Origin of the sequence: Poseidonocella sedimentorum, assembly GCF_900116005.1 — a bacterium.
GTDB lineage: Bacteria > Pseudomonadota > Alphaproteobacteria > Rhodobacterales > Rhodobacteraceae > Poseidonocella > Poseidonocella sedimentorum.
This window is the reverse complement of record NZ_FOYI01000002.1, coordinates 278,988-333,423: the sequence shown is the minus strand read 5'-3', so window position 1 is coordinate 333,423 and position 54,436 is coordinate 278,988. Positions and strand designations below refer to the sequence as shown.

At 65.1% G+C, this 54,436-nt stretch carries 55 protein-coding genes and 1 tRNA gene (1 of these 56 running past the window's edge); 34 read left to right on the top strand and 22 right to left on the bottom strand.

From position 1 onward, the window contains the following. Position 1 precedes the first annotated feature (1 nt). Positions 2-2,368, top strand: a complete 2,367-nt coding sequence (locus tag BM353_RS04585; protein WP_092077087.1) for a hypothetical protein — start codon at positions 2-4, stop codon at positions 2,366-2,368. A 305-nt stretch (positions 2,369-2,673) separates the two neighbouring features. Here BM353_RS04585 and BM353_RS04580 read toward each other — a convergent pair whose 3' ends face one another. Beyond that, entirely contained in the window at positions 2,674-2,967 is a 294-nt protein-coding gene (locus tag BM353_RS04580) for a hypothetical protein (protein WP_092077085.1), read from the bottom strand. 185 nt (positions 2,968-3,152) lie between these two features. Between BM353_RS04580 and BM353_RS04575 the strand changes: the two genes are divergently transcribed. The 3 genes from BM353_RS04575 to BM353_RS04570 all read left to right on the top strand — a co-directional run bounded on the left by BM353_RS04575 (position 3,153) and on the right by BM353_RS04570 (position 6,187). Beyond that, positions 3,153-4,748, top strand: a complete 1,596-nt coding sequence (locus BM353_RS04575) for a hypothetical protein (RefSeq protein ID WP_092077083.1) — start codon at positions 3,153-3,155, stop codon at positions 4,746-4,748. A 265-nt stretch (positions 4,749-5,013) separates the two neighbouring features. Further along, positions 5,014-5,235 carry a hypothetical protein gene (locus tag BM353_RS16565; protein ID WP_143104098.1) on the top strand — a complete coding sequence of 74 codons (222 nt, stop codon included), beginning with the start codon at positions 5,014-5,016 and terminating at the stop codon, positions 5,233-5,235. 262 nt (positions 5,236-5,497) lie between these two features. Then, positions 5,498-6,187 (top strand): DNA-binding protein, encoded by a 690-nt coding sequence (locus BM353_RS04570; RefSeq protein WP_092077081.1) that lies wholly within the window; start codon positions 5,498-5,500, stop codon positions 6,185-6,187. A gap of 49 nt (positions 6,188-6,236) precedes the next feature. Here the strand turns inward: BM353_RS04570 and BM353_RS04565 are convergent, their stop codons facing one another. Then, positions 6,237-7,880 carry a coiled-coil domain-containing protein gene (locus tag BM353_RS04565; RefSeq protein ID WP_143104097.1) on the bottom strand — a complete coding sequence of 548 codons (1,644 nt, stop codon included), beginning with the start codon at positions 7,878-7,880 and terminating at the stop codon, positions 6,237-6,239. Positions 7,881-8,401: 521 nt separating this feature from the next. Between BM353_RS04565 and BM353_RS04560 the strand changes: the two genes are divergently transcribed. From BM353_RS04560 to BM353_RS04550, 3 genes are all read left to right on the top strand, one after another. Further along, a complete protein-coding gene (locus BM353_RS04560) occupies positions 8,402-8,806 on the top strand; it encodes a hypothetical protein (protein ID WP_092077077.1) in 405 nt (134 codons plus the stop codon). A 103-nt stretch (positions 8,807-8,909) separates the two neighbouring features. Beyond that, entirely contained in the window at positions 8,910-9,260 is a 351-nt protein-coding gene (locus BM353_RS04555) for a hypothetical protein (protein ID WP_092077075.1), read from the top strand. A gap of 107 nt (positions 9,261-9,367) precedes the next feature. Then, on the top strand, positions 9,368-9,733 hold the full coding sequence (locus tag BM353_RS04550; protein WP_143104096.1) for a hypothetical protein: 366 nt from the start codon (positions 9,368-9,370) through the stop codon (positions 9,731-9,733). Between the two features lie 9 nt (positions 9,734-9,742). Here BM353_RS04550 and BM353_RS04545 read toward each other — a convergent pair whose 3' ends face one another. The 3 genes from BM353_RS04545 to hemC all read right to left on the bottom strand — a co-directional run bounded on the left by BM353_RS04545 (position 9,743) and on the right by hemC (position 11,313). Then, entirely contained in the window at positions 9,743-9,949 is a 207-nt protein-coding gene (locus BM353_RS04545; RefSeq protein ID WP_092077071.1) for a helix-turn-helix transcriptional regulator, read from the bottom strand. Positions 9,950-10,223: 274 nt separating this feature from the next. Continuing rightward, a tRNA-Met gene (locus BM353_RS04540) sits at positions 10,224-10,300 on the bottom strand. A 65-nt stretch (positions 10,301-10,365) separates the two neighbouring features. Continuing rightward, on the bottom strand, positions 10,366-11,313 hold the full coding sequence (hemC, locus tag BM353_RS04535) for a hydroxymethylbilane synthase (RefSeq protein ID WP_092077069.1): 948 nt from the start codon (positions 11,311-11,313) through the stop codon (positions 10,366-10,368). A gap of 117 nt (positions 11,314-11,430) precedes the next feature. Between hemC and hemE the strand changes: the two genes are divergently transcribed. Beyond that, the gene (gene hemE, locus BM353_RS04530; RefSeq protein WP_092077067.1) at positions 11,431-12,462 is read left to right on the top strand and encodes a uroporphyrinogen decarboxylase; all 1,032 of its coding nucleotides are present in this window, start codon (positions 11,431-11,433) and stop codon (positions 12,460-12,462) included. Between the two features lie 71 nt (positions 12,463-12,533). After that, a complete protein-coding gene (locus tag BM353_RS04525; protein ID WP_092077065.1) occupies positions 12,534-13,346 on the top strand; it encodes an LOG family protein in 813 nt (270 codons plus the stop codon). Positions 13,347-13,428: 82 nt separating this feature from the next. Here the strand turns inward: BM353_RS04525 and BM353_RS04520 are convergent, their stop codons facing one another. Next, entirely contained in the window at positions 13,429-13,800 is a 372-nt protein-coding gene (locus tag BM353_RS04520; protein WP_092077063.1) for a histidine triad nucleotide-binding protein, read from the bottom strand. A 9-nt stretch (positions 13,801-13,809) separates the two neighbouring features. Further along, entirely contained in the window at positions 13,810-15,387 is a 1,578-nt protein-coding gene (locus BM353_RS04515) for a DUF5928 domain-containing protein (protein ID WP_092077061.1), read from the bottom strand. Between the two features lie 159 nt (positions 15,388-15,546). Between BM353_RS04515 and BM353_RS04510 the strand changes: the two genes are divergently transcribed. Continuing rightward, positions 15,547-16,365 (top strand): sulfotransferase family protein, encoded by an 819-nt coding sequence (locus BM353_RS04510; protein ID WP_092077059.1) that lies wholly within the window; start codon positions 15,547-15,549, stop codon positions 16,363-16,365. Positions 16,366-16,380: 15 nt separating this feature from the next. On the opposite strand, the gene BM353_RS04505 is transcribed toward BM353_RS04510, so the two are convergent. Both BM353_RS04505 and nth read right to left on the bottom strand, forming a co-directional pair. Next, positions 16,381-17,373: an adenosine kinase gene (locus BM353_RS04505; RefSeq protein WP_092077057.1), complete on the bottom strand. Its 993-nt coding sequence runs from the start codon at positions 17,371-17,373 to the stop codon at positions 16,381-16,383. Beyond that, the gene (gene nth / locus BM353_RS04500; protein ID WP_092077055.1) at positions 17,370-18,014 is read right to left on the bottom strand and encodes an endonuclease III; all 645 of its coding nucleotides are present in this window, start codon (positions 18,012-18,014) and stop codon (positions 17,370-17,372) included. Before nth ends, BM353_RS04505 begins: the two co-directional genes overlap by 4 nt. 136 nt (positions 18,015-18,150) lie before the next feature. Here nth and BM353_RS04495 point away from each other — a divergent pair, with 136 nt between their 5' ends. Further along, the gene (locus tag BM353_RS04495) at positions 18,151-19,017 is read left to right on the top strand and encodes a methylated-DNA--[protein]-cysteine S-methyltransferase (RefSeq protein WP_092077053.1); all 867 of its coding nucleotides are present in this window, start codon (positions 18,151-18,153) and stop codon (positions 19,015-19,017) included. A gap of 116 nt (positions 19,018-19,133) precedes the next feature. After that, complete coding sequence (locus BM353_RS04490; protein ID WP_092077051.1) at positions 19,134-19,802, top strand: YiaD family glycine zipper/OmpA-like lipoprotein; 669 nt, start codon at positions 19,134-19,136, stop codon at positions 19,800-19,802. Positions 19,803-19,879: 77 nt separating this feature from the next. Here the strand turns inward: BM353_RS04490 and BM353_RS04485 are convergent, their stop codons facing one another. Beyond that, on the bottom strand, positions 19,880-20,926 hold the full coding sequence (locus tag BM353_RS04485; protein ID WP_245759564.1) for an NAD(P)/FAD-dependent oxidoreductase: 1,047 nt from the start codon (positions 20,924-20,926) through the stop codon (positions 19,880-19,882). Between the two features lie 62 nt (positions 20,927-20,988). On the opposite strand from BM353_RS04485, the gene mnmC2 reads away from it, so the two are divergent. Together mnmC2 and BM353_RS04475 are read left to right on the top strand one after the other, a co-directional pair. Further along, the gene (mnmC2, locus tag BM353_RS04480) at positions 20,989-21,678 is read left to right on the top strand and encodes a tRNA (5-methylaminomethyl-2-thiouridine)(34)-methyltransferase MnmC2 (RefSeq protein WP_092077049.1); all 690 of its coding nucleotides are present in this window, start codon (positions 20,989-20,991) and stop codon (positions 21,676-21,678) included. Positions 21,679-21,782: 104 nt separating this feature from the next. Next, positions 21,783-22,412 (top strand): VPLPA-CTERM sorting domain-containing protein, encoded by a 630-nt coding sequence (locus BM353_RS04475; protein ID WP_092077047.1) that lies wholly within the window; start codon positions 21,783-21,785, stop codon positions 22,410-22,412. Between the two features lie 40 nt (positions 22,413-22,452). Here the strand turns inward: BM353_RS04475 and BM353_RS04470 are convergent, their stop codons facing one another. Then, on the bottom strand, positions 22,453-22,677 hold the full coding sequence (locus tag BM353_RS04470) for a hypothetical protein (protein WP_092077045.1): 225 nt from the start codon (positions 22,675-22,677) through the stop codon (positions 22,453-22,455). 167 nt (positions 22,678-22,844) lie between these two features. Between BM353_RS04470 and BM353_RS04465 the strand changes: the two genes are divergently transcribed. Further along, on the top strand, positions 22,845-23,438 hold the full coding sequence (locus BM353_RS04465) for an HD domain-containing protein (RefSeq protein ID WP_092077043.1): 594 nt from the start codon (positions 22,845-22,847) through the stop codon (positions 23,436-23,438). A gap of 74 nt (positions 23,439-23,512) precedes the next feature. On the opposite strand, the gene BM353_RS04460 is transcribed toward BM353_RS04465, so the two are convergent. Further along, on the bottom strand, positions 23,513-24,070 hold the full coding sequence (locus tag BM353_RS04460; RefSeq protein ID WP_092077041.1) for an ActR/PrrA/RegA family redox response regulator transcription factor: 558 nt from the start codon (positions 24,068-24,070) through the stop codon (positions 23,513-23,515). A 64-nt stretch (positions 24,071-24,134) separates the two neighbouring features. Beyond that, entirely contained in the window at positions 24,135-24,752 is a 618-nt protein-coding gene (locus BM353_RS04455; RefSeq protein WP_092077039.1) for an SCO family protein, read from the bottom strand. Positions 24,753-24,852: 100 nt separating this feature from the next. Between BM353_RS04455 and regB the strand changes: the two genes are divergently transcribed. The 8 genes from regB to trxA all read left to right on the top strand — a co-directional run bounded on the left by regB (position 24,853) and on the right by trxA (position 36,804). Next, complete coding sequence (gene regB, locus BM353_RS04450; RefSeq protein ID WP_092077037.1) at positions 24,853-26,232, top strand: sensor histidine kinase RegB; 1,380 nt, start codon at positions 24,853-24,855, stop codon at positions 26,230-26,232. A 123-nt stretch (positions 26,233-26,355) separates the two neighbouring features. Beyond that, positions 26,356-27,915 carry a PAS-domain containing protein gene (locus tag BM353_RS04445; RefSeq protein WP_092077035.1) on the top strand — a complete coding sequence of 520 codons (1,560 nt, stop codon included), beginning with the start codon at positions 26,356-26,358 and terminating at the stop codon, positions 27,913-27,915. Positions 27,916-27,982: 67 nt separating this feature from the next. Further along, entirely contained in the window at positions 27,983-28,447 is a 465-nt protein-coding gene (gene tsaE, locus BM353_RS04440; RefSeq protein ID WP_092077033.1) for a tRNA (adenosine(37)-N6)-threonylcarbamoyltransferase complex ATPase subunit type 1 TsaE, read from the top strand. Further along, entirely contained in the window at positions 28,440-29,426 is a 987-nt protein-coding gene (locus BM353_RS04435) for an aminoglycoside phosphotransferase family protein (RefSeq protein ID WP_245759562.1), read from the top strand. The genes tsaE and BM353_RS04435 overlap by 8 nt, the downstream gene beginning before the upstream one ends. Further along, positions 29,411-30,097, top strand: a complete 687-nt coding sequence (locus tag BM353_RS04430; RefSeq protein WP_092077029.1) for a nucleotidyltransferase family protein — start codon at positions 29,411-29,413, stop codon at positions 30,095-30,097. The genes BM353_RS04435 and BM353_RS04430 overlap by 16 nt, the downstream gene beginning before the upstream one ends. Further along, complete coding sequence (gene addB / locus BM353_RS04425; RefSeq protein WP_092077027.1) at positions 30,090-33,038, top strand: double-strand break repair protein AddB; 2,949 nt, start codon at positions 30,090-30,092, stop codon at positions 33,036-33,038. The genes BM353_RS04430 and addB overlap by 8 nt, the downstream gene beginning before the upstream one ends. After that, positions 33,035-36,421: a double-strand break repair helicase AddA gene (addA, locus tag BM353_RS04420; protein WP_092077025.1), complete on the top strand. Its 3,387-nt coding sequence runs from the start codon at positions 33,035-33,037 to the stop codon at positions 36,419-36,421. Before addB ends, addA begins: the two co-directional genes overlap by 4 nt. Before the next feature lie 62 nt (positions 36,422-36,483). Continuing rightward, complete coding sequence (trxA, locus tag BM353_RS04415) at positions 36,484-36,804, top strand: thioredoxin (RefSeq protein WP_092077023.1); 321 nt, start codon at positions 36,484-36,486, stop codon at positions 36,802-36,804. A 221-nt stretch (positions 36,805-37,025) separates the two neighbouring features. Here trxA and BM353_RS04410 read toward each other — a convergent pair whose 3' ends face one another. Beyond that, complete coding sequence (locus BM353_RS04410; RefSeq protein ID WP_092077021.1) at positions 37,026-37,913, bottom strand: LysR family transcriptional regulator; 888 nt, start codon at positions 37,911-37,913, stop codon at positions 37,026-37,028. Positions 37,914-38,009: 96 nt separating this feature from the next. Between BM353_RS04410 and BM353_RS04405 the strand changes: the two genes are divergently transcribed. Both BM353_RS04405 and BM353_RS04400 read left to right on the top strand, forming a co-directional pair. Continuing rightward, a complete protein-coding gene (locus tag BM353_RS04405) occupies positions 38,010-38,651 on the top strand; it encodes a DsbA family protein (protein WP_092077019.1) in 642 nt (213 codons plus the stop codon). Positions 38,652-38,673: 22 nt separating this feature from the next. Beyond that, positions 38,674-39,567, top strand: coding sequence for an MBL fold metallo-hydrolase (locus BM353_RS04400; protein WP_092077017.1), 894 nt, complete (start codon positions 38,674-38,676; stop codon positions 39,565-39,567). A gap of 183 nt (positions 39,568-39,750) precedes the next feature. On the opposite strand, the gene BM353_RS04395 is transcribed toward BM353_RS04400, so the two are convergent. Next, entirely contained in the window at positions 39,751-40,710 is a 960-nt protein-coding gene (locus BM353_RS04395) for a phosphotransferase (RefSeq protein WP_092077015.1), read from the bottom strand. Positions 40,711-40,775: 65 nt separating this feature from the next. Between BM353_RS04395 and hslV the strand changes: the two genes are divergently transcribed. The 4 genes from hslV (at position 40,776) to BM353_RS04375 (ending at position 45,540) form a co-directional block, all read left to right on the top strand. Then, a complete protein-coding gene (gene hslV / locus BM353_RS04390; protein ID WP_092077013.1) occupies positions 40,776-41,333 on the top strand; it encodes an ATP-dependent protease subunit HslV in 558 nt (185 codons plus the stop codon). Between the two features lie 28 nt (positions 41,334-41,361). Further along, positions 41,362-42,669 (top strand): ATP-dependent protease ATPase subunit HslU, encoded by a 1,308-nt coding sequence (gene hslU, locus BM353_RS04385; RefSeq protein ID WP_092077011.1) that lies wholly within the window; start codon positions 41,362-41,364, stop codon positions 42,667-42,669. 102 nt (positions 42,670-42,771) lie between these two features. Then, positions 42,772-44,244, top strand: coding sequence for an exopolysaccharide biosynthesis polyprenyl glycosylphosphotransferase (locus tag BM353_RS04380; RefSeq protein ID WP_092077009.1), 1,473 nt, complete (start codon positions 42,772-42,774; stop codon positions 44,242-44,244). Positions 44,245-44,301: 57 nt separating this feature from the next. Further along, positions 44,302-45,540, top strand: a complete 1,239-nt coding sequence (locus tag BM353_RS04375; protein WP_092077007.1) for an MFS transporter — start codon at positions 44,302-44,304, stop codon at positions 45,538-45,540. On the opposite strand, the gene BM353_RS04370 is transcribed toward BM353_RS04375, so the two are convergent. Genes BM353_RS04370 through BM353_RS04360 form a run of 3 tightly spaced genes read right to left on the bottom strand, consistent with a single transcriptional unit; the run spans position 45,493 to position 47,797 of the window. Next, positions 45,493-46,098 carry a Smr/MutS family protein gene (locus BM353_RS04370; RefSeq protein WP_092077005.1) on the bottom strand — a complete coding sequence of 202 codons (606 nt, stop codon included), beginning with the start codon at positions 46,096-46,098 and terminating at the stop codon, positions 45,493-45,495. The genes BM353_RS04375 and BM353_RS04370 overlap by 48 nt on opposite strands. Next, positions 46,095-47,132: a murein transglycosylase A gene (gene mltA, locus BM353_RS04365; RefSeq protein ID WP_425439386.1), complete on the bottom strand. Its 1,038-nt coding sequence runs from the start codon at positions 47,130-47,132 to the stop codon at positions 46,095-46,097. Before mltA ends, BM353_RS04370 begins: the two co-directional genes overlap by 4 nt. Next, positions 47,132-47,797, bottom strand: a complete 666-nt coding sequence (locus BM353_RS04360; RefSeq protein ID WP_092077001.1) for a Tim44/TimA family putative adaptor protein — start codon at positions 47,795-47,797, stop codon at positions 47,132-47,134. The genes mltA and BM353_RS04360 overlap by 1 nt, the downstream gene beginning before the upstream one ends. A gap of 115 nt (positions 47,798-47,912) precedes the next feature. Between BM353_RS04360 and BM353_RS04355 the strand changes: the two genes are divergently transcribed. Both BM353_RS04355 and secB read left to right on the top strand, forming a co-directional pair. Next, positions 47,913-48,416 (top strand): FxsA family protein, encoded by a 504-nt coding sequence (locus BM353_RS04355; protein WP_092076999.1) that lies wholly within the window; start codon positions 47,913-47,915, stop codon positions 48,414-48,416. 60 nt (positions 48,417-48,476) lie between these two features. After that, entirely contained in the window at positions 48,477-48,980 is a 504-nt protein-coding gene (gene secB, locus BM353_RS04350) for a protein-export chaperone SecB (protein WP_092076997.1), read from the top strand. 78 nt (positions 48,981-49,058) lie between these two features. Here the strand turns inward: secB and dnaQ are convergent, their stop codons facing one another. The 4 genes from dnaQ to BM353_RS04330 are packed head-to-tail and all read right to left on the bottom strand — an operon-like array spanning position 49,059 to position 51,790. Next, complete coding sequence (gene dnaQ / locus BM353_RS04345; protein ID WP_092076995.1) at positions 49,059-49,754, bottom strand: DNA polymerase III subunit epsilon; 696 nt, start codon at positions 49,752-49,754, stop codon at positions 49,059-49,061. Then, positions 49,747-50,340, bottom strand: coding sequence for a dephospho-CoA kinase (gene coaE, locus BM353_RS04340; RefSeq protein ID WP_092076994.1), 594 nt, complete (start codon positions 50,338-50,340; stop codon positions 49,747-49,749). Before coaE ends, dnaQ begins: the two co-directional genes overlap by 8 nt. Then, complete coding sequence (locus BM353_RS04335) at positions 50,337-51,182, bottom strand: shikimate dehydrogenase (RefSeq protein ID WP_092076992.1); 846 nt, start codon at positions 51,180-51,182, stop codon at positions 50,337-50,339. Before BM353_RS04335 ends, coaE begins: the two co-directional genes overlap by 4 nt. Then, complete coding sequence (locus BM353_RS04330; protein ID WP_092076990.1) at positions 51,179-51,790, bottom strand: Maf family protein; 612 nt, start codon at positions 51,788-51,790, stop codon at positions 51,179-51,181. Before BM353_RS04330 ends, BM353_RS04335 begins: the two co-directional genes overlap by 4 nt. A gap of 367 nt (positions 51,791-52,157) precedes the next feature. Between BM353_RS04330 and hemJ the strand changes: the two genes are divergently transcribed. The 3 genes from hemJ to mnmE all read left to right on the top strand — a co-directional run. Beyond that, on the top strand, positions 52,158-52,607 hold the full coding sequence (gene hemJ / locus BM353_RS04325; RefSeq protein WP_092076988.1) for a protoporphyrinogen oxidase HemJ: 450 nt from the start codon (positions 52,158-52,160) through the stop codon (positions 52,605-52,607). A 121-nt stretch (positions 52,608-52,728) separates the two neighbouring features. Then, entirely contained in the window at positions 52,729-54,000 is a 1,272-nt protein-coding gene (gene rho, locus BM353_RS04320) for a transcription termination factor Rho (RefSeq protein ID WP_092076986.1), read from the top strand. Between the two features lie 20 nt (positions 54,001-54,020). Continuing rightward, positions 54,021-54,436, top strand: the beginning of a protein-coding gene (gene mnmE / locus BM353_RS04315; protein WP_092076984.1) for a tRNA uridine-5-carboxymethylaminomethyl(34) synthesis GTPase MnmE. 871 nt of this gene lie beyond the right edge of the window; only the first 416 of its 1,287 coding nucleotides appear in the window; its start codon is at positions 54,021-54,023; the stop codon falls past the right edge of the window.

Sequence of the window (54,436 nt, the reverse complement as noted above, 5' to 3'; positions counted from 1 at the left end):
TATGAAGGTAACCAAGGCAACGAAGGGCGAGACCGAGGCCCAGCTCGAAGCCCGGGCGCGCGCCGCGCTTCTGAAGGCGCTGCCGTGGCTCGACGGTAAGGAGATCAAACAGCAGGTCAGCTTTACGATCCGCTTTGGTCACGCCGTCATCCATGTGGACGGTAAGGAGCGCGAGCATGTCACGGGGCGCGCCGACATCCTCGTGACAGTGGACGGGGTGCCCACTCTGGTCCTGGAGCTGAAGCGTCCCGAGCTCGGCATTAACGACGACGACGTAGAACAGGGGCTCTCCTACGCCCGCATTCTTCATCCCGGACCGCCACTGGTGCTGGCGACGGACGGCACGGCGAGCCGTTTGGTCGAGACGCACACTGGAATGGACTGGCGCCCCGCGTCTCAGGACGAAGTGGCACTGAAGGCGCTGCTCGACAACGTTGCGCTCGTTGCCACCGACGACATAAAGCGCGCGACTTCGCGTCTCCTTGGGCCCGACCCGAAGGTGTGGATCGAGGCCGTCCGCACAGTGAGCGCGTCCTTCGTTGATGAGCGAACGGGTGACTGGACGACTCCGGAACTACCGTTCGTGGACGGTTTTGTCCTCCCGCGGAAGGCTGTGGCAGATGCGGTCGAGGCGCTCAAGAGCGGAAAGCGGCTGGTGTTCGTCGAGGGCGATCCAATCAGCGGCAAGTCATCGGCGCTCCGCGCGCTCGCAGGGCACCTTAACACCGGCGACGACTTTGCCATGCTGACGCTCGACGCGGACAGCGGGATCGACCTGTTCGGCACGCTGTCCGACATACTAAGCTCGCAGATCTCTTGGCCGATCACGCCACATGAGGCGCGTGACTGGGTCCAACTGCTGTCTCGGACAGGGGGACCGCCGCTGGTAGTCGCGGTGGACGACTTCGATGGTGCCCGCGGCAGCTTTCGGCAGGACCTCGAGGCACTGACGTCGCCGTTGTTCGGAGAGAGGATACGCGTCGTCTTGGCGCTCGACACTGGCGCCGCGCATCGCCTGCTGACATCGGGCAACGGTCGATCACCGTCGGCTCTGAAGCGCCGCGCTCCCGAGCGCTTCGCCCTCACGCCTCTTGACGACGACGAGTTCGCGACCGCGTGCGATCACCTCAAGGAGCACGGAATATCGATCATGGCCGGCGGTGAACGGTCCCGGGAATACCGTCTTCCGTGGGTGATGCGCACGATGGCGAGCTTGGTTCTGGCGGACCGCCCCCTGGAACCCGAAAAGGTGAAAATCCTCCCACCCATCCCGACTATCGAACTTCTCGGTCATTCAGAGCGGCGCTACCGTGACGCCTCTGGTCCTATGACGAACTACCGCGAGGTGGCCGAGACGCTGGTCGAGGACCTGACCTCGGACGATCTTACCGAAGAGCTCCGCTTGCTCTCACTGGACACCTATGTCGTCCGGAAGTCAGCGCTGCGCGAGCGGCTATCCGACGCCGATATTCGCGAGCTGGTCGACGCGGGCTTGCTGCACGAGGGGAGGAGCGAGGGGGGCGAGGCGCTACTCTACCCAAAGCTACAGGACTTGCTCGCCATGCACTTGGCCCACGTTTTCGCAAGGCGCATCGTCGAGGACGGCGACCTCGCCAAAGTCGCGGACGACCTCGCTGGGCTCGCGTCGAGCGTTCCGCTCGGTCCAGTAATCGCAGCGTATTCAATTTTCGTGGCGACAAGGTCGCATGGGACCCTCGACTACAATCTGATTGAGGCATTGCGTGCAAGAGAACCGCGCCGTGAGGCGCTCTCTCCGGGGAGGACCGTGGTGGGACGAACCCCCGACGGGCATGAGTTCGAGATGACCGGACTGCCCAATGGACGAATGGAACTGCGGATGGGCGACCTCATCCATACCGTAGACGGTGAGGACCTCAACTCTCTCGTCGACATCGATCCGTGGATGATCCTGTCCTACCTGGCCATGTGGCGGATGGCGGCCGATTCGGAAGACGGTGATCGCTCAGCGCGCCTCGACGGGGTCCTGATGCTCCAGATCGGGAGCTTTCCCGGGCCGCTAATCAAGCCGGGCAACCTCAGCGACATGGTCGAGACGCATTCGCTGCCGGGCGGCGTTGAAGCGCTCCATTACAAAGGTATCTTTGAGCCCATAACATACGCCATGCTCCTTTTCTTCAGCCGGGAGCCGGAGCACGCGGCAACATTCGCTGCGGCAGCGCTGGAGAGGGAAAGCCTACCGCTGATGCTCCGGATCGATGCCGCTTTGACCCAACTCGCCGATTTCAGCGGCGATGCGTCGGAGACGGCGGCGGAGCTGCGCAGGGAAGTGGTTCGGCCCGCCGTTAAGGCGCTGCTCAAGCGCGGGGGCGAGGCGAACGCCGGATGACGGGGGCCGCTGCCGAAGTCTTTTAGGGACGTGTTGCGGGCGCGGCTTTCCCGGGTGGCACGAAATCGATCGCAAGTAGCAGAGAAAACGTGTTTGCCCGGCTGGAATGCGCACCAGACCGGTCATTCGCGAATGCAGCAGCGAAAGCCCGCTTCCCGCCCGGAGTCACTATCGCCTGGAATCAGCCGCTCTCGCCGTTGCGCGGCGGCGGGTCAGTTTTGGGGCAGCCAGATGACCTGCTGATGAGTGCGCGCGTTCCATGCGCGAGCGCAGCAGTTCAGGTCCACCCGGCTACCAGTGGTCTCTCAGCAAACCACCCCTTCATGGCGACCCGTCCACCGAGCTTTCGCGGCAAGATCCACCAGGGTGCGCTGGCGCTTGTCGAGTCGGCGCCATGCCGACCGGAAGTCGCGGAAGTCGCTCGGCAGTAGATCCGCCCGACCAAAGGCGAGGGCCACGGCGATCGTCTCGCTCGTGGACAGGGTGGCGACCGCGTCATCGATCGTCGCCTGGTTGGTGAGGACGATCCGGCACGCTTCCGCGTCTGGGCGGCCGGGCTCATTCAGCGGGTTGGGGCGGCTGTTGTTCGTCGAGGTCATGTCGTTCTCCAGTGTTCCAGACCGGGCGGGATGCCCGGCCTGATCGGAATTTCGGTCGACGTGACTCGGAGCGGAAATGCCTTGCCTCGACGTCATGGCCACACGCAGGGGGTGGCCGTTGTTCACGCGGAAGAGTTGGGATGTTCACGTTTTGAGGCAGGTGCGTTCAGCACCAGTTCCTCCAGATGAAACACTTTGACCAGACCGATTTCGAGACGGGCTCGGCAGCGCCGATACTCACCACTGAAGCCTATGTCCGACTGCTGCATCCGGAAGATGCGATCGGCAAGACGACCCTCATGGCGAAGGATGCGACCGGACGGGCACATTCCAAGACATACACCCTGACCACCGCTCCAGTGTTGGCCAATAATTTTCTGGATAGCGACGGATATATCAGCCTCCATCGCTTCCATGGCCCCCGAAAAGTGAGCCATCTCGCCGCTTTGAACGGCCTGTTCCTGGACCTCGATATTGACCGCCTGCCACCCGGCGCCAGCAGGTCCGTGGGGGCGTGGTCGCTCGACGTGACGATGCACTGCCTGTCACTGAAGCTGCCGCAGCCGACCGTGCTGCTGTTCACGGGGCGTGGCCTGGCTGCAATCTGGCTAATCAAGCCCCTGCCGCCCAAGGCCCTGCCGCGTTGGCAGGAAGCGCAGAACGTGCTGATCGATCACTTCCGCTCTCTCGGGGCCGATCCTGCCTGTCGTGATGCCGCGCGCATCACACGACTGCCCGGCTCGCTGAACAGCAAGAGCCAGAAGATCGCGTCGATCATCGACGGCACTCTGGAACGCTACGACTTCGATCGGCTGGCCGACGAGATTTACATCGCCGCAGGCCGCCCGACCCGGGAGGAGCTGAAACATCGGCAGGTGTGCCGGAAGCAGCGCACCGCGCGAAAGCAGTCCGGAGGGCTCCCCGTGCGCGCGCGTTTCTCGGCGGTCTTGCGGGATCTCGATCGCCTGCGTCTGTCATGGGGTGGTCAGGTGCCGGTCGGCGCCCGGAACACCTGGCTGCACCTCTACGCGACTTGCCTCTCCCACACATTCGGCGCCGCGGAGATACCGGACTGCGTTCAGGCCATGGCTGCCGAGGCCACCCCTGGCCTGTCCCCGTCCGAAGTGTCCGGCGTCGCAAGGATTGCCGCCCTTCATGCCGCTCTCCTCCAAGGCGGCGCACCCCTCTCTGACGGGCGGTATCACTATGCCGGCGCCACCATCGCCGACATGCTCGGCGTGACCGCGGCAGGAGCTCGGACGCTCGGTCTCGAGCAAGTGATGCCGAAGAGCGAGCGCGCCCGCAGGAAGGCAGAGCGAGAATGCCAGCGGCGTCGGTCCGCCGGTGCGATGCCGCGCGAGGCGTGGCTGGAGGAGAATAGCCGCGAGGCTCGGCAGCCTTGGGTCGAGCTCGGAATGTCGAGAAGCACCTTCTATCGTCGCCGGAAAGCCGGCCAGATCGTCGAACCGGCCAAGCCTGCGACAAGCGCGGACATTGAGACTGGTCCGTGCCCGCTACAAGGGGGCTCTGCCTTGCCGAAGGCGCCGGCGGAGGGGCGAAGCCCCGCCGCCAGTGCCCCCACCCCCACCACAAGCCCCAGCCGCCCCACACGGCCGACGCAGGCAACGCGGACGGAAAGGAGCGCCGCACCCGATGGCGGTCGGTTGAAGGAAATCGTTGTCGAAACCAACCCTTGGGTGCAACCTGCACACCAGCAGGGGGAGATCGAGTTTGAGTATCGGCGAGTTTATTACCCGCTGGAGCGCGTCCGGCGGGAGTGAGATGTCCAATTTCCAGAGCTTCGCGGGCGAGCTCTGCGACGTCCTCGGCATCGAGCGCCTGAAACCGGCCCCAAGGCCGAAGCAGAGCAGCTGAGCCTTCTGTCGCCCGAGAGCGCGCCCCACACCCAGCTGGGTCACGGACGGCGGGGAAGCCGTGCCTTCGAGGACACCATGCTGATGTGTCTGGCCGCCCTCTACCACGCACGTGCTGATGAAGAGGTCCGGAGCCATGTCCTCTGGCTCCGTCCCGACCACCAGAAGCCGGATGGCCGCGCTGCCGAGGCCCGGACCGGCAAACTGGAAATCGCCGCCGCCAAGGCCCCCTTGGCCGAAATCGCTGCCCGACCACATCGCCGCCGCCCGCTACGCGCTGAAGGACCTCGGTGAGGCCGACGCCGAAATAGTCGCCCGCACCTTCCTGCGCGTCCGCGCCACCACCGTCGCACCGCCGCTCGAGAGGGGGTCGGCCTCGCCATGGCCGAAATGACGGACGAGGGCCGCTATGTCACCTGAGCGCCGCGCGATCATTCGGCTCATGGGCCTGCCGGACATCACCGGCAGGGTGGTCGCCCTCCGCGATGCCAGCCGACGGCTCGACCGCGCCGGGGTCCGAAAAATTCAATCGGGCGCTGCCAAATTGTTTTTCGCCACTCGCACTTAAACCCATTTACTTCCTGCCACCCCGCCGGGGTGGTAGCGCAGGTAACGGTATTACCGGCGCTTACCATTACCAAAGGTAGGAGCCGAAGGTGGCGACCAAGACCCAAAAGACCAACACCGCACTCGAGAAGAAGGCCCGGGCGGCAGTGAGTGAGCTTGACAAGCTCGGCAAACCCATCACGAACGCGAATGTTCGCGAACAGATCGGGCCTTGTTCGTTCCGCGATCTCACTCCGATCGTCAAGGCGATCAAAGCTGAGCGGGAGGCGCGCGCCAAGGCGGAGAGCGCGGTTCCGGACATGCCCGAAGAGGTCGCGGAACTTACGACCGCGCTCTGGGAGGCCGCGTTTCGCGCCGCCGACGAAGCGGCCGCGGTGAGCCGACGTGCACATGCGGAGGAGGTGGCAGAACTCCGCAAGAATTTGGACGAATGGGAGACCGATGTCGGCACCGTCGAGGACGAATTGGCGGCGATGACGGCTCGGGCCCAGGGGGCCGAAGCAGCCACGGCGGAGCTCGAGGACCAGGTTGCAAATCTTCGGATGGTCATCGCGGGACTGGAGGGTCGGCTCCTCGGTCGGCAGGAAGCCGCACGTGCGGCGGCTAAGGCAGACAAGAACGCGGAGACCAACCTCGAAGATGCTTGCCAGATGCCGCTCTTCGACGATCCTGCGGGCGAGGAGGGCCTGCCTCTCGCGGAAGATGGCGGTGATGCGATGCACGAAGACCTCGGGCGAGTCAATGAGGACGACGGTGATCTCGACGACGAGGCAGCATGAGTAGGCAGAGCCGAGGCGCGCTCGCCTCGGCTCTTCTTCTTTTCGGCGCTCAGGTCCTTGTGCGGACGCGCTCCGGAGACACCCGAAGGACTTTGATCGGCTCAAGAAATTGATCGGTGTGAAGGGCGGCCACTTTCGGGTCCGTGGCGTTCTCCACGTCCTGTCGACCGGTCTCGAGGTCAAACCCGCGTTCCGCAGCATTCACCTCGATCACCTTCACACCTCTCACGTATCCCGCGCGAAGCGCAGCGTCTTCTTCGGTCAGGAGCATGGCATCGCGCGTTGCTTGATATGCAGCTCTGAGCTCCAGATTCGTCGTGACTTCCAGTCGTTTCCGAAGCGCAGCGGTGTCTGCCTCGGACGGTATCGCCCAGGCCCCGGGAAAGCTTTCCTCGTCCAAGGGGGCCGTTTCTCCAGCTGCCAGAGCCGCCAAGCTCTCCGGGACAACCTGTCGCGACTGCGACATCGTGGCTTCCACGACAGCCGCGCGGCGGCGCAGCTCTGCCGCCGTCGCTTCCTGGGCCTCCTCGCGCTGGCGGACACCAAAGACCCGGCGGGCGAAGCCGACCAAGAGATCGAACGCCGGCATGATCCGCTTCTTGAGCGAGCGCCGGTCTTCTTCCGCGTCGGGCGCTTTAGGTCCGAACTCGAGCCCCTCCCGACGTTTCTCGGTTGCAGGCCGGTAGTCGATTTGGCGCGCCTCGATGGCACTCATCCCGCATACCAGCGCCTCGACCCTATCCGCGGCCGAGGAAGCAAGCTCTTCGGCACGGATGATTTCCGCTTGGCCCTGCGCCGCCAGTCTGGCTGCCTCGGTTTCGCGGAGGAGGAGGTCGATCTTCTCGCCTTCGATAGCCGTGACCTGCTCATTGAACGTCTCCGCGCTTTCTGCCCTCCGCTTCTCATCCCTTGCCTGACGGTCTTTCACCGCCAGGGCCTTCTGATACTCGGCACGCGTCATGCGGCATCGTTTGGGCCCGAACCGGAGCAGACCGGCGCCATCAAAGACCCCTTCGTAGAAATCGTCCTGCCATTTGCTCATCGCTGCGCGGTAGGCGCGGTTCGCACCTTGGCCCACGGCCTTGGGGTCCTTCACCTTCTCTACCGCGTGCGCCTCGTTGAACGCGATCTTGGCAGCTCTGCCGGGGTGAAGCGCATCGACCCGACCAAGCTGGGGCTCGATTGCAAGGTAGTGCGCATGGACATGATCCTCGTCCCAGTGAATGACGCCCATCAGGAGAACCCCACCGGCCTTCTCGACGGTCTTCCTCTCATGCTCCATTGCCGCCGCGAGCAGAGCGACGCATTCCTCTCGAAGTTCGGGATCGGCCAGAGCATCCACCGTGAGCGTGGGAAGTGACACCACCGAGGAATAGAGCGTGCGGGCGTCAGAACGCAGCTTTCGCTTCGCCTTCTTGCCCTTGCGGACGTAGACCTCCTTGACCGTCGACGCTTTTTCATGTGCCGCTCGCGCCGCGGCGAATGAGCTGACGGTCCCGGGCAGGATCTGCGGCGGCAGCCCGCCCGGATTGACATGGAACGAGGCCCAAGGTTTCCGTTCAGCTTCGTCCAGCACCTCTTGCGCTGTCCAGGCTCGCTCGCCGCTCTTCCGGAACTTGGGTTCATTGGATTTCTTCCCGGGCGCGCCCTGCACCGAATACGACTCCATACGCGCGAATTGATAACCTTTCATCGCCATCTCCTTTGTTCGAGGCGACGGGGAAATAGGTAAGAAGGGCGCACCTCCGGAAATGTCTGCGACGCGCCCCGAAGGCGGGCGCACAAGGCATAGTGTCCGACTATGCGTAGTGCGAGCCGCCCCTTCGGAGCTCACTACGCGCCGGCTCTCCGAGGGCCCCTCACGCCGGGGAGGCGGTCCTGCGCGGACAACGGCAGGGCGTTCGCCACCCCTGCACTCCGGCGCCTCCGGCGGCCGGGGGAAGTCGTTCCGCACTCTCCCCCCGGACCCCTCACTGCTCGGGCCTCCCCAGCCCCGGCCAGGGGGATGACGTCCCCCCTGGACCCCCGCAGACGAACAGCAGTCCCACGACAAGATAATGTGGCGGGCGCGCTCAGGGCCGCCTGCCGCGACCCGGCTCCTTGGCGAGAGCCGGATCGGACAGCCGGCCAGACAGGCGCGCCAGGAGGGGATGCTAAGAGCAGGACAATCTTGACCCCGGCCAATCTGCCGGCTCCTCGAACACGGAGATCGCTATGTTCGACGAACAATGTTCCTGCGACATCGAATTGCCCACCCTCTTCGGTGAGACCGCACCACTGCGCGTTTTTGCCGGGGAACATCGAGAGGCGCTCATCCACGCGGCGGAACTCCTCGCCGGACGACGGGGCGAACACCTCGCCGTCGAAGTAACAGACGCCCTCGCACGGGCCGCCCCTCTCACTCGGCGTGACATGCACCACCTGCACGAGCTGGTGAATATCCTCGCGCTGGAGAATGTGGACGACCTGGACAGTGAGGAAAGTGCACGTTTCGCTCTCCTTGATCCCGCGTCGACGGTCGTCGAGGAGATCTGTCTTCTCACCGACGGTTTGCGCGATGCCATCGAAATGACGGACCTGGATCATCCGTCGGCAGCGCGCATCTCGGCGGCGGCGTAATTCCGCGCCGCCCCCACGTCGCCGGTCTCCTCCTGGCCGGCGGCGCTTGACCGACAGCATTGGATGCGCGGCCATTGCCCGCAGGCTGTTGTGGAGGACCCTCATGTCTGACGACACCTCGCAAATATCCTTCCTCGATCCGCATGTGACGGATCGATACCGACACTTGGCCGGCTTCCTTTCTATCGAAGCCGCAGCATTGCACGAGCTTCTTGTCGCCTGCGAATGTTACGTGGCCGGCCAAGCCGTGGTCCGCCTGATGGAGCGCGTGACCTGTGATATTCGAGACCTGCCTGCCATGCGTTCAGACCTCGATCTTGTGCTGTGGAATTTGGCCGAAATCGGAGCCGGAGTGCTCGACCGGGCTTGGACCAACGGCAGTGCCCCCGCCGATCTCGATGCAGCCGTGCGGTTCTACGGTGCTCGGCTCGGCGATCTGAGTGCCCGGCTATGACTGTAGCCTGCCTGCCTCAGCGCTGGCTTGCGCTCGCGCTGACGGCCTTGACGACGACAGATGATCTTTCGTGGCCCCTGCCACGGACTGTCGTCCGGGAGACCAGCATGAATATGCTTACCAACACCGCCCTCGCTACCACGGCTCAGGAACGGCGCGAGGACGCCGTCCTCCATGTGGCCGAATTTATCCGTCGCGAGGGCATGACTCTCTACGACCTGTTCACTGCCTTGGGGGATGAGGAGGCGGCCGACGCGGTGGCCGAACTCGTCGGCCTTTGTGCTGCCCCTTTACCCGCCCGGTCGGCCGTGATGACCGAACTCGCGGAGGTCGCGCTCTCCCTGAACATGCTGTCGTTCCGGGAGATCGACGCGCTGGCCATGTCAGGTTGTGCGCCTTTCGATGTCTACGGCGCGGTTCGCTGGTCCGGGGCGCGGGTGGCGGATCTCTGCGCGCGCCTCGCCGCGACCTGATCGGGCCGGTCAGTCCTCGCCACGATCCTCGGAGAGGCGGTCAATAAACGCCATGACCTCAGACAGCCTCCAGCGGGAGGAGTTGCCCAGCTTCAAAGGCTTCGGGAGCGTCTTGTTCTTGATGTCCCGGTAGATGCTGGCGCGCGACCGCTGGAGGATCTCCGCGAGTGTGGCGATTCCAATCAGGGAATCGGCGGCGGGGGAAGTCGTATGCATGATGATCTCCTTGTCTCTATGCGGAGGGGAGATTGGACCGTCTTGTGAAGGCCCAAAGGAAATCGGGACGCGTCCCGCCAAAAAAACTTTGGGGCATGTGGGAAGCGGAGAGGTCTTGCCGCGACCACACTCCCATCGGATTGTTCCGCTCGTGGAATCGGACGCTGGAAAGTAGGTTCACGATCTCGCCACCCCGGCGCCACCCCAGAAGGGTTTCCGTCATGCGGAGATCACCCCCATATAGGAGGAAGTCGCCGAGAATATTGGGAAAAATTGGTAGCGGAGGAGGGACTTGAACCCCCGACACGCGGATTATGATTCCGCTGCTCTAACCAACTGAGCTACTCCGCCACGCCGCGCGTGACTAAGGGAGGGGAACGCCTCCGTCAAGAGGGAAAAACGCGGGGTTTTGCCCCTCAAAGCGTCTCGTCGAAGAAACCCGGGCCCGCTTCTGACAGCAGCCGCAGCGCCATGGCGTGGCCGATATGGGCGGCGTCTTCGATAGGGCCGGAGGCGGCGTCGGTGATGCGTTTGCTGCCGTCGGTCCGCAGGACCTCGCCGCGCAGGTGCAAGGTCTCGCCGTCGAGCGTCGCGAGCCCGGCGATCGGGGTTTCGCAGGATCCGTCGAGCCCGGCCAGCAGCGCGCGTTCGGCGGTCAGGCGAATGCCCGTGTCCCGGTCGTGGATCGCGGCGAGCATCTCTTCGGCCCGCGCATCCTCGGCCCGCCGTTCGATCCCTATGGCGCCCTGCGCGATTGCGGGCAGCATATCTTCGGGCTCCAGCGCGGTGGCGGGGATATCGGCAAGGCCGAGCCGGTTGAGCCCGGCCATGGCGAGGAAGGTCCCCGCCGCCACCCCGTCGCGCAGCTTGGCGAGCCGGGTCTGGACGTTGCCCCGAAACTCCACCACGTCCAGATCGGGCCGCGCTGCGAGCAATTGCGCCCGGCGCCTCAGGCTCGATGTCCCCACCCGAAGCCCCTGTGGCATCTCGCTAAGACGTCGGTACCGGTCCGAGATGAACGCATCGCGCACGTCCTCGCGCGGCAGGAAGGTATCAAGCAACAGGCCCATCGGCTGCTCGGTCGGCATGTCCTTCATGGAATGCACGGCGATGTCGATCTGGCCAGCGAGCAGCGCCTCCTCGATTTCCTTGGTGAAAAGCCCCTTGCCGCCGATCTCCTTCAGCGGCCGGTCGATCACCCGGTCTCCGGTGGTCTTGATCACGACGATTTCGAAGGTGTCCTGGGGCAGATCGAAGGCGGCCCCAAGCCGAGCGGCGGTTTCATGCGCCTGAGCGAGGGCGAGCGGGGAGCCGCGCGTGCCGATCTTGAGCGGGGCGTCGGGGGAACAAGGTTGGTCAGCCATGGGTTGGGTTGTGCACCGGGGCCACCGTTTTGACAAGGCAGGCCGGCGCCTTGGGCGGTTGACTTTCCGCGCGGCGCGGGGGACCACCCGGACAACACGGCAGAGCGAGGTGCCACGATGGCTCAACCCAAGAAACTCATGCGCGCCCTGGCTGGCGAAGCGCTCGATGTCCCGCCGGTCTGGATGATGCGTCAGGCCGGGCGCTACCTGCCGGAATACCGCGCGACGCGGGCCGAAGCCGGGGATTTCCTCAGCCTGTGTTACAATCCCGAGCTCGCCGCCGAGGTGACGCTCCAGCCGATCCGCCGTTACGGGTTCGATGCCTCGATCCTCTTCGCCGATATCCTTCTGGTGCCGCAGGCGCTTGGCGCGGATCTGTGGTTCGTGACCGGCGAAGGGCCCCGGCTTTCGACCCTCACCACCACCGCCGAACTCGCCGCGCTCAAACCCGCCGAGGAGGTCCACGAGACGCTCGCGCCGATCTACGAAACCGTCCGCATCCTGCGCCGTGAGTTGCCGCAGCAGGTCACGCTCATCGGCTTTGCCGGCGCGCCCTGGACGGTCGCGACCTATATGATCGCCGGGCGCGGCACACCGGATCAGGGCCCGGCTCACGCCTTGATGCGCGAGGCGCCGGAAGTCTTCGACGGGCTGATCGCGCGGCTCACCGAGGCCACGATCGAATACCTCTCGGCACAGGTCGAAGCAGGCGCCGAGGTGCTCAAACTCTTCGACAGCTGGGCCGGATCGCTCGGCGGCGAGACCTTCATGCGTTACTCGCTCGGCCCGATCCGCGAAATCATCACGGCGCTCAAGGCCCGCCACCCCGGCGTGCCGATCATCGCCTTCCCCCGCGGCGCCGCCTCCCGCTACGAGGGGTTTGCCAAGGCGACCGGCGCGGATTGCGTCGCACTCGACACCGATGTCGATCTGAACTGGGCCGCGCGCGCGGTGCAGCCGGACAGCTGCGTGCAGGGCAATCTTGACCCGAAGTTGCTCGTCAGCGGCGGCCCGGAGCTGGAGACCGAAACGCGCCGCATCGTCGAGGCACTGCGCGACGGCCCCCACATCTTCAACCTCGGCCACGGGATCACCCCGGACGCCGATCCCGCCAACGTGGACCGGATGCTGGCCGCCATCCGCGGCTGAACGCATCCCCGGTTTGACCGCACCGCCACGGCCGCTACACTGGCGGTCTTGACGCGTTCCGGAGTTTGTCGATGACCACCCAGAAATCCTCGCCATTTCCCGATGCCGACAAGGACCGGGACATCGCCCGAGACATCCCCGATACGCCCCAGACCCGCGCCCCGGCCTATCGCCTCGCCTTCGACGACGCCGAGTTCATGGGCCGCCCCGAATTGCGCCCGGTGCGGCTGCAGCTTGAGCTGATGAAGCCCGAACTCATCCTGCAGGAGCTTGGGATCGAGACCACCATCGTGCTCTTCGGCGGCGCGCGGATCCCCGAGCCCGCCCTCAAACACACCGCCCGAACCCCCAAACTCGCCGAGCTCACCGCCTACTACGATCAAGCGCGCCGCTTCGCCCGGATCATGACCGAACACAGCATGCGCGAGGGCGGCAAGAACCACGTCATCGTGACCGGCGGCGGCCCGGGTGTCATGGAGGCGGGAAACCGCGGCGCGATGGACGCTGGCGGACGCAGCATCGGGCTGAACGTGGTGCTCCCCCACGAACAGACGCCAAACCCCTACGTTTCGCCGGAGCTCTGCTTCAACTTCCACTATTTCGGCATCCGCAAGATGCATTTCCTGATGCGCGCCGAGGCGCTCTGCATCTTCCCCGGCGGTTTCGGCACGCTTGACGAGCTCTTCGAGGCCCTCACGCTGATCCAGACGCGGCGGATGAAACCCGTCCCCGTCCTGCTCTTCGGTCACGAATTCTGGGAAGGCGTCATCAACTTCAAGGCCCTCGCCGAGGCCGGAACGATCGCCGACGCGGACCTCGCGCTCTTCAAATACGTCGAAACCGCCGAGGAAGCGGTCGCCATCATCGAAACCTGGGAGGTCTGAGCCAACCGCCCGCGCGGCGCCGCAAGGCGCAGCGTGGGCTCATGTCGTCGCGCCGCAGGCGCGTCCGCTCAAGACCAGCGCTTCATCCGGCCGGATGAAGCATCGGCCCGAGCGCCCGGCCGCCCAGAACGTGCACGTGCAAATGCGGCACTTCCTGATGCCCGTGCTGCCGGGCGTTCGAGATCAACCGATACCCCGGCTCTACCACACCCGCATCGCGGCACACCTCGCCAACCGTCCGGGTGAAATCCACAATCTCCTCGTCGCTCGCCTCTTCGGCGAAATGCGCGTAGCAGACATAAGGCCCCTTGGGGATCACCAGCAGGTGCACCGGCGCCTGCGGCGTGATGTCGGCAAACGCGAGCGAATGCTCGGTCTCCAGCACTTTGTTGCAAGGGATCTCCCCCCGCAGGATCTTGGCGAAAACATTCTGATCGTCATAGACATAGGCCATCGGGCGTCCTCAATCGGCAAACAGGTAATCGGTCGCGGCAATTTCATGCGCGGTTTGCGGCGAAACCGCAAGGAACTCGGCCAGGGCGGCGGCGTTTTCGGCGACGGTCTGCGTCTGGCGCATGATGCTGTGGTCGGGGAACTCCGCGTCGCGGATGCGGTCGGTCTCATAGAGGATGTCCTGCCGCAGCGAGGGCAGGAGCCGGGCCAGCGCCGCCTCCGGCGTTGTCGCGCCCGCCAGCCCGATCCGCCGCGCATGGCCCGCGAGATAGGCGTCGCTGAAGCTGCACTCGATCTCCAGCAGGCGCGTGCGCGCGCGGTCCGAGAAGAAGTCATGCAGCAGATCGAGGCTCCCCGGATCGATGCAGATCGCCAGCCGGTCAGTCTCGAAATGATCGAACAGCATCCGCATCAGCGCCCGGCAATGGCGCGTGCGCTTGTCCATCTGGCGCTCGATCCCGCCCATGTCGGGCAGCGGCGTGCTCTCTTCGTTGAAGAGGTAATTCACCGTCGGCATGTTCGTGACCTGCCGCACCCGCTCCAGCAGCCGTTTGGCCACGTGCCATTTCTTGCACACCACGATCATCAACTCCCGCTCACGCCCGAGCGTCGATTCCTTCTCCCAGAACCGGCTCGCGAACCGCCGCCCGATCCGGCCCCGGCTGGTCAGGAAGCCGTGCAGCCGTTTGCCCTCGCCCGAGATGTCGAACCGGGTGCGCGGATCGGCGTAGAGCGCGCCGAGGCGGGCGCGCAGGTCCTCCGCTTCGGGGCTGATCTTGCGGGCAAAGAGCGCGTCCTGCGCCAGCAGCAGGTCGTAGTGATCGTTGTAGAACTGAATCGGCATGCCATAATCCGAGAACATCAGGAACGTCAGCGTGCTCGGCTCGATCTCCTCTTCGGGCACCAGATGGCGCACCAGGGTCTGGAAGAAGGTCTCGTCCGGGATCCATGTGGTGGAGAAAAACCGGATGATGTCCCGCCGCTGGCGCAGGAACTCAAGCAGCCGTTCCACCGTGCGCCGCCGCAGGCACCACCACTGCGAGCCGATCATGATCCGCAGCCCGTCGGGGATCGCGCGCTTGAGCCCGAACCGTTCCTGCAGGCCGAGGCTCGCGTAGAACAGCCGCTTTTGCGCACGTTCGTTGAAGAAGTGGCGATAGACGAGTCGTTCTTCCTTGATGCCTGTCTTGATCCAGCCGCTGGTGTGGAAATCCACGCTTTCGATGAAATCGCGCTCGCGTTCGTCGAGGAACTCATGGGCGTAGGCGGCGGATTTGATTGGCATGCAATCGCCCGAGAGCATGTAGAAATGCGTGGCCCGGGGGAAGGCGCCCACGGCTGCCTCCAGCGCCGAAAGCGTCGCCCGCACCAGCGTCCACTCGCCCCAGCCGCATTTGACCCGGCGCCGCGCGAAACAGACGTTCGGCTCCTCCGCCAGAGCCGCCTTCAGCGCCGCGAACTCGGCCTTGGGCGCGCGCGCGTCATAGTGGATCGAGACGAAATCCCCGGCCGCCACCAATCGGCGCGCCTGATCGATCACATGCTCCGGTTCCTTGTGACACAGCAGTATATAGGCAATCCGCGCCATCGCGTCCTCAGCGGTTCAGGGGCACCGCGCCCCCCTTTCTGGTAGCTTTGTTTTCCCCAAGAGTGAATGAACCCTTGCCTCCGGTCCGCGTTTTTTGCCAAAAAGCGCAGCACTGCGCGGGGATACGCCCGGCGCGGTGGAGCGGAGAGTCGGTAAGGTATGGGTTTTCCTGGAACCTGGATGACGCCCAGTGAAAGCGTCGTGTACCGCGTGGTGCCCAAATGCGCGTGCTCGACCATCGGGCAGATTCTCTACTATTCCGACCACGGCCGGTTCTATGACGGCGATATTCACGACGCGCGCGAGGGCCTGCACAAATGGGCCCAGCCCGAAAGCCAGCCGATCATTGAGCGCAACGTGACGAGCCATGGCGCCTTTGCCTTCACCGCCGTGCGCAACCCCTATGCGCGCATCCTGTCATCCTTCTTCGACAAGATCTGCGGCATCCAGCGCAACGGCAACCGCTATCGCGGCAACCTCGTGCCGATGGTGATGCAGACCTATGGCATCGAGGTCGGCGGCGCGGACGGGCAAGAGCCGTTCGACCAGATCCGGAGCTTCCGGCGTTTCCTGCTCTTTGCCCGCGACACGATCCGCTGGCGCAAGCCGATGGACCCGGACATCCACTGGTCAAGCATGTCCGGCCACATCTCGACCTTCATCGTCAACGGCGGGCGCTACGACGATATCTTCTGGACCGAGCGCTTCGATGAGGGGATGAAATCGGTGCTCGATCGGATCGAAACGCCCCACCCGGTCGACCTTGGCGCGATGCCCCGGTTCAATGAAAGCGCGGGCCACGGGCCGACGCGCGCGCACCCGGTCGAAGACTATTTCGACGACCTGTCCCGGCATCTGGTCTACGAGATCTACAAGCGCGATTTCGAGCTTTTCAAATACGATCCCTGGGATCCTGGCAACCGGCTGCCCACCGGCGAGATCGACCTCGACGAGGTTCACGCCAAGCTCGGCGACTGACCCCGCCGGGCCCCCTCAGTCGATGAGCCCGCGGCGGCGGAAGACCACGCCGAGCGCCGTCTTGGGGCGGGGGCCGATGTGCTGGATGACCTCGGTCGCCGCGGCGCAGCCCATCTCGGTGCTGGTGCGAATGTCGCGTCCGGTGGTGAGCCCGTAGAGGAAACCGGCGGCGAACTGATCGCCCGCGCCGGTGGTGTCCACCGGGGTGATCTTGTGGACGGGAACGTCCGTGCGCTCGCCGCCGGAAATCACGCTGACCCCGTCGCCGCTGCGGGTGCAGACCACCAGATCGCAGATTGCCGCAACGGCCGGCAGCGCCTCGTCCAGCGAACTGTGCTGGTAGAGCGATTTGATCTCATCCTCGTTGCCGATGACAAAATCGAGCTCGTTTTCGATCAGCGACAGGAAATCCTCGCGGTGCCGTTCGACACAGAAAGGGTCGGAGATGGAAATCCCGGCGCGCCCGCCCGCGGCGCGGCAAGTCCGGGCAGAGTGGATGAAGGCCTCCTTGCCGCCCGGCTTGTCGAACAGGTAGCCTTCAAGGAAGATCAGCTCGGCATCCGAGAGCACCGCGTCATCCACATCGCCAAGGCCGAGCTCGGCAGAGATCCCCAGATAGGTGTTCATCGAGCGCTCGCCATCGGGCGAGACGAAGATCATCGAGCGCGAGGTGGGAAGCTGCTCGCCCGCGACCGGCGGATTGACGAAATCCGTCCCGTCCTCTTCCATCGCCTTGGCATAGAACCGGCCCAGCGCATCGTCATGCACCCGGCCGATGAAGGCGGTGCGCAGCCCGAGGTTGCCCAGCCCGGCGAGCGTGTTGGCGACTGACCCGCCAGCGGCCTGTTCGCGGCGCTGCATCGACGCATATAGCAGCTCGGCCCGCTCGCGCTCGATGAGCTGCATGACGCCCTTCTGGATGTCCATCATGTCGAGAAAGTTCTCGTCGCATTGCGAAATCACATCCACGACCGCATTGCCGATCCCGATGACCTGGTACTTTTTCATAGTGTCTTTTCCTCGAACTGGCAGAGATCCCGGATGATGCATGTAGGGCACAAAGGTTTACGGGCCTTGCAATGATATCGCCCATGCAGGATCAGCCAATGATGCGCATGGAGTTGGAAATCGACCGGGACGTTGTCCTCGATCGCACGCTCGACGGCGACCACATCCTTGCCCGGCGCGATGCCGGTGCGGTTGCCGACGCGGAAGATATGGGTGTCGACCGCTTGCGCGGGATAGCGCCACCACATGTTGAGCACGACATTGGCGGTCTTGCGGCCCACGCCGGGCAGCGATTCAAGCGCGGCCCGCGAATTGGGGACCTCTCCGCCGTACTCCTCCACGAGAATGCGCGAGAGCTTCATCACGTTGCGGGCCTTGTTGCGATAGAGCCCGATGGTCTTGATATGCTCGATCAGCCGCTCCTCGCCGAGATCGAGCATCTTCTGCGGCGTGTCGGCGATGGGAAAGAGCGCGCGCGTGGCGCGGTTGACGCCCGCATCCGTGGCCTGCGCCGAGAGCGCGACCGCAACCACGAGGGTGTAGGCGTTGACGTGATCGAGCTCGCCCACGGGCTCGGCCTCAGCCGCCCGAAAGCGCGTGAAAATCTCACGCATGGTATGATAGTCGAGCTGCGCGGCCATGCTTCCTCTTGCCCAATTGCCGGGCGCGGAGCAAGCGCGTCTTGGCCCCCGGCGGATGAGATTTGGCGCAAGAAACGGATCGAACGCGGCGCCGGTCCGGCCTAAGCTCGGGCACGGAGATGCGGGAGCTGTGCGAATGAACGACCAGACCACCGGGCAAAGCCTCGGGCAGGCCGAGCTGACAGACAGGTATCACTACCAGGTCATCGGACGGGCGATCGAGATCATTGACGCGGCGCCGGGCCCGCTCACCCTAGAGGAGATCGCCGCAGACATCGGCCTGAGCCCTGCGCATTTTCAGCGGGTTTTCTCCCGTTGGGCCGGGGTCTCGCCCAAGCGCTACCAGCAGTACCTCACCCTCGATCACGCCCGCAAACTCCTGCAATCGCGCCATTCCACGCTGGAGACTGCCCATCTCACCGGGCTCTCCGGTGTCGGGCGGCTACACGACCTCTTCCTGCGGTGGGAGGCGATGAGCCCGGGCGACTATGCACGCGGCGGGGCGGGGCTGCGCATTCGCACCGGTTGGTTCGAAAGCCCCTTTGGCGATCTGCTCGCCATGGGGACCGATCGCGGGATTTGCGGCCTCGGGCTGGCGGCCCAGATCGGGCGCGAGGCCACCGAGGCGGATCTGCGCCAGCGCTGGCCGAAGGCGGAGTTCGCCCCCGACGCGCGGGCCCTCGCCCCTTGGGTGGACGCCGCGTTGACCCAGAGCGGCGAGGCGCGGATGCACCTCATCGGCGGGCCGTTTCAGATCAAGGTCTGGGAGGCGCTGCTCAACGTCCCCGACGGCCACGTGACGACCTATTCCGACATCGCCGCCGCCATCGGCCACCCCAGCGCGGTGCGCGCCGTGGGCACCGCCGTGGGCCGCAACCCGATTAGCTGGCTCATCCCGTGCCACCGCGCCTTGCGCAAATCGGGCGCCATGGGCGGATATCACTGGGGCATGCCGGTCAAACGCGCGCTGCTCGCCTGGGAGTCCGCGCGGTGGGAGGCCTGAGCCACTGGCGATTTGTCGCCGACCGCGGGAACCAATCGCGGACATACGCGTTGAGAGGGGTGTATACGTGGACAGCCCTGTTCGCGGGGACAGACAACTCACGAGGTAGAGCACCCATGATGACCAAACTGCCGCTTCTTCTGACAAGCGCGGGCCTGCTGGCCCTGACCGCCTGTACCGACCCCAACCAGTATGGCGGCGGAACAGACCCCAACGCCAAAACCAAATCCGGCGCGCTCATCGGCGCGGGCCTCGGCGCCGCCGTTGGCATTCTGCGCGGGGATGATCCGGAGGAACGGCGTCGCGGGGCCGTCATCGGGGCCGCGGTCGGCAGTGGTGCCGGCGCACTCATCGGCCGCCAGCTCGACCAGCAGGAAGCCGCCCTGCGCCAGAGCATGAACAACGATCAGGTGTTGATCGAAAACACCGGCGAGAGCCTCATCGTGACCCTGCCGCAGGATATCCTCTTCGACGTGGACAGCGCGGTTGTCCGCTCCGGCCTGCAATCGGATCTTCGCGCGCTCGCCGCCAACCTTCAGAATTACCCGAACTCCGCCGTCCGCGTGACCGGCCACACCGACAGCACCGGCGAGGCCGCCTACAACGAAGCGCTCTCGCTGCGCCGGGCGGATTCGGTTGCCAAGGTCCTGATCGGGTCGGGCGTCTCCTCCTCCCGCATCATCACCGCGGGCCGGGGCGAGGCTCAACCCGTCACCACCAACCTCACACCCGAGGGCCGCGCCAAGAACCGCCGCGTGGAAATCGTGATCATTCCCACCGTCTGATCCCGAAAGACCTGCCACCGCTCAGCACCCCCGGCCCGCGCCGGGGGTGTTTTACGTTTGGCCCAGAGTATTCCGCGTCAGAAAGACGCCTCCGGCCGAAAGCCCTCCGGGATCGCATCACGCCCGTCGAGGACAAGATCCGCCAGAACCTCGGCGCATTTCGGCGCCATGCCCAAGCCGATCTTGAAACCCCCATTGGCGATATACGCGCCGGCCCTGCCGGGCACCGGCCCCAGCATCGGCGCGCGCGTTTTGGCCCGCGGCCGCACCCCGGCCCATTGTTCGATCACCGGAGCCTCCGCCAGAGTCGGGACGAGGGTTTGCGCCTTGCGGAGGATCTCATCAAGCTGCGCATCGGTCTCGACCGGGTCCGCGAATTCCCGCTCGCTGGTGGAGCCGATGGCGACGGTCCCGTCATGATGCGGGACAATATGCAGCCCATCGGCAAAAAGCTGCGGCGCATCTATCGCCTCAAGGCGCAGCAATGCCGCCTGCCCCTTCACGCCCGCGCCAAGCGCGCGCCCCTCCGGATTGGTCTCGGACAGCAGCCCGCGCCAGCCGGTCGCATAAATGACCGCCCCGTCATCCGGCCCGGTTTCAACAATCTCCGCCCCATGGGCCCGAAGCGCGGCCGCAAGCGCGGCGCAGGTCTGGCGCGGGTGGATCCGCGCGCTGAGCGTATCGTGAATGAGCCAGCCGGTCGGGCTCGGCGGCGCCCAGGGGCCCGCCTCCCGCGCCGGGACCACCCGCCAGACCGCCGCGTCCTTCCAATGCTCCCGCGCCGTGCCCTCCCGCTGCCGGGCGAGCGCAAGCGCCGCCGCATCGGCGATCGGCTGAAGCCGCCCGGTGCGCCCATATCCCGTCCGCAGCCCGCCCGCCGCTTCCACCTCGCGCCAGTAGCCCTCGGCCAGTATCAGGCTCTCGAACTGAAAGGCTTTCTTGACGTTCCACATCTCCGGCACATGCGGCGCCAGCGCGCCGACCACGCCGCCGCTCGCCCCCGCCCCGACGCCATGCGGATCGATCACCCGCACCCGAGCCCCACGCCGCGCGCAGGACCACGCAACCGTCAGCCCCGCAATCCCCGCGCCGCGCACCGTCACATCCACCATGTCCCGCCCCATTGCCAAGCCGCCCGCTCGCGGACATTCTCCCGCCGATGACACAGCCCATAAAGGATCGGGACATGGCGGACCAGCGGCCGGAACTGGAATGGCGGGAGGGGGCTGTCCCCATCTCGACCCGGTTTGACGATCCGTATTTCTCGCTCGACGACGGGCTCGAAGAAACGCGTCACGTTTTCCTCGCCGGCAACGCCCTCCCGTCGCGGTTCGCAAGCGGGTTTCACATCGCCGAACTGGGCTTCGGCACCGGCCTCAACCTGCTCGTCGCGCTGCACGCGTGGCGCGCCGCCGGCATCCCGGGGCGCCTCCACTTCACCAGCTTCGAAGCCTTTCCCTTGGCCAAGGCCGACATGATCCGCGCCCAACGCGCCTTCCCTGCCCTCGCGCCGCTGACCGAAGACCTCGCCCCCCTCTGGCCCGAAGCGCCGAACGCACAAGGGCTACGCCACCTGGAGACACCCGATCTGAGCTTCACGCTCATCGAAGGCGACGCGCGCGAGACGCTCCCCGCCTGGAGGGGTTCGGCCGACGCATGGTTCCTCGACGGCTTCGCCCCGGCCCGGAATCCCGAGCTCTGGGAGGAGGGCCTTCTGCATCAGGTCTTCGCCCATACCGTGCCCGGCGGCACGGCGGCCACCTACACCGCAGCGGGCGCGGTCCGTCGCGCCTTGAGCACAGCGGGCTTCGCGGTCGAGCGCACCCCCGGATTCGGCCGCAAGCGGCATATGACCGTCGCACGCAGAGCCCCCTAGCCGGACGCCAAGACCCCGCTCAAAGCTTGCGTGGTGGGCGTGACTGGTTTAGGCTCGTCCGGGTAAAAATCTGTATCTGGTGACCAATGCGTTTTGTTTCAAAAATGAAGATCATGGCCGCGGCCATCGTGTGTGCGGTGTCTGGCATGGCGGCGAATGCCGCGACAATCGGCAATTTTACGGCCTCAGGGTCCTACGATTACCTCGAATCCCCCTCCGAAGCGTCCTGGGATGTGTCCGGGGCCTTCACCGCGTGGATCGACCCGAGCGCGCTTACCTGGCTCGAACCCGCAACCGTCCTGACCATCACGGCCACTTACGCTGAAGAGCGTCGCACCGCCTACGATGAGCAGATCATCACGACTGTCCAAGACGTCAGCGATACGATTTTCGAAATCGCCGCGCTCGCGAGCATCTCTGATCTGATTGACTATATCGATCTCAATCTCGGCACAGACCTCGCCTCGTCCTTCATCTCCTTTTCGGGCGATGTAACCAATGTCGTGACAAGCGGATCGTCGATCTCGGGCGATTTCGACTTTCTCCTCGTCTCCGCCTTTACGCCGACCGGCGTGGACAACAGCCGCGATTTCGTCCCCTACGCCCTGAGCGTAACGTTCGAGGCCGATGAGCCGATCACACCGGTCCCGCTCCCGGCGTCCGCACCGCTTCTCGCCGCTGGATTGGGCGCGATCTGGCTGCACCGCCGTCGCTCAAGGGTACTGCGCGACTGATCACCGCCCAGGAGCGCTCACCCGCATCCCGAACGATCGATCAGCTGCCGGACCACTGCGCCAGCAACTGATCGCCGGGCTCCTCCGCGGGCGCCCATCCATCACCCGTCCGAAGGACACAGGCCCGGCCGTCCCCTCTGTACTCCACGAGGCTCCAGCTCCCGCTCACCTCCGATGCCCAGAGCTGCCGCGCGCCACTTGCCGGCTCGACCGGGCGCTCGCCGTACCAATCCACCAATCCGGCTTCCAACTCTCCGCTGCTCATGCACACAGGCTCGGCAGATGCTCCCGTCGCGATGACAAGGGCCGCGGCCAGAAGCGTTGAAAATTTTGTCTTGCGTTCAGTCATATCGGTTTTCCTTCACGCACTAACGCAGTACTTCCGCACAAGTTCATGACTTTTTTAAGGCGGCCCCCGCCGAAGGACGCGACATGCCCACCATACCCCGCGCCTGGCAACGAATGCTCTCCGGCCGAAGGCTCGATCTTCTGGACCCAACGCCGGTCGACATCGAAATCGAAGACATCGCGCACGGCCTTGCCTTCGTCGCGCGCTGGAATGGCCAGACCGAAGGCGATTTTCCCTATTCCGTGGCCGAGCATTCTCTGCTGGTTGAACGCATCTTCTCCCTGCGCAAACCCTCCGCCCCGCCGAAATGGCGCCTCGCCGCCCTGCTCCACGACGCACCCGAATACGTGATCGGCGACATGATTTCCCCGGTGAAAGCCGCGGTCGGCGCGAGCTACGGTGCGCTGGACGAACGCCTCGCCGCGGCGGTCCATATCCGCTTCGGCCTGCCCGGCGAGCTGCCGAAAACCGTCAAGTCCCAGATCAAACAGGCCGACAAGATCAGCGCCTGGCTGGAGGCCACGCAAATCGCGGGTTTCTCGAAGCAAGACGCCAATCGTTTCTTTGGCGCCCCGGATCCCGAGCTCACGAAATCCCTGAAGATCGATCTTCGCCCGCCAAAAACCGTCCGCGAAGCCTTCCTCGTCAGACATCGCGACTTACTCGCCGCGCTCTAGGCGCGCTCCGCTTCTTCTCTTCCAAAATACTCCGGGGGAGTCCGTGCCGCAGGCACGGGCGGGGGCAGCGCCCCCTATCGCGGGCTGCGTTTCGCGAGGATCCGCTGCAAGGTCCGCCGATGCATGTTCAGCCGCCGCGCCGTCTCGGACACGTTCCGATCACAAAGCTCATAGACCCGCTGGATATGCTCCCACCGAACCCGATCGGCGCTCATCGGATTCTCCGGCGGGGGCGGCAAATCCCCCTCCGCGGTCAGCAAGGCGCGCTCGATATCCGTCGCATCCGCGGGCTTGGCAAGGTAATCCGTCGCGCCGATCTTGACCGCCGCCACAGCCGTCGCAATCGCGCCGTACCCGGTCAGGACGACGACCCGGCTGTCGGGCCGCTTTTCGCGCAACACCTCGACCACATCGAGCCCATTGCCATCCCCGAGTTTGAGATCAACCACCGCATAGGCCGGCTTTCGGGCCGTGGCCACCGCGCGTCCCGCCGCAACGGACCCGGCGGTCTCGACTTCGAAACCGCGCTTCTCCATCGCCTTGGCAAGGCGCTTCAGAAACGGCTCGTCGTCGTCCACCAATAGCAGCGAGCGGTCCTCACCGAGCTCCGGGCTGTCTTCGTTCGCGTTCACAGCAAAGGATCCTCCCGTCCCGGTCACTCCGCATGATGTAAGCCGCGGGGCGCATCACGTCAAATCAGGAGGCCGCCTCGATGAAACACGCCGCCCGCGTCGCCATGTCGTCCGCCGTCACGTCGCGCCGAAAGAAATCGGCGAAGGCGCCCCCGGGCATCATGAGGTAGGTGAATGTCATATGATCCACGAGATAGAATTCGTCTTCGCTATCCTGCTTCTCGTAGTAGGTCTTGTAGGCCTTGGCCGCAGCGTCGATCTGCGCGGGCGAACCCGTGAGGCCGATCATGTCCTCGTGCATGTAGTCGGTGAACTCTTGCAAAACCTCCGGCGTATCGCGCTCGGGGTCGATGGTGATGAAGACCGATTTCACCTCGTGGCCCATCTCGGCCAGAAGATCGACCGCCTCGGCGTTGCGCGCGGCATCATAGGGGCAGACATCGGGGCAATAGGTATAGCCGAAATAGACGAGTGTCGGCGCGGTGAAGATGTCCTGATCGGTCACCGTTTCACCGGTTTCGCTCACGAGGGTGATCGGCCCGCCAATGGCATCGCCTCCGGCGACAGACCCGCCGCGACACGCGTCGAACGCTGTCTCCGGGCCAGAGCGCGTGGCAAACCAGAAACCGCCAATCAGGGCGGCAAGGGCGGCTGCGGCCGCGCCGGCGATCAGGGTTCTCATCCGTGTCACTCCCTATTCAACCGGCGGAAATGAATTGAACCGCCGCTGCGTCGGACATAGCCTCTCCAGACCAGAGTACAACAGGACAAACGCGCACAGCATGGCCGAGACACCCACGTATCTTGCGCATGACCAGCGCGAACAACGGGCCGGCTGGGTCCGCCTCCGGACCATCGTCCTGCTGCGCTGGCTGGCGATTTTCGGCCAGCTTTCGGCGATCCTTTTTGCCCGCGCGCTCTATGATCTCGATCTGGAGATGGGCCTGTGCTTCCTTGCGGTGGGGATCGCGACCATCACCAACCTGGTGGCGATGGTGGTTTTTCCGGGCGGCCGGCGCCTCCCCGAGCACTGGACCACGTTCATTTTCCTGCTCGATCTGCTGCTTCTGGGCGTTCTGCTCTACCTCACGGGCGGGCTGCACAACCCGTTTGCGCTGCTGATCCTCGGCCCCGTCACCATCTCCGCCGCCGCGCTTTCCAACCGCTCGACGCTGTTTCTCGGGGCCGTCGCCATCGCCATGGTGACGCTGCTCTCACGCTACTACCTCCTGCTCCACACCACCGGCGGCAGCGTGCTGAAAATGCCGGTGCCCTTCGTCTTCGGCCATTGGGTCGCCCTGGTGATCGGGATCGTGTTCATGGCTCTCAATGCGCGCCGGATCACGGGCGAGCTACAATCGATGCAGGACGCGCTCGAAGCCACCAACCTCGCGCTTGCCCGTGAGCAGAAACTCAACGATCTGGGCCGTGTGATTGCCGCCACCGCCCATGAGCTCGGCACGCCGCTCGCGACGATCAAGCTCACCAGCTCCGAGCTCGTCGAAGAGCTCGCCGGCCAGCCCGAGTTGCAGGAAGACGCCCTGCTCATTCGCAGCCAGGCGGAGCGGTGCCGCGATATCCTGCGCTCCATGGGCCGGGATGGCGATGTGGAGGAGCATCTGAAGCAGGCGCCACTGATGGCCGTTCTGCGCGAGGCGGCGGAGCCCCATCTCGATCGCGGCGCGCGGATCGAGTTTGTCGAGCGCCCCGGGGCGGATGCGGGCAAGCAGCCCGAGATCCTCCGCCGGCCGGAGCTCATCCACGGGCTGCGCAATCTCATCCAGAACGCCGTGGACTTCTCCCGCGAGACGGTGCGGCTCGAAGCGCATTGGACCGGGAGCGAGATCGGCGTCCGCATCGAAGACGACGGGCCGGGATTTCCGCCCAGCGTCCTCGGCCGGATCGGAGAGCCCTTCGTCCGCCGCCGTCTCGTCGAGAAGGATCGCGACGCGCGCCCCGAATACGCCGGCATGGGGCTCGGCCTCTTCATCGCCAAGACGCTGCTCGAACGCACCGGCGCGGAGATCAATTTCGTTAACGGCGCGGGGGCGTCATCGGACTTTCCCGGCGCGATTGTCGTGGCAACATGGGCGCGCGCATTGCTCACCGACGAGCCGCACGCGGGCCGCAGCGCGGCGCCAATGGCCCGAGTTTACCATTGAAACCGTGGCATACCCTTCACAACATTCATCTTTCTTTAAGCTCTGGGTCGCGGTCGCCCCAAGCGTTAACACTCCGTTAACAATGATTGATCACTTTAGCCGCGACGAACCGAGGTAAGCGCGTTGCCCATCACCCCCGCCCAAATTCTGGTGGTCCTCATCTGTGCCATGCTCGCAGGTGTGCTTTCCGTCGCCCTGAGACTGCGCGCCCCCGCGCCGGTCAAGGACAGCGGCGAGATCAAGACCGTTCCGGATCTGAACTTCCTGTTCGAGGGGCAAACCCTCGTTCACACGAATGCGCCGGCGCTGATCCGCCCGCTTTCGGCCGATGACACCGACTGGACCGCGCTCACGCGGCGCCTTGCCCCCAGGTTTTCGGAATTCCCGGCCGAGAACCCGATGGCCGCATCGGCGGGCAAGACACCGATGCTGACCTATGTCTCCGACCTCACGGCGGACAGCGGTCTGGTGGAGATCACCGATCTCGGCGCCCAGACGCGGGTTCTGGTCAAGCAGAGCCTGCCCGAGAACCTCGGCGAGATGCTCCACGATTCCATCGAAGGCGTGTTGCAGAGCAACCGGTTCGAGCACCTTGTCGAAAATGCCCCCGCGCCGATCTGGCACGTCAATCCCGATGGCGGAATCGACTATGCCAACGCCGCCTATCGCGCGCTCTGCCGCATGGCGCGCTATACCGACGTCGCCTCCGACGAGCTTGTCCACCTGTTCGCCGAACCCGACCGGTCGCGCAGCGGTGTGCCCGTGCGCCAATCCATCGTCACCCGCACCGGCGAGAAGCCGCATTGGTTCGACATCTACTCCCTGCCCCATGCCTGCGGCACGCAGCATTACGCGATCGACGTCAACGCGGTGGTGAACGCCGCCGTCGCCCAGCGGAACTTCGTCCAAACCCTCGCCAAGACCTTCGCCCAGCTCTCCATCGGCCTCGCCATCTTCGACCGCAACCGGCAACTGGCGCTGTTCAACCCGGCGCTGATCAACCTCACGAAAATGCCGGTGGAATTCCTCAGCACGCGCCCGGCGCTCATCTCGTTCTTCGACCACATGCGCGAGAGCAATATGATGCCTGAACCCAAGAATTACCCCACCTGGCGCGACAACATCTCTCGGCTGGCCGAAGAGGCGCGCGACGGGACCTATACCGAAATCTGGAGCCTCTCCTCGGGGCTGACCTACAAGGTCACGGGCCGGCCGCATCCGGACGGGGCGCTGGCCTTTTTGTTCGAGGATATCTCCGAAGAGATCCGCGTGACCCGGGATTTCCGCGCCGAGCTGGACCTTTGCCGCTCCGCCGTCGACGCGATGGAAGAAGCCGTGGTGATCTTCACCACCAACGGCGCGGTGTCGCTCGGCAACCGCCGTTTCCAGCATCTGTGGGACATCAAGGACAAGGCACAACTGGAGCGCTCGACCATCGTGGATTGCTGCGAGATCTGGGCCAAGACCTGTGAGCCGAGCGACGCCTGGGACGAGATCAACGCGCTGGTGACGGGCGCGCGCTCCCGTGCGCCGCGCACCTATCGCCTCGCGACGCGCAACGGCTTGTCGCTGCTCTGCACCGCAACGCCGATCGCCGTGGGTGGCACCATGGTCAGCTTCCGCACGGTGGGCGCCATGCCCGCCGACGCCAAGGCGCTCAACCGGGTCACCACCTCAAGCTGAGCCGCGCCGCCGCCGGGCCGCGCAGCTGATGCCTTGCGGGTTCGGGCCGATCCGCTATTCATGACGCATGGCGCCCACCCGGATCAGCATTCCCCTCCCCGACCCAGACGCGACCGATGCGCTCGCCCGGCGCCTCGCCGCGCTGATCGCCCCCGGCCGCACGATCCTGCTCGAAGGGCAGATCGGCGCCGGGAAATCCCACTTCGCCCGCGCGCTGATCCGCGCCGAGCTGGGGCTTGTCGAGGTCCCCTCCCCGACCTTCACACTGGTGCAGAGCTACGAGGCCGCGCCCTGTGATATCTGGCACGCCGATCTCTACCGGCTCGGCGATCCCGGGGAATGCATCGAGCTCGGCCTGACCGAAGCCTTCGAGGAGGCGTTCTGCCTCGTGGAATGGCCCGACCGTCTCGGCGCCCTGCGGCCCGACGGCGCGCTCACCCTGCGGCTCGATCCGGACGAGACCGGCGAGGGCAGGCGCGCGCATCTGGAATGGAGCGATCCGGCCTGGGACGAGGTTGCCACCCTTGTCTGACACCGCGGAAATGGACCTGCTCCGCGCGGCGGGCTGGGGCGATGCGGAGCAAAGCCCGATGGAGGGCGACGCTTCGACCAAGGCGTTCTTGCGGCTCCGGCGCGGCGCCGAGCGCGCGATCCTCATGACCTCCCCGGCGGATCCTTCGGTGGCCGTAAACTTCGCGCATGTGGCCGGCCTGCTGCGCGACCGGGGCCTCAGACCGCCGCGCATCCTCTCGGCGGATCTGACGCGCGGCGCGCTCTTGATCGAGGATTTCGGCGATCGCGTCTTCGCCCGCCAGATCGCCAACACCCCCGCGCTTGCACAGCCGCTCAGCGATCTTGCCATCGATGTCCTGCTCCGGCTCGGCCAGCATCCGGCCCCCGACCTTGCGCACTTCGACGCCGAGACCGCCGCCGATCAGGCCGAATTGGCGGCAACGTTTTACGCAGACCTTGACGCGGCGCGCTACGCTCCCCTCCGCGCGGCCCTCAAGGCGGCGCTCGAGGACGCCCCGCCGGCGGAACCAGTGCTGATGCTGCGTGACTATCACGCTGAAAACATCATCCACCTGCCTGAAAACCCGGGTCTTGCCCGCGCCGGCCTCATCGATTTTCAGGACGCCATGGTCGCCCACCCGGCCTATGATCTGGTCTCGTTCCTGCAAGACGCGCGGCGCGACGTGCCGCCCGATATGGTCGCCCGTCAGATCCGGCGCTTCGCCGAGGGCGCCGGCATGACCGAGGCCGAGCTTGCCCATGCACTCGCCCTCTTCGGCACCGCGCGCGCGTTGCGCATCCTCGGCGTCTTCGCCCGCCTTGCGCGCGCCGGCGGCAAGCCAAAATACCTCGCGCTGATGCCGCGCGTCTGGGGCCATCTGGAGCGCAATCTCGCCCACCCCGCGCTCGCGCAGGTGGCGCATGAGGTCCGCGCCCTCCTCCCCCGGCCGAGCCCGGACCACCTTGAAAGCCTGAGGTCCCCATGCCCGACGCCGTGATGATCTTCGCCGCCGGGCTCGGCACGCGCATGGGCGCGCTGACCCACGACCGGCCCAAGCCGATGATCGAGGTCGCCGGCCGGCCGCTGATCGACCACGCGCTGGAGCATGTGTCCCGGCGGCCGGGGCTCCGCGCCGTGGCCAATGTGCACTACAAACCCGATCGGCTGATTGCCCATCTCAAGGCACGGGGCGTCGCAATTTCGGATGAGCGCGGCGCCTTGCTCGAAACCGGCGGCGGGCTTCGCAAGGCTCTGCCGCTCCTCGGCGCGGAACCGGTCTTTACCATGAATTCCGATGCGATCCTTTCCGGGCCGAACCCGCTGGATTGCCTGGCCGAGGCCTGGGATCCGGTCCGGATGGACGCGCTCCTGCTCTGCGTGACGCTCGCCCGCGCCGAGGGCCGCGCCGCGCCGGGGGATTTCACGCAAGGCCCCGACGGGGCGCTGCGCCGCGGGGGCGATCTGGTCTACACCGGGGTGCAGATCCTGCGCACCGCGGGGCTCGCGGACATCGGCGAAGAGGCGTTTTCGCTCAATCTGCTGTGGGACCGGATGATCGCGCGCGGGCGGCTCTTCGGCTGCGCCTATCCCGGCCGGTGGTGCGATGTGGGGCGCCCCGATGGCATCGCGACGGCCGAGGCCCTGCTGGCGGAGACGCGCGATGTTTGAGCCCGGAGAGCCGCGTCTCTTTGGCCTCCCGCCCGGTGTCGATTTCGCCGAGGCCCTGGTCGCGGGCATCCGCGCCCGGATCGCAGGCGCGCCGCCGGAGGCCATCGCGCGCGTCACGCTCTTCGTCAACACCCAGCGCATGGCGCGACACCTGCGCGATCTTTTCGACACGGGCCCCGCCGGGTTCCTGCCGCGCATCCGGCTCGTGACGGGCCTCGCCCGCGATCCGGCGAGCCATGCGCTTCTGGGCGATATTCCCGCGCCAGTGCCGCCGCTGCGCCGCCGTTTGCAACTGACCGAACTGGTCTCGGCGCTGCTCGACCGGGCCCCCGATCTGGCCCCCCGTGCCGCGCTCTACGATCTCGCCGACAGCCTCGCCAACCTCCTCGACGAGATGATCGGCGAGGGGGTCGCGCCCGCCGACCTCGCCGCGCTCGAAATCCCCGACAGCTCCGGCCACTGGCAGCGGGCGCTGGCCTTCCTCAACCTCGTGACGCGCTATTTCGATGCAACGCAAGAGCCGCCTGACAACGAGGCGCGGCAGCGGATGGTCGTCTCGGCGCTGAGCGCGCTCTGGGCCGAGGCGCCGCCAGCGGATCCGATCCTCATCGCGGGCTCCACCGGTTCGCGTGGGACAACGGCGCTCTTCATGAAAACCGTCGCGGCCCTGCCGCAGGGGGCGATCATCCTGCCCGGCGTCGATTTCGACCAGCCCCCCGCCGTCTGGGACGCCATGACGCGCGCCCGCGGCGGCGAGGACCACCCCCAGTTCCGATTTCTCAGCCTCGCCCGCTCGATCGGCAGCCATCCGTCCGAGATCCGCCGCTGGGCCGATCATGCCCCCGCGAGCCCGCCGCGCAACGCGCTCGTCTCGCTCGCGCTGCGCCCCGCGCCGGTCACGGACCAATGGCTGAGCGATGGGCCGAAGCTTCCCGATCTGGCCGGGGCGGGCGCGGATGTGACCCTGCTTGAGGCCCCCACCGCGCGGGACGAAGCCATGGCGATCGCGCTGCGCCTGCGGCAAGCCGCGGAGGATGGCCGCAGCGCCGCGCTCATCACACCGGACCGGATGCTGACCCGTCAGGTCGCCGCGGCGCTGGACCGCTGGGGCATCGTGCCCGACGATTCCGCGGGCATGCCGCTGCCGCTGTCGCCGCCGGGCCGGCTGATGCGCCTCGTCGGGGCCTTCATCGGCACGGCGCCGACCGCTGATGCGCTTCTGGCCCTGCTCAAGCATCCGCTGACCCATCGCGGTACCGGGCGGGGGCCGCATCTTCTGCGCACGCGCGATCTGGAATTGCATATCCGCAAGAGTGGGATGCCCTTCCCCTCGCGCGCCGATCTGCTGAACTGGGCCGAGACGCGGCGCACAGATGCGGGCGCAGTGGTCTGGGCCGACTGGATTTTCGATGCGCTCACTCCACTCACCACGCTCGACCACGCGCCGCTGACGGCCTTCGTCGATGCCCATCTGCACACGGCGGAAATGATCTCACGCGGGGCGGACGGCGCGGCGGAGCGCGCGCTCTGGGACGGGGACGCGGGCGAGGAAGCGCGGCGGGTGACCTCTGAGTTGCAACGCGAGGCGCGCTTCGGCGGCCCGCTCTCGGCCAGCGACTACACCAGCCTCTTCGCCGCCGTGCTCAACACCGGCGAGGTCCGCGACGCAAGCCTGCCCCATCCCGGCATCCGCATCCTCGGGACGATGGAAGCACGGATGCAGAGCGCCGATCTGACCATCCTCGCCGGGCTCAACGAGGGCACATGGCCCGAGCCGCCCGCGCCGGATCCATGGCTCAATCGCGAGATGCGCGAGAAAGCCGGGCTGCTCCTGCCCGAGCGGCGGATCGGCCTCTCGGCGCATGATTTCCAACAGGCCATCGCGGGCGGGGAGGTCTGGCTCACGCGGTCGATCCGCTCGGAGGAGGCCGAAACGGTCCCCTCGCGCTGGCTCTCGCGGCTGACCAACCTTCTCGACGGGCTCGGCCCGACCGGGGGGCGGGACCTGCTGCGTGAGATGCGCGGGCGGGGCGCGGACTGGCTCGCGCTTTCGGCCGCGCTGGAAGAGCCCGGCACGGCCCCCCGCGCGGCCCGACCCTCGCCGCGCCCGCCGGCTCCACTGCGCCCGCGGCAGCTTTCGGTCACCGAAATCTCCCGCCTGATCCGCGATCCCTATGCGATCTACGCGCGCCACGTGCTCGGGCTGCGCCGCCTCGATCCCATCGTCCAGACCGCCGATGCGCCCCTGCGCGGCACCGTCATCCATGACATCCTCGACCGGTTCATGCGCGATGTGATGGCCGATCCAGAGGCGCTCAGCGCCGCGCATCTGATGGCCGTGGCCGAAGCGGGGCTTGCCGCCGATGTCCCCTGGCCGGCGACGCGCCGGTTCTGGCGCGCGCGGATGGCCAAGGTGGCCGACTGGTTTGTCGAGGGAGAGCGGGCCAGACGCGAGATCGCGCGGCCCCTCAGGACCGAGGTGCGCGGACGGTTCGAGCTCCACGAGCCGGTGTTCACGCTGACGGCCAAGGCCGACCGGATCGACGCGGACGCAAGCGGCCAACTTGTCCTGCTCGATTACAAGACTGGCACGCCCAAGACCGCGAAGGCGCAGATTGCCTTTGAAAAGCAACTGCTACTGGAGGCAATGATGGCCGAAAGCGGCGCGTTCGAGGGTATCGCCCCCGCCCCGGTGCGCGCGGCGCTCTACATCGGGCTCGGGGCCTCGCCCTCGGTCGTCCCCGCGCCGCTGGAGGACGAGGGGCCGGGGCTTGCGCGCGAGCGATTCCGCGAACTCATCGTCTCCTATCTCGATCCAGCTCAGGGGTTCACCGCGCGCCGCGCGATGGAAAAACGCGGCTTTGGCTCCGACTACGACACCCTCTCGCGCTATGGCGAATGGGACGAGACCCAGGCCCCCGAGCCGGAGGACCTCGCATGACGATGAACGAAGCCACCCGGCGACAGGTCGAGGCGACCCACCCGGAGCGGAGCACATGGCTCTCGGCCAACGCCGGCTCGGGCAAGACGCGGGTCCTGACCGACCGTGTCGCGCGGCTGCTCCTCAGTGGGGTCGATCCGCAGAACATCCTCTGCCTGACCTACACCAAGGCCGCGGCGAGCGAGATGCAGAACCGGCTCTTCAAACGGCTCGGCTCCTGGTCGATGCTGGAGGATGACAGGCTCGGCGCCGAGCTGGAGGCGATCGGCGCCGGAGGCGAGACGGGCAAGGACGCCCTCGCCCGCGCGCGGCGCCTTTTCGCGCTCGCTATCGAGACGCCCGGGGGCCTCAAGATCCAGACGATTCACTCCTTCTGCTCGGCCCTCCTGCGCCGCTTCCCGCTCGAAGCCGGGGTCAGCCCGCAGTTCAAGGAGGTGGACGAGCGCGCCGCCGAGCTGCTCATGACCGAGGTTCTGGACGGGCTCGCCGAGGGCCCGGAGGCGGATCTGCTCGATGGGCTTGCGGGCTACATCACCGATGAAGACGGCGTGATCAAACTGCTCTACGCGCTGCTCCGGAACCGGGCCTCGTTCCGCGCCGGTACCACGCGGGCGGATGTCTTCACCGCCTTCGAGCTCGGACCGGACGAAAGCCTTGACGCGCTCGCCGCGCGGACGCTCGGGCCGGACGCGGAGGACATCATCGCCGATCTGATCGCGACCCTGCCGCGCTTCAACAAGACCGACGCGACAGCCGCCGAGACGCTGGCCGCGATTCCGGCGCTCGATGAGACGTGCCTTCCCGCGCTGGAGAAGCTTCTTCTCTATGGCGAAAAGGCCAAATCCCCCTTCGGCCCCAAGATCGACGCCTTCCCCGGCAAGGCCGCCCGCGAGGCGCTCGGGGAGACACAATCCGCGCTCAACGCGTTGATGGAGCGGGTCCACCTCGCGCGCGAGCCGCGGCTTGCGCTGGCCGCCGCTGAACGCACCTGGGCGCTCCACCGGTTCGCCACCGCTTTCCTCGCCCGCTACGAGGCCGCCAAACTCGCCCGCGGCTGGCTCGATTTCGATGATCTCATCCTCAAGGCGCGCGGTCTGCTGACCGATCCGAAGCTTGCGCAATGGGTGCTCTACCGGCTCGATGGCGGGATCGATCACATCCTCGTCGACGAGGCCCAGGACACAAGCCCGTTCCAGTGGGACGTGGTCGAACGGCTCACCGAGGAATTCACCAGCGGCATCGGCGCGCGGGCCGATACGCTCCGGACGCTGTTTGTTGTGGGCGATGTGAAACAGTCGATCTATTCATTTCAGGGGGCCGATCCCAAGGCCTTCGGCGCCATGCGCGATGCCTTCCGCAGGCGGTTCGCCGAGGTCGCGCATCCGTTTCAGGAAAGCGAGCTGCGCCACAGCTTCCGCTCCGCGCCCGCGATCCTCGACGTGGTGGACAAGACCTTCGCGCTGCAGGGGGGCGAGGGGCTGGGGCAGGTCTCGGACCACGTCGCGTTTCAGGAGCGGCTGCCCGGCCGGGTCGATCTCTGGCCGGTGGTGCCCAAGCCCGAGAAACGCGAGCCGGGCGACTGGTACGAGCCCGTCGATCAACCCGCGGACAATGACGCCGAGGTGATCCTCGCGCGGAAGATTGCCCGCGAGATCAGGCGAATAACCGATCCAGGCGCGGGCGAAACCCTGCCCGAGAGCGGCCGCGACGGCGCGCTCACCCGCCGGCCCGTGCGGCCCGGGGATGTGCTTGTCCTCGTGCAACGCCGCTCGCCGCTCTTTCACGAAATCATCCGCGCTTGCAAGACCGAGGGGCTCGCCATTGCGGGGGCGGATCGGCTGCGCGTCGGGGCCGAACTTGCGGTGAAGGATCTCGCGGCGCTGCTTGGGTTTCTCGACCTGCCGGAAGACGATCTGGCCTTGGCCACGGCCCTGCGCTCGCCGCTCTTCGGCTGGTCCGAACAGGCGTTGTTTGACCTAGCGGCGCGGCGCGGCAAGGCGTTCTTGTGGGAAGCGCTGCGCGGCCGGGCGCAGGAGTTTTCCGAGACCGTCGCGGTGCTCGATGCGCTCCGGCGCGATGCGGATTACCTGCGGCCCTATGATCTGATCGAGCGGATTTTGACGCGCCATGACGGGCGGCGGCGCCTGCTCGCGCGGCTCGGGCGCGAGGCCGAAGACGGGATCGACGCGCTACTGGGACAGGCGCTCGCCTATGAGCAGACCGAGGTGCCGAGCCTCACCGGGTTCCTCGTCTGGATGCAGACCGATGATCTGGAGATCAAGCGCCAGATGGACAGCGCGAGCGACCAGATCCGCGTCATGACCGTGCATGGCGCCAAGGGGCTGGAAGCGCCGATCGTGATCCTGCCCGACACGGCCAAACGCAAACCGCCGACGCTCGATCCGCTGCTCGATCTGGATGGGATCCCCGCGTGGAGGCCCCGCGCCGGGGAGGCGCCGCCCGCCCTCAAGGCGCGGGCCGATGACGCCCGGAGCCGCGCCGAAGATGAGCGCCAGCGGCTTCTTTATGTGGCGATGACCCGGGCGGAGAAGTGGCTCATCGTCGCCGCCGCCGGCGAAACAGGAGACGCGGGCCAGAGCTGGTACGGACAGGTGGAACAGGCGATGCAGGCGCTTGGCACGACGCCGCTCGTGGCCACGGGCGCGACGGTCCAGCGCTATCAGTCGGGCGAATGGGCCGCGCCGCCCCTCGTGTCGCCGCAGACCGCCACGACCCTCGCGCCAGAGCTCCCCGACTGGATCAAGGCCCGCGCCGCCTCCCCGGAGCGCGCGGCCCCGACCCTTTCTCCGAGCGATCTCGGCGGCGCCAAGGCGCTTGCCGGTGAGGCGGGCGCGGCTGAAGCGGACGCGCTCGCGCGCGGGACGCTGATCCACCTGCTGCTCGAACATCTTCCGGCACTCCCCGCGCAAGGCCGGCGCGCGGCGGCGCACCGGCTTGCCGGGCTGCAAGCGCCCGAAGCCGCCGCCGCGGTGGTTGACGAGGCGATCGCGGTCTCCGAACGGGTGCTCGCCGCCCCCGATCTCTCGCCGCTTTTCGCCCCCTCCGCCCTCACCGAAGCGCCCATCACCGCCACCCTCCCCGCTCTGGGCAACGCGCGCATTCACGGCAGCATCGACCGGCTCGTCCTCGATGGCGGGCGCATTCTAGCGGTGGATTTCAAGACCAACCGCGTCGTGCCGGACAGCGCCCGAACCTGCCCCGAGGGGCTCCTGCGCCAGATGGGCGCGTACCTCCATGCGCTCACCGCGATCTACCCTGGCCGGGACATCGATGTGGCCATTCTCTGGACCGAAACCGCCACGCTCATGCAGCTGCCCCACGATCTCGTGACCGAGGCCCTCGGCCGGGCGGGCGCGCCTTGACGGGGTTGGGGTGCGTGCTTACGTTCGCCTCCCGACAGCTGCTTCCATTCAGGAGAAGAAACATGGCCACCGTTGCCGTAACCGATGACACCTTCGACGCCGAAGTACGCGGATCCGATATCCCCGTCGTGGTGGATTTCTGGGCCGAGTGGTGCGGCCCCTGCAAACAGATCGGCCCGGCGCTTGAAGAGCTCTCGGACGAGTTCGAAGGCAAGGTGAAGGTCGCCAAGGTCGACGTGGACAGCAACCCCGGCGCCGCCGCCTCCATGGGCGTGCGCGGTATCCCGGCGCTCTTCATCTTCAAGGACGGCCAGCCGGTCTCCAACCGCGCGGGCGCGGCACCGAAAGCGGCTCTGAAAAGCTGGATCGAAGAGTCGATCTGAGCCTGATCACTCGCTGATCCCGGGTTGAATGCAGCGCCGCAAATGCTGCGCGAGAGAAAGCCCATTGGCTCGGAGCGCAATGCCCGCTTCGAGCCAATGGTGCAGGATTCTGCGTGGCGCACGAAGGCCTGTAGTCCGGTTAAAAGTGAGCATTCGAAAACGTATTGTGCAACTGCCGATCAGGGATGGTTGTATCCGAAGCTCCACCAGGCCCCACCACGTCAAGCGTCGCGCAACATGTCGACAAAAGCGGTCACTTTGACCGGGCGGAATTTGGACGCGGGATAGACTGCAAATATCCCACCTTCCGGCAGCGTCCAGTGCGGCAAAACCTGTGTCAGCTGACCGCCCTGCAAATCCCTGCTCACCAAGAAGTCGGGCAATATCGCAACCCCTGCGCCGCCTTTGACCGCTTCCAGAATTGCTGGTGTGCTGTCGATGGCGAGAGTGTTTGCCATTTGCACCGACACGATCTGCTTCGCTTCGTTTTCAAACGCCCATTGCAACGGATCAGACAGGGACATGTTTGCAATGAAGTCCAGCGATGTCAGATCGTTGGGGTGTGCGATAGCGTCGAGCCGGGCCGTATCTTTGGTCGCCCCTACCAACAGTTGTTGAAAGCCGCCGAGTTTGCGCGCGATCAGTCCAGAATCCCGCAGCCAGCCCACACGAATGGCTAGATCAAGATCACCTGACATCAGGTCGCTGTGGCTGTCACCAAGATGCAGTTCAACCTTGCACTCCGGGTATTTACACCGAAATTTTGCGACCACCGGGGTCACAATGACGGCGCCATAGTCATGGGGTGCGGTCATGCGCAACGTGCCCAGGGGTCGGTCTGACAGTTGCGACAACTCGCCAAACGCATCGTCTGCATCCCGCAGGATTGACGCGCAGCGGATGTAAAATGCCAGCCCCGCTTCGGTCGTGCTGACCTTGCGCGTGTTGCGCACCAACAGGGTTGTTTTCAGCTCCTGTTCCAATTGCGTCACTTGCGAGCTGACCACGGCTTTGGTCACCCCCAGCCGCTCGCCGGCCTGTGTAAACGACCCCGTTTCCACCACCGCTGCGAAGTAGGCGAGCCTGTTCAGATTGCGTGCCTTTGACATGAGGCAACTGTTATCTTTTGACATACACATTGTCAAAATTGTTTGTCTTATCAATCACAATCCAGAGGCGCATATACCCCTCAAAGGAGACAAGACATGACACAGACAGTGACTTTGCAATACCTCTTCGATCCGTTGTGCGGCTGGTGCTATGGGGCCTCTGCTTCGATTAAAACTCTGGCGAAACACCCGGAAATCGACTTGCAGCCCATGGCAACGGGCCTGTTCTCCGGCACCGGCGCAAAGCCGATGAAAAGCTTTGCCGCGCAAGCCTGGGCCATGGATCAACGCATCGGCGCGCTGAGCGGTCAACCGTTCAGCGACGACTATCGTACCAAAGTGCTGGGCTCAGCGGATGCTTTGCTGGATTCAACGGTCGCAACACGTGCTGTCGTCGCTGTGTCCGAAAGCGCCCCTGATCGCGTGATCGACGCCCTCGTTGCTATCCAATCGGCGCGTTACAAGGACGGCAAAGACGTGACTTCGGCCGCTGTTGTTGCGGGTATCTTGACCGATCTCGGCCTGACGGACGCCAGCGCGCGTCTTCTGGCGGCAGATGACCCTCTGCTGCACCTGGTAGAATCCCGCACAGCGGCGGCCCGCGAACTGATGAGCGCCTACGGACTGCAAGGCGTGCCGTCCCTGATCGCAACCGTCAACGGAAAGCAGAGCATCCTGGACGCCAGCGCGCTGTATTCCGGACCGGGCAGCATCTTGACCGCTCTCAAACTGGCTTAACCCCTTCACAAGGAATTGGAAAATGAACCGTAGAACAGCCCTCAAAATGACCGCAGCCGCTGGCGTTGCCGCCCTTTCCGCGCCCGGAGTGGCGCTTGCACAGGAAAACGGCCTGAGCTGGACCCACTTCCCAGCCGGGGAAAACGGATTTTACCGCGCGCCTGTCTTGGTGTCCGGCCCGTCCGAAGCCGTCCTGATTGACGGCGGGTTTACGCTGTCTGACGGTCAAGCCTTGGCCGAAGCGATCAAATCCACCGGCAAGGCATTGACCACAATCTATGTCAGCCAAAGCGACCCTGATTTCTACTTCAGCCTGCGACCGATCGTAGAGGCCTTCCCTGAGGCGCGCGTCATCGCGGCCAGCGAAACCGTTGCTGCGATCAACGCGAATGTCGCCAAGAAGGTCGAGACATGGGCGCCGCAGCTTGGTGAAAACGGCCCGCAATCTGTTGATGATGTGGTCATGCCCGACGTTGACGACCGGGCAACCCTGACGGTGGACGACTATGTGCTCGATATCGTTCCGGCGACGGGTATCGCCAATCGCCGCTACATCTGGAGCGAAGACCTGCAGGCTGTATTCGGCGGTGTGATGGTCTTTTCCGGCACACATGTTTGGGTGGCAGACACGCAAACCAAAGAAGAGCGCGCGGCATGGATTGCCAACCTGGACGCCATCATCGCACGCGCGCCGCAGGTCGTTGTGCCGGGCCACATGACAGTTGACGCGCCGCTTGGTCTCGAAGCTGTTGCGTTCACCAAGGCCTATCTGCTGGCTGTAGAGGAAGAGTTGGCTAAGGCCACGACATCCGAAGACCTGAAAGCGGCAATGCGCGCCCGCTATCCCGATTTGGGAATGGGCATTGCCTTGGAAATCGGCGCAAAGGTTCTGACCGGCGAGATGAAATGGGGCTAGATGGAGCCCCAGTCCATTTCGGATGGGTGTTCTGTTCGCAATAGCGCACGTGCTTGAGCGCTGACGCCGATGCGCAACCCAATCTGCTGGCGAGCTTCGACAATGTCAAAGCTCGCCAGCAGACCCCGAACGGCTCTCGATTCCGTAGACGACGCATTTCCGACCATCTCGACAGACCGGACCTCAGGCCAGAGCATGGCGCGCGAGGCGGCGCAGGTGCTCCAGGCGCAGGGTCTTGCCGAGGCTGCGCTGCGTCAGGCGGGCCGGGATCGACGCCCAGTCCATCAGCAGTCGCACGCGCAGCAGGTAGCCGACCGAAGGATCCTCCGGCCCGACGAGATCGTAGCCCTCGAAGAACGCGCCCAGCAGCGGAGCGGGGAGAAGCTCCCCCGGCCCGAGCGCTTTGACCGGGACGTAGCGGCCCGCAAAGTTGATCAGCAGGCGCGCGATGTCGAAGCCGACCGGGGCGGTGTGATCGGCGGTGAAGTCCAGCCCGTAGCTTCGCGGCCCGTCGAGGACGATATTGTGCAGGTTGAGATCCCCGTGGGTCCAACTCGACCGGGTCTCGCGCCCTTCGAATTCCGGGGCAAGGTCAATCGCCGCCCGGGCCGCGCGCTCGAAGGCCTTTCGGTGGGGCACTGTGATCACGCCGGCCTCCAGCTCGGCCAACAGGTGGGTGAGGTGGTCCCGCATGAAGCGCGGTTGGAACACGCGTGTCTCCACCGGCCCGGCCCGGTGAAACGCCGCCATCCAGCCCCCCGCCGCCCGGAGCACCTGCGCCGGATCGGCGCCGGTCTCCAGCATGGCAAGGCAGGTCTCCCCGGCGACCGCCTCCATGAGCACCGCCTGCTGCCCCTCATCGACGGCCAGCACGCGCGGCACCCCGGCCGCCCCGTCCATCGCCGCCGCCGCGCGCCTCTGCGCCCCGACCACCCGGCGAAACCCTGTCGCATCCGCCGGCCGGAATATCCGCTTCAGGACCACCCCGCCCCCGGGCCCGTCGAACCGCTCAACCACGTGCGACCGCCGAGCATCCTCCTTGCGCCAGACCCGGACGCGCCGGTACGCCTCCGGATCGCGCCCCACCTCGCCGCAGAGCCGGGCAAACAGCGCCGCGTCTTCGGGGGGCATCTCGGGCGGCATGTGATCTCCGGTCGGTTGCAATAGCCAAGCGATGCACAGATATAGAGGCAAACGAAAGGGCGGATATGGCGGAAACGGATTTTCCCGGGTGGCACGGCACGACGATCATCGGCGTCCGAAAGGGCGGCGAAGTGGTGATCGCGGGCGACGGACAGGTGAGCCTCGGCCAGACGGTGATCAAGGGCACGGCGCGCAAGGTCCGGCGGCTCTCGCCGGGGGGCAATGATGTCGTCGCCGGGTTTGCCGGATCGACGGCGGATGCCTTCACCCTGCTCGAACGGCTGGAGGCCAAGCTCGAAGCAACGCCGGGCCAACTGGCCCGCGCAGCGGTTGAGCTGGCCAAGGACTGGCGGACAGACAAATACCTGCAGAAGCTCGAGGCCATGCTCATCGTCTCGGACGGCAAGGATCTCTATGTGATCACCGGCGCTGGTGATGTGCTGGAGCCCGAACATGACGTGGCCGCCATCGGCTCGGGCGGCAACTTCGCCCTCGCCGCCGCGCGCGGCATGATGGACACGGACCGCAATGCCGAAGAGGTGGCCCGCGCGGCCATGGCCATCGCCGCCGACATCTGCGTCTACACCAATGGCAATCTCACCGTCGAAAAGATCGGCGGCTGAGCCGCCTCCCCACGCAAAGGAACAGCCCGTGACCGACCTCACGCCCCGTGAAATCGTCAGCGAACTCGACCGTTTCATCATCGGCCAGAAAGACGCCAAGCGCGCCGTGGCCGTGGCGCTGCGCAACCGCTGGCGGCGCAAGCAGCTTGGCGACGATCTGCGCGATGAGGTCTACCCCAAGAACATCCTGATGATCGGCCCCACCGGCGTCGGCAAGACCGAGATTTCGCGGCGCCTCGCCAAGCTGGCGCGCGCGCCGTTCATCAAGGTTGAGGCCACCAAGTTTACCGAAGTCGGCTACGTGGGCCGCGATGTCGAACAGATCCTGCGCGACCTGGTGGACAACGCCATCCTGATGACCCGCGAGCACATGCGCGAGGACGTGAAGGCCCGGGCCCAGAAAAACGCCGAGGACCGGGTGATTACCGCAATCGCGGGCGAGGATGCGCGCGAAGGAACGCGCGAGATGTTCCGCAAGAAACTCATGGCTGGCGAGCTGGACGACACCGAGATCACGCTGGAGTTGCAGGACAATTCCAACCCGATGGGCATGATGGAAATCCCCGGCCAGCCCGGCGCCAACATGGGGATGCTCAACCTGGGCGACATGTTCGGCAAGGCCTTTGGCGGGCGCACGACGCGCAAGAAGATGACCGTGGCCCAGAGCTATGAGGTGCTGCTGGGCGAAGAGGCCGACAAGCTGCTCGATGACGAGACGGTGACCCGCGCCGCGCTGGAAGCGGTGGAGCAGAACGGGATCGTATTCCTCGACGAAATCGACAAGGTCTGCGCCCGGTCGGACGCGCGCGGTGGCGATGTCTCCCGCGAGGGGGTCCAGCGCGACCTGCTGCCGCTCATCGAGGGCACGACCGTCTCTACCAAGCACGGCCCGGTCAAGACCGACCACATCCTCTTCATCGCCTCGGGCGCGTTCCACATCGCCAAACCGTCCGACCTGTTGCCGGAACTGCAGGGTCGTCTGCCCATCCGGGTCGAGCTTCGGGCGCTGACCGAGGACGATTTTGTGCGGATCCTCACCGAGACCGACAACGCGCTCACGCGCCAGTACACCGCACTCATGGCGACCGAGACCGTGACCGTGTCCTTCACCGACGACGGGATCGCGGCGCTCGCCCGCATCGCCGCAGAGGTCAACGAAAGCGTGGAAAACATTGGCGCGCGGCGGCTGTACACGGTGCTGGAGCGGGTCTTTGAGGAACTCTCCTTCGCCGCGCCCGACCGGGGCGGCGAGACCGTTACCGTCGATGCCGCGTTTGTCGAAGCCAACGTCGGAGCGCTTGCGGCCTCGGCGGATCTGAGTCGCTACGTGCTCTAACCTATCCGCCCCCCGGAGATCGGGGGCAAAGGTTTGGTAACTTTACAGAAACCGTGCGCGTTTACTCCTTCATCAGCTTGTGCGATTCGAGGGACACCGCCGATGCATGATGGACAGCCGTTTCGGAGCGTTAACCAACGCGCGGCCGATCACGTGGCCGAACACCTGCGGCGCCCGCCGGTGCCACAGGCCGCGTTCTCGCTGATGATCGCCGTAATCGATCTCATCGGCATCACGCTCGGGATCTGGTTCGCCGCGTTTTTCGCCGAAGGCGGGGAGCTCCGGGCCGTCCAGACCATGATCGCCGCCGGGTTCACCGCGGTCCTGACCGTCTGCGCTCTCTGGATCGGCTCCGGCTATACCTTTGGTTTGCTTCGCAATACCTTGCGCGGATCGCTTCTCGCCTGGGCCGCGGGACTGGGCATGATCCTCGTGGTCTCCCCCTTGGGCCTTTGGCCCCAGCCATTCACCGGGTTCCTCCTCCCGGCGGGGATCATGCTGGCGCTCGTGATCGGATTCTCCCACGGCCTGATGGGAATCATGACCCGTTGGGCTCAAGATTTCGGCCTGACCGCCCGCTACGCCGTGCTGATCGGCGGCGGGCAGGAGGCCAGCGCCGTTCTGGAGTCGCTTCAGCGCGATCAGGTGCGCGACATGCGCGTGGTCGGCCTGTTCGACGACCGGACGGACGAGCGTTCGCCCGATATCGTCATGGGTGTGCCGAAGCTCGGGAAAATCAACGAGCTTATCCCCTTCACCCGCCGTGCGCGCGTCGACACGGTGATCATTGCCTTTCCCCTGACCGCGCAACGCCGGATTCAGGAAACCGCCGAATTGCTTCGCGTCCTGCCGATCGACATTCGCCTCTCTGGCCTCGCCTATAGCGTCTCGCACGGGCAGGTCGAAGCCGAGACATCCCAAGGCTATGCCAAGCTGATCTCGATCGCCGACCGCCCGCTCACCGGCGGGTCGGGCATGGCCAAACGCGCGCTCGATATCTTTGGCGCATCCTGGGGGCTTTTGCTGCTGGCGCCGCTACTGATCGGGGTGGGGCTCGCCGTCAAGCTGACCAGCCCCGGGCCGGTTTTCTTCCGCCAGCAGCGCCACGGATACAACAATACCACCATTGAGATTTTCAAATTCCGCTCGATGTACACCGATCAGGCCGACGCGGCCGCGCGCAACGTGGTGCAACGCGGCGATCCGCGTGTGACGCCCGTGGGCCGCTTCATCCGTCGCTGGTCGCTCGATGAATTGCCCCAGCTCATCAATGTGCTCAAAGGCGATCTCTCGCTCGTCGGGCCGCGCCCGCACGTGGTCGACGCGACCTATTCAGAAACGACGCCGTTCGAGACCCTGGTTAACGGCTATGCGGCCCGCCACCGGGTCCCGCCCGGAATCACCGGCTGGGCCCAAATCAACGGTTGGCGCGGCGAGATCGACAACCCCGAGCGGCTGCTGCGCCGGATCGAGCACGATCTTTACTACATCGAACACAGCGGGTTCTGGTTCGACTTGCGCATCCTCGCCATGACCATCCCGTCGCTGTTTTTCAAATCCGACTACGCCTACTGACCCGCGCGGCAAACGATCCCGCTTGATCCCCGCGCGCCGGGGGATCACAACGCGGGTATGATCGGTTTCCTCCGCGACAATCTGCGCTGGCTCCTGGCGGGCATCCTGCTGACCTTCTGTTCCTGCTTCGGACAGACCTTCTTCGTGTCGGTCTTTGCCGGCGAGATCATGGCGAGCTTCGAGCTGAGCCACGGCGACTGGGGCGCGCTGTACACGGTCAGCACGATGGCGGCGGCGGTGGTGATGCTCTGCATCGGCGGGCTGACCGACCGATTCCGCATCCGAACTTTGGGCCCCGCTGTGCTCGCAATGCTCGCGATCACGTGTCTCGGCATGGCCTTCGCGCGGGAGGTGGTCTGGCTCGGGGTGGTGATCTTCGGGCTGCGACTTTTCGGCCAGGGCTTGTCGACGCATCTCGCCACGGTCTCGATGGCGCGCTGGTTCAGCGCGCGGCGCGGCATGGCGCTCTCGGTCGCACGGTTCGGCTATCTCATTGGTGAGGCCGCCCTGCCCCTGCTCATCGTTGCGGCCATGGCGATCTGGCCCTGGCAAACGCTGTGGTTCGTGCCGGCAGCCGTCGCGCTGCTGGCAATTCCCGTGCTGCGCCGCGCCCTGCTCGAAGAGCGCACGCCGCAATCGCTGGCGAAATCTTCGGAAAGCGTCGGGATGTTAGGGCGCCACTGGACCCGGCGCGAAACCCTCGGCCACTATCTCTTCTGGGCGATGATCCTCGCCCAACTTGGCCCGCCCGCCTTCAACACCGCGTTCTTCTTCCAACAGGTGCACTATGCCGAGGTGAAAGGCTTCACCCACGTGCAAATCGTTGCCCTCTTTCCCTTTTTCACCGGCGCGGGCGTGGTCGCGATGCTCGGCGCGGGCTGGGCGGTGGACCGGTTCGGCGCGGCCCGGACGATCGTCTGGTCGCTCCTCCCGGCGGCGCTCGGATTTGCCTGCTTCGCCTTCGGCCCCACGCTCGGCTGGACGCTGCTCGGCATGATCCTTCTGGCCAGCACTTCCGGCGCAGCCTCCACCCTACCCGGCGCCTTTTGGGCGGAGTTTTACGGCACGCGGCACATCGGCGCGATCAAGTCGATGGCCAGCGCGCTCATGGTCTTCGGCTCGGCCATCGGACCGGGGCTCACTGGCGGGCTCATCGATGCGGGCGTGGGGATCGAAGCGCAATACGCCGGGATTGCGGTCTATTTTCTGCTCGCCACGGCGCTCATGGGTTGGGGGCTGCGCCGGGCGCTACCGGATCTCGCGGTTGCGCCGGAGGTAGACGTAGTACGCCCCTGACCCGCCGTGGCGCTGATGCGCCGGCACGACCTGCAACACCGCGGATACGAGCGGCGGCAGCGCCAGCCATTGCGGCACATTGTGGCGCAGCACGCCCTGGCGCACGGGGATCGGTCCGCCCTCGTCACGCGATTTGCCCTTGCCGGTGATCACCAGCACCACGCGCTTGCCCCGACCGTGGGCATCGAGGATGAAGCGCGTGAGCGCGGGATGGGCGCGGTCCATCGTCATGCCGTGGAGGTCGATCCGCCCCTCCGGCTTGATCTTGCCGCGAGAGAGCTTCCCATGTGTGCGCCGGTCCATCGCGAGCGGGCTCGCCTGAAGCCTGTCGCGCGGATCGCTGGGCTGGACAGAGGCGCTGAACCCTCCGCGCTCGGGCGCGCGATCCGGCCGTTCGATCGTCATCCGCGGGCCCTTCGGCGCGGGGGCGCCATCGGATTTGGGCGTCTCGGCCTTCTCGGCCGCAGTGCGGAGCGATCTCGGCAGCGGGGTCGTGCCCTGCGCTACCCGGTTCCACAATTCCTGCTCCTCGGGGCGTAATTTGCGCCGCCGGCTCATCCCTCCGCGTCCGGGGGAAACAGGGCGAAGGCGCGTTCGTTGGGCAGCAGCAGGATCATCCGACCCGGATCGCGCATCCGGCCCGCCGTGCGCCCCGCAAAATCGCCTGTGCCGACGAAGACATCGGCGCGCTGCGCACCCTTGATCGCCGAGCCGGTATCCTGCGCGATCATCAGCCGGCGGAGCGGCTCCTGCCCGTCTTTCTCAAGCCAGACGGGCACGCCGAGCGGGGTGTAGGCTGGATCGACCGCCAGCGTGCGCATCGCCGTCACCGACCGGTTCATCGCGCCCAGAGGCCCGCGATCCGGCGGGACCTGATTGATTTCGCGGAAGAACACGTAAGAAGGATTGTGGTGCAGCAGCGCCTGCCCCGCGTCGGGATTGTCGCGGACCCAGGCCTTGATCCGCTGGGCCGAGACCTGATGCGCGGCAAAGACGCCGCGCCGCGCAAGCTCCTTGCCGATGGAGCGGTAGGGGTGGCCATTGGCCCCGGCATAGCCGACGCGCAGAAACCCGCCATCGGGCAGACGGACGCGGCCAGAGCCTTGAACCTGAAGGAAAAACAGCTCAACCGGATCATCGACCCAGACGAGTTCCAGCCCCTGCCCCGCCATCGCGCCGGAGCTCTCGATTTCGGCCCGTGTAAGCCAGGGCTGCGCCTGTCGGGCCGCGTCGGGCATCCGGTAGAGCGGATAGCGGAACCGGTCTGACGGGCGAAGCGCGCCATCAAGTTCGGGCTCGAAATACCCGGTGAAAAGCGCCTCCGCACCATCCTCGACCAGCACCGGCCGGAAGAAGGTTTCGAAGAACAGCCGCGGGTCGGGCTCGGCCGTGGCCGCGGCGCAGATCGCCTGCCAGTCGGGATCGGTCAGATCGAGGCAGGTTTCGCGAAAGGTGGTAAATGCGGCAAGGTGATCGTCTTCGGCCCAGCCGTCGAGATCCTCGAACCCGAGCAGCGTCACCCGCGGCTCCTGCGCTGTTGCCGACCCGGCCACGACCGCCCCGCTCAGGATCGCCGCCCGCAGCGCGCGCATCACTCGCCTGTAGCCACCAGCTGCCAGTTCGGATCGTCGTTGCCCATCGCGCGGGCAAAGGTCCAGATGTCTTTCTGGCGTTTGATCTCGGTCGGGCTCCCCTCGACCACCTCGCCCTCGGCGTTCTTCACGGTGGAGGTCATCTCGCCGACGAACCGGACCGTGACCTCTCCCTCGCTCGTGGCTTCGTCGAAATGGGCATCAACGAAAGAGGTTTCCCGCACGCCGACAAACTCCGCCTCGATCGACAGGCCCTGCTCCTCGCGGAGCGCAATACCGCTCTCAAAGCTCTCGAAGACATCCTCGGACACGAAGGGTTTGAGCGAGGCGATATCCCCGCGCTCGTATCCCATGAGGATCATCTCATAGGCGCCTTTCGCACCGGAGAGGAATTCGGTGACCGAAAAGCTCGGCTCGACTTCCTTCATCCGCGCCAGGGCCTCGGCCTGCGGGCTCTCGGCGGGGACGTGGTCCACGATATCGCGGTCCGGCCCGCCATCGATGACCTCGAACTGCGGCTCGCGCGACGACCCTGCCTCAGGGGCTCCGCGCGGCACGGGCGGCTTTTCAAACCCGTCCCGCGTCCCCAGCACGCTTTTCAGGCGCAGAATGAGGAATACCGCAATGCCGGCAAGGACAAGAAGCTGGAGAATGGAGGAGTTCATCGGGGGCTCATATGCTCCATTGGGGATGGTATCGTTACATCACCGTACCTATGTAAGATAGCACCGGTGGCAAGTCCACCGCTGCAACCAATGCCCTGTCCCCGTGAGGTTCCGAATGTGGCTCTTCGTGCTGTTCCTGGCGATTCCGCTGATCGAAATCGGCCTGTTCATTCAGGTCGGCGGCGCCATCGGGCTCTGGCCCACGCTTCTGATCGTCATCGTGACGGCCATCGCGGGCACGTGGCTCGTGCGGAGCCAAGGGCGCGGCGTGATGTCTCAGATCCGCCGGTCGTTCAATGAGCTCAACGATCCGACCGAGCCGCTCGCCCATGGCGCGATGATCCTCTTTGCTGGCGCGCTTCTCCTCACGCCGGGGTTTTTCACCGATGCGGTGGGCTTTTCGCTGCTCATTCCGCCGGTGCGCCGGTCGGTGTTCAAAGCGCTCAAATCGCGCGTCAGCATGAGCGGTTTCGCCGTGCGTGAGACGCGCCGCAGCGCGCAGCCCGGGACCATTGATGGCGATTTCGAAGATCTCACACCGCGCGGCCCGGGCTCTCCCGATGGCATCGAGGGCAGCAAACGTCCGACGCATGAGCCCTCAGGCTGGACCAAGCATTGAGGCCATCCACCTCATCTGTTAAGCACCGCCGCGACATGTGATCCTTTGGAGAATTCAGACATGGCCGAAAACGGCAGCGCGGAGACCGGTGCGGAGGCAGCACCGGCAGACCAACCCCAAGTCAAGATGAACATTCTGGCCCAGTATATCCGGGACCTGTCCTTCGAGAACCTGCTCGCGCAGAAGGGTCTCGGCGGTGAGGTTCAGCCGGAGGTGACCGTGCAGGTGAACCTCGATGCGCGCAAACGCAGCGTCGAGAACCAGTACGAAGTGATCACCAAGCTGACGGTCAATTCCAAGAACAAATCCGGCGGCGAGCCGCTCTTCCTGCTCGAGCTGGAATATGCCGGCGCGTTTCAGATCGAAGGCGTCAAGGATGAGCAGCTGCACCCGTTCCTGCTGATCGAATGCCCGCGGATGACCTTCCCCTTCGTCCGCCGTGTGGTCAGCGATGTCACGCGCGATGGCGGCTTCCCGCCGCTCAACCTCGAAACCATCGATTTCCTCGCGCTCTACCGCAACGAACTTTCGCGGCGCGCGCAGGAGCAGACGGCGCAGGCCTGATCTGTTTCGATACGGTGACGATCAAGGCGCGGGCCCCGCGGGGCGCCGCGCCTTTTTTCTGGGCCGAAGCTGCGTCCGTCAGCCGTCGAGACTGCGCCAGAGCGCGTTGTCGCCGAGCGTCTCGACAAAGGCCGCATGCGCCTCGGCCTCGGCCGCGCTGATGCGCGGGGGCAGAGGTGTCGGCCGGGGCGACGGGCGCCAGTTGTCCGAGGTGGTGGCGGCGTTTTGGCTGCGCGGGTCCGTGGCGAGGGCAAAGTCCGGTTGCCGCCCGCCGATCAACTCAAGGTAGACATCGGCAAGGATCTCGGAGTCGAGCAAGGCGCCGTGCAGCGTCCGCGACGCGTTGTCGATTCCGAACCGCCGGCAGAGCGCGTCGAGCGAGGCCGGAGAGCCAGGAAAGCGCTTCCGCGCGATGGCCAGGGTGTCGAGCGCCTGTTCCCATGGGATCAGCGGCAGGTTGATCCAGCGCAGTTCCGCATTGAGAAACTTCATGTCGAAGGCCGCGTTATGGATCACAAGCCGGGCATCGCCGATAAAGTTGAGAAACGCCTGGCCCACCTCCTTGAACACCGGCTTGTCGCGTAGGAACTCGTCGCCGAGCCCATGCACCTCGAACGCCTCCTGCGGCATGGACCGCTCGGGGTTGATGTACTGGTGATAGGTCTTGCCCGTCGGCACGTGGTTGAAAAGCTCGACGGCCCCGATCTCGACGATCCGGTCGCCCTGCTCCGGCTCGAACCCGGTTGTTTCCGTATCAAGGACAATTTCACGCATCGCCAAGCCCCTCGCGCCAGGTTGAGACCAAGGAGTGCACCTGTGCATGGGCGTGTTCAAGCGTGTCGGTCAGGATCACATGATCGGCCCGCGCGCATTTTTCCGCATTGGGCATCTGGCGGGCGAGAATATCCTCAAACTGCTCTTGCGTCATCGTGCCGCGGGCCATGACACGCGCTTTTTGAACCTCAGAAGGCACACTCACGCAGACGGTCCGATCCATCGCCTTGTCGGCACCGATCTCAAACAGGAGCGGGATATCGAAAACGATGATGTCGGCCTCGCTGGCCTCGGTAAATTGCCGCCGATCTTCGGCGACGAGGGGATGAACGATCGCTTCGATCCGAGCAAGCAAACCGGGGTTCTCCAGAAGCGCCATCTTGAGTCGTTCGCGCGAAATACCGCTATTTATCAATGCATTCGGAACGAGGTCCCCCAGCGGCGCAACCGCCGCCCCGCCTTCGGCATAAAGCCGGTGGACGGCGTCATCCGCGTCCCACACAGCGCAGCCCTCCTCGGCGAACATGCTTGCCGTGGTGGATTTTCCCATGCCGATGGACCCGGTCAGACCAATGCGCAAGCTCATGCCAAAAGCGCCTCGCGCAATGCGGGTGTCACCTCGGGGCGCGCCCCGAACCACCGCTCGAAACCCGGCACGCCCTGATGCAGGAGCATCCCCAACCCGTCGACCGTGGTGCAACCCTTGTCCTTCGCGGCGCGCAGGAGTCCGGTGTCCAACGGAACATAGACGAGATCGGAGACGATCGTGCTGGCAGAGAGCTTGTCGAGCGCAAGGTCAAGACTCGGCTTCCCCACCATTCCGAGCGAGGTGGTGTTGACGAGAAGCGAACAATCACCAACGGCGTCTCCTGTGTCCTCCCATGGCAGAACGCTCACACCGGCGCCAAAAGCCGAGGCGAGGTCTTCGGCGCGAGCGCGCGTGCGGTTGCAGAGGCGGATATCGCCGACCCCTGCCTCCTGTAGCGCTGCGATGACCGCGCGCGCGGCCCCACCGGCGCCGAGCAGCAAGGCCGGCCCATCGGGCGCCCAGCCAGGGGCCTGCTGGCGCAGGTTGGCCAAAAATCCGTAAGCATCGGTATTGTCTGCGTGAATTCGGCCGTCCGCGCCAAATGTCAGCGTGTTCGCCGCGCCGATGGCCCGGGCGGCCGAGCTGATCTCATCGGCGAGTTTGATCGCGGTTTCCTTGTGCGGAATGGTCACGTTTGTGCCCACGAACCCCATTTTCGGCATGGCCCGCAACACGGCTTCCAGATCACCGTCCTTCACATGCAGCGGCACATAATGCCCATCAATCCCCAACTGATCGAGCCAGAAACGATGCATGCGCGGGGATTTGCTATGCGCGATGGGATCGCCGATGACCCCGGCGAGAGGACGCCCGCCCGCGCGGTTGGATGCGTGTATCATGTGGGCAGGTCTCCCCTCAGGGTCAGGAAATTGATCAGATCGAGCAGCGGCAGGCCAAGGATGGTAAAATAGTCGCCCTGGATCGACGTGAAGAGGCGGACGCCCTCCTCTTCCAGTTTATAGCCGCCAACCGAATGGCGGATGCTGTCCCAGTTCCGGGCGACGTAATCTTCGATGAACCCGGCGCTCAGGCTGCGCATTGTCAGCCGCGCGATGCCCACATGCCGCCAGACCGGCTCGCCGTTTTCGTAAAGAACGGCGGCGGAAAAGAGCTGATGAGTCTGGCCGGAGAGCTTCGCAAGATCCTCCCGCAAAGCTTCTGGGGATTCGGGTTTGCTGAAGAGCACACCGCCGCAGGCCAGCACCTGGTCACACCCAAGGACCGGGCTTTGCCCATGTTTCGCGGCGATTTTGCGCGCCTTGTGCTCGGCAAGCCCGTCGGCAATGTCCCGAGGCGGTGCATTTTCGGCCTCCATCGCCGCGCGCAGTAAGGTTTCGTCAACCATGGCGGGTATAGCGTCGATATCGAACCCTGCGTTTTCCAGCAGAAGGCGCCGGATTTGCGATCCGGAGGCCAGCGTCAGTCGAGGCTTTGGTGTGGATAACATTGGGGTCAGCCCTGCGGGATTGCGGTTGGTAAGATCGGATAACCCGGGGCTTTCAGGCAGACCACCCCATTTTCACTGTTCCCCAGGTCACGACGAGAGCTGTTGTACCTCTGTGGGAAAGGACAGAACGCTGCTGTGAACAACCAGGTGGCAGCTGGTCACGTTGCGAGTTCTTAACAAGCCATGATTCTCGTCTACGCTTTGAAAATCATGTGTTTTTAAGAGTGTTGCTCAGATTCTCCAAAGAGTTATCAACATCACGTCGATACGCTGTCCAACTTCGGGGATAAGATTTGATCCCCAGATTCCGGCCTTACTACAAAAACATCATTCTTAACTCTTATCTTTATTATTATAGATGAGCGGTATGTTCGATCTGCTCCTCACCGCCTACCCATGGGTCAAGTCTCTGCACGTGATCTCGGTCATTGCCTGGATGGCGGGGTTGTTCTATCTGCCGCGGCTCTTTGTCTATCATGTCGAGAAGGTTGAGAGCGGATCAGAGACAGACGCGCTCTTCCAGACCATGGAGCGCAAGCTCTTCAGGGTGATCATGCAGCCCGCGATGATGGCCAGTTGGACCTTTGGGTTGATCATGGTGTTCACGCCCGGGGCCGTCGATTGGGGGGCGATTTGGCCCTATACCAAGGGTTTCGCGATACTCTCGATGACCGCGTTCCACGACTGGTTGGGCCGAAGAGTTTATCAGTTTTCGCAGGGCACCAACCAGCTGACCGGCCGGCGCTATCGGATCATGAACGAGGTCCCGACAGTTTTGTTGGTGATCATCATATTTTCGGTCATCGTCCGCTTCTGACGGCTCGCTTGACTCCCGACCCCGCCTTGAAATACTGACGGATCAGGCTCGTCCGAGCTGATTTTTCCGAAAGACAACGTGGCGCCTGCGTCTGAGATGCGGTGAGCAAGGTATATATGTGATGAGCGAAGAGAGTCTCAATCTGGCCGACCTTAAGGCGAAGAGCCCGAAGGATCTTTTGTCTATGGCCGAAGAGCTCGAGATCGAAAACGCCTCGACCATGCGCAAGGGCGAGATGATGTTCTCGATCCTCAAGGAACGCGCCGAAGAGGGCTGGACAGTCTATGGCGACGGGGTCCTAGAGGTCTTGCAGGACGGGTTCGGGTTTTTGCGCTCGCCCGAAGCCAACTATCTCTCGGGTCCGGACGATATCTACGTCTCGCCAGACATGATCCGGCAGTTTTCGCTGCGGACCGGTGACACGGTCGAGGGGCAGATGAAAGCACCCGATGAGAGCGAACGGTATTTTGCGCTCACGGATGTCACCAAGATCAACTTCGAGGATCCTGAAAAGGCTCGGCACAAGATCGCCTTTGACAACCTTACGCCTCTTTACCCGGATGAGCGGCTCTCGATGGAGGTCGAGGATCCGACCATCAAGGATCGCTCCGCGCGCGTCATCGATCTGGTGGCGCCGATCGGGAAGGGGCAGCGGAGCCTTATCGTCGCGCCGCCGCGGACGGGTAAAACCGTCATCCTGCAGAACATCGCCAATTCGATCGAGAAGAACCATCCGGAGTGCTATCTGATCGTCCTGCTGATCGACGAGCGGCCGGAAGAGGTCACCGATATGCAACGGAGCGTAAAGGGGGAGGTCATCTCCTCGACCTTTGACGAACCGGCGACGCGGCACGTTGCGGTGAGTGAGATGGTGATCGAGAAGGCCAAGCGGTTGGTTGAGCATAAACGAGATGTTGTTATTCTTCTCGACTCAATCACAAGACTTGGTAGGGCGTTCAACACTGTCGTTCCATCGAGTGGTAAAGTTCTGACCGGTGGTGTCGATGCAAACGCCCTTCAGCGGCCCAAGCGGTTCTTCGGCGCGGCGCGGAATATCGAAGAAGGCGGCAGCCTGACGATCATCGCGACGGCGCTGATCGATACGGGCAGCCGGATGGACGAGGTCATCTTTGAGGAATTCAAAGGGACTGGCAACAGCGAGCTCGTTCTTGATCGCAAGATTGCCGATAAGCGGGTCTTCCCGGCGATCGACATCCTCAAATCCGGGACGCGGAAGGAAGATCTTCTCGTCGACAAAGGCGATCTTGCCAAGACCTTCGTGTTGCGCAGGATTCTCAACCCCATGGGGACGACCGACGCGATTGAATTCCTGCTTTCCAAGTTGAAGCAGACCAAGACAAACTCCGAGTTCTTCGATTCAATGAATACCTAGGTTCCTGAAGGACTGACCCTTTGGACACGATTTTCGCGCTATCAACGGCGCCGGGTAAAGCCGGCGTCGCTGTCATTCGGGTTTCAGGCCCTGAGGCGTTTCGCGCCGCGGAAGCTGTGTGCGGTTCATTGCCGGCGACTCACAAGGCAGCTTTGCGGCGGTTCAGAAAACGCGATGGTACGCTCATCGATGAGGGGATCGTGATCTGTTTTCCGGAAGGGAACAGCTTCACCGGTGAAAATGTTGTTGAATTTCAAACTCATGGCAGTCAGGCTGTCGTATCGCTTCTTGAAACCGAGCTCAGCAGTATTAGCGGCGTGCGCCATGCCTTGGCCGGTGAATTCACCCGACGGGCCTTGCTGAATGACCGGCTAGACCTGACTCAAGTTGAAGCGCTTGCGGATCTGATCGAAGCGGAGACAGTGGCCCAGCACAG

What these genes read in the sequence shown, in the direction of transcription:
- BM353_RS04430 (WP_092077029.1), top strand. Translation starts at nt 29,411, where the DNA reads ATGCCCGACGCCGTGATGATCTTCGCCGCCGGGCTCGGCACGCGCATG.
- BM353_RS04495 (WP_092077053.1), top strand. Translation starts at nt 18,151, where the DNA reads ATGAACGACCAGACCACCGGGCAAAGCCTCGGGCAGGCCGAGCTGACA.
- BM353_RS04405 (WP_092077019.1), top strand. Translation starts at nt 38,010, where the DNA reads ATGACACAGACAGTGACTTTGCAATACCTCTTCGATCCGTTGTGCGGC.
- BM353_RS04585 (WP_092077087.1), top strand. Translation starts at nt 2, where the DNA reads ATGAAGGTAACCAAGGCAACGAAGGGCGAGACCGAGGCCCAGCTCGAA.
- BM353_RS04485 (WP_245759564.1), bottom strand. Translation starts at nt 20,926, where the DNA reads ATGGGGCGGGACATGGTGGATGTGACGGTGCGCGGCGCGGGGATTGCG.
- dnaQ (WP_092076995.1), bottom strand. Translation starts at nt 49,754, where the DNA reads ATGCGTGAAATTGTCCTTGATACGGAAACAACCGGGTTCGAGCCGGAG.
- regB (WP_092077037.1), top strand. Translation starts at nt 24,853, where the DNA reads ATGGCCGAGACACCCACGTATCTTGCGCATGACCAGCGCGAACAACGG.
- BM353_RS04330 (WP_092076990.1), bottom strand. Translation starts at nt 51,790, where the DNA reads ATGTTATCCACACCAAAGCCTCGACTGACGCTGGCCTCCGGATCGCAA.
- addB (WP_092077027.1), top strand. Translation starts at nt 30,090, where the DNA reads ATGTTTGAGCCCGGAGAGCCGCGTCTCTTTGGCCTCCCGCCCGGTGTC.
- BM353_RS04370 (WP_092077005.1), bottom strand. Translation starts at nt 46,098, where the DNA reads ATGAGCCGGCGGCGCAAATTACGCCCCGAGGAGCAGGAATTGTGGAAC.
- BM353_RS04395 (WP_092077015.1), bottom strand. Translation starts at nt 40,710, where the DNA reads ATGCCGCCCGAGATGCCCCCCGAAGACGCGGCGCTGTTTGCCCGGCTC.
- BM353_RS04505 (WP_092077057.1), bottom strand. Translation starts at nt 17,373, where the DNA reads ATGAAAAAGTACCAGGTCATCGGGATCGGCAATGCGGTCGTGGATGTG.
- BM353_RS04550 (WP_143104096.1), top strand. Translation starts at nt 9,368, where the DNA reads ATGAATATGCTTACCAACACCGCCCTCGCTACCACGGCTCAGGAACGG.
- BM353_RS04380 (WP_092077009.1), top strand. Translation starts at nt 42,772, where the DNA reads ATGCATGATGGACAGCCGTTTCGGAGCGTTAACCAACGCGCGGCCGAT.
- BM353_RS04455 (WP_092077039.1), bottom strand. Translation starts at nt 24,752, where the DNA reads ATGAGAACCCTGATCGCCGGCGCGGCCGCAGCCGCCCTTGCCGCCCTG.
- BM353_RS04555 (WP_092077075.1), top strand. Translation starts at nt 8,910, where the DNA reads ATGTCTGACGACACCTCGCAAATATCCTTCCTCGATCCGCATGTGACG.
- BM353_RS04355 (WP_092076999.1), top strand. Translation starts at nt 47,913, where the DNA reads ATGTGGCTCTTCGTGCTGTTCCTGGCGATTCCGCTGATCGAAATCGGC.
- BM353_RS04520 (WP_092077063.1), bottom strand. Translation starts at nt 13,800, where the DNA reads ATGGCCTATGTCTATGACGATCAGAATGTTTTCGCCAAGATCCTGCGG.
- mltA (WP_425439386.1), bottom strand. Translation starts at nt 47,132, where the DNA reads ATGCGCGCGCTGCGGGCGGCGATCCTGAGCGGGGCGGTCGTGGCCGGG.
- BM353_RS16565 (WP_143104098.1), top strand. Translation starts at nt 5,014, where the DNA reads ATGGCCGCGCTGCCGAGGCCCGGACCGGCAAACTGGAAATCGCCGCCG.
- coaE (WP_092076994.1), bottom strand. Translation starts at nt 50,340, where the DNA reads ATGAGCTTGCGCATTGGTCTGACCGGGTCCATCGGCATGGGAAAATCC.
- BM353_RS04545 (WP_092077071.1), bottom strand. Translation starts at nt 9,949, where the DNA reads ATGCATACGACTTCCCCCGCCGCCGATTCCCTGATTGGAATCGCCACA.
- secB (WP_092076997.1), top strand. Translation starts at nt 48,477, where the DNA reads ATGGCCGAAAACGGCAGCGCGGAGACCGGTGCGGAGGCAGCACCGGCA.
- rho (WP_092076986.1), top strand. Translation starts at nt 52,729, where the DNA reads ATGAGCGAAGAGAGTCTCAATCTGGCCGACCTTAAGGCGAAGAGCCCG.
- BM353_RS04410 (WP_092077021.1), bottom strand. Translation starts at nt 37,913, where the DNA reads ATGTCAAAGGCACGCAATCTGAACAGGCTCGCCTACTTCGCAGCGGTG.
- BM353_RS04510 (WP_092077059.1), top strand. Translation starts at nt 15,547, where the DNA reads ATGGGTTTTCCTGGAACCTGGATGACGCCCAGTGAAAGCGTCGTGTAC.
- BM353_RS04560 (WP_092077077.1), top strand. Translation starts at nt 8,402, where the DNA reads ATGTTCGACGAACAATGTTCCTGCGACATCGAATTGCCCACCCTCTTC.
- BM353_RS04575 (WP_092077083.1), top strand. Translation starts at nt 3,153, where the DNA reads ATGAAACACTTTGACCAGACCGATTTCGAGACGGGCTCGGCAGCGCCG.
- BM353_RS04360 (WP_092077001.1), bottom strand. Translation starts at nt 47,797, where the DNA reads ATGAACTCCTCCATTCTCCAGCTTCTTGTCCTTGCCGGCATTGCGGTA.
- hslV (WP_092077013.1), top strand. Translation starts at nt 40,776, where the DNA reads ATGGCGGAAACGGATTTTCCCGGGTGGCACGGCACGACGATCATCGGC.
- hemC (WP_092077069.1), bottom strand. Translation starts at nt 11,313, where the DNA reads ATGGCTGACCAACCTTGTTCCCCCGACGCCCCGCTCAAGATCGGCACG.
- BM353_RS04475 (WP_092077047.1), top strand. Translation starts at nt 21,783, where the DNA reads ATGAAGATCATGGCCGCGGCCATCGTGTGTGCGGTGTCTGGCATGGCG.
- nth (WP_092077055.1), bottom strand. Translation starts at nt 18,014, where the DNA reads ATGGCCGCGCAGCTCGACTATCATACCATGCGTGAGATTTTCACGCGC.
- BM353_RS04490 (WP_092077051.1), top strand. Translation starts at nt 19,134, where the DNA reads ATGATGACCAAACTGCCGCTTCTTCTGACAAGCGCGGGCCTGCTGGCC.
- addA (WP_092077025.1), top strand. Translation starts at nt 33,035, where the DNA reads ATGACGATGAACGAAGCCACCCGGCGACAGGTCGAGGCGACCCACCCG.
- hemE (WP_092077067.1), top strand. Translation starts at nt 11,431, where the DNA reads ATGGCTCAACCCAAGAAACTCATGCGCGCCCTGGCTGGCGAAGCGCTC.
- BM353_RS04580 (WP_092077085.1), bottom strand. Translation starts at nt 2,967, where the DNA reads ATGACCTCGACGAACAACAGCCGCCCCAACCCGCTGAATGAGCCCGGC.
- tsaE (WP_092077033.1), top strand. Translation starts at nt 27,983, where the DNA reads ATGGCGCCCACCCGGATCAGCATTCCCCTCCCCGACCCAGACGCGACC.
- BM353_RS04465 (WP_092077043.1), top strand. Translation starts at nt 22,845, where the DNA reads ATGCCCACCATACCCCGCGCCTGGCAACGAATGCTCTCCGGCCGAAGG.
- BM353_RS04470 (WP_092077045.1), bottom strand. Translation starts at nt 22,677, where the DNA reads ATGAGCAGCGGAGAGTTGGAAGCCGGATTGGTGGATTGGTACGGCGAG.
- BM353_RS04375 (WP_092077007.1), top strand. Translation starts at nt 44,302, where the DNA reads ATGATCGGTTTCCTCCGCGACAATCTGCGCTGGCTCCTGGCGGGCATC.
- mnmC2 (WP_092077049.1), top strand. Translation starts at nt 20,989, where the DNA reads ATGGCGGACCAGCGGCCGGAACTGGAATGGCGGGAGGGGGCTGTCCCC.
- trxA (WP_092077023.1), top strand. Translation starts at nt 36,484, where the DNA reads ATGGCCACCGTTGCCGTAACCGATGACACCTTCGACGCCGAAGTACGC.
- BM353_RS04335 (WP_092076992.1), bottom strand. Translation starts at nt 51,182, where the DNA reads ATGATACACGCATCCAACCGCGCGGGCGGGCGTCCTCTCGCCGGGGTC.
- BM353_RS04565 (WP_143104097.1), bottom strand. Translation starts at nt 7,880, where the DNA reads ATGAAAGGTTATCAATTCGCGCGTATGGAGTCGTATTCGGTGCAGGGC.
- hemJ (WP_092076988.1), top strand. Translation starts at nt 52,158, where the DNA reads ATGTTCGATCTGCTCCTCACCGCCTACCCATGGGTCAAGTCTCTGCAC.
- BM353_RS04525 (WP_092077065.1), top strand. Translation starts at nt 12,534, where the DNA reads ATGACCACCCAGAAATCCTCGCCATTTCCCGATGCCGACAAGGACCGG.
- BM353_RS04515 (WP_092077061.1), bottom strand. Translation starts at nt 15,387, where the DNA reads ATGGCGCGGATTGCCTATATACTGCTGTGTCACAAGGAACCGGAGCAT.
- BM353_RS04400 (WP_092077017.1), top strand. Translation starts at nt 38,674, where the DNA reads ATGAACCGTAGAACAGCCCTCAAAATGACCGCAGCCGCTGGCGTTGCC.